The organism is Phytopseudomonas daroniae, assembly GCF_004327285.1.
GTDB lineage: Bacteria > Pseudomonadota > Gammaproteobacteria > Pseudomonadales > Pseudomonadaceae > Aquipseudomonas > Aquipseudomonas daroniae.
Map to the genome: position 1 here is coordinate 1 of NZ_QJUI01000022.1, position 56211 is coordinate 56211.

Below are 56211 nucleotides of genomic sequence, written 5' to 3' on the forward strand. Positions count from 1 at the left end.
GGAAACAGGCTGCTTTGCTCGCGACCTTCGCCCTGGATATAGCCCATAAACGACAATGCCCCTATCAACCGATAGAGGCATTGTCTTCAACTCGCCTTCAGACTGCTAGGTTTTCACACAGTCTGCGCAGGTTCCGTTTTTTTTGCCTGCAGCCAGAGTTCAGAAACCCAGTGCGCAGCCATCCTTGCGTGGGTCGGACGCTCCGGTGAGGGTACCCTTTTCCCAATCGATCCAGATCAGCTGCCCACCACCCAGTGGCGTTTCGTGCCGCTCCAGTCGGTGGCCCATGCCCTGCAGCGCTTCGCGCACCTGAGGGCTGACGCCGTCCTCGACCAGCACCTTGCCGTCCTGGTAGATGACCCGCGGCGCGTCCAGCGCCTCCTGCGGATCCAGACCGAAATCCAGAATACCGGTGAGAACATGCACCTGACCGGTGGGCTGGTAGTCGCCCCCCATGACGCCCAGTGGCGCCTGCACGCGGCCATCACGCATCAACATGCCCGGCATGATGGTATGCATGGGGCGCTTTCCCGGTGCCAGGCAGTTGGGATGCTCGGGGTCGAGGCGGAAGCTCAGGCCACGGTTCTGCAACAGCACACCACTCTGCGGCGCCATCACGCCACTGCCGAACTCATGGTAGATGGAGTTGATCAGGCTGACGGCATTGCGTTGTCCGTCGACCACACAGAGGTAGACAGTATCGGAGTGTTCGAACAGTGGCTCGGGCAAATCGGTGCACGCGTGCTGCGGATCGATCTGCCGCTGCATACGCGCACTGTGCTCGGCCGACAACAGTCGCTCGACGGGAACTTTGGCGAATTCCGGGTCGGCGAACCGCTGGTCACGCTCATGGTAGGCCAGTCGCGCCGCCTCGATTTCCAGGTGCAGGCGCCGTGCGCCGTTGGCCTCCAGCCCCTGCTCGAAGCCGGCCAGGGTATTGAGCATCAGCAAGGCCGTCAGGCCCTGGTTGTTCGGTGGTACCTGATACAGCTGGTAACCCTTGTAGTCGGTGTGGATGGGCTCGACGTACTCCCCCCGACAGGTAGAGAAATCCTCCAGGCTGTGCACACCACCGAGGCTGCGCAGATGGTTGACCATATCCTCGGCGACCGGGCCTTCGTAGAAGCCGGCGCGGCCTAGCCGGGCGATGCGTCGCAGGGTACGACCCAACTCGACGTTGCGATGAATGTCACCCGCCCTGGGTATCCGCCCATGGGGCAACAGCACCTTGGCCGCCTCCGGAAACTCGGCCAGCCAGGACGCGTTGTGAGCCCAGTCCGCAGCCACGCGGTCGGCGACCACATAGCCGTTCTCGGCATAGCCGATGGCGTCCTGGAGGATTTCGCCGAGCGGCAGGCTGCCGTGATCCTCCAGCAGCCGGCACCAGGCGTCGATGGCACCGGGAATGGTCACCGCATGGGGCCCGTGGGCAGGCATCGACTCGTGGCCCTGCTCACGCATCCAGTCCAGGTTCACCGCCTGGGGGGCACGTCCTGAACCATTGAAGGCGAGCACTCGATCGCTGCCGGCCGGGGTGTAGAGCACGAAGCAGTCGCCGCCGATACCGGTGGCCTGGGGCTCGACCACGGCCAGCACGGCAGCGGCAGCGATGGCCGCATCCATGGCGTTGCCGCCACGCTTGAGAATGGCCAGGGCGGTCTGGGTCGCCAGAGGGTGCGAGGTGGCCGCCATGCCTTGGGTGGCGCGTACGGGAGAGCGGCCAGGAAGTTGCAGATTACGCATATCGGGATCTCGACAGTCAAAGCACCCGGGACAGGAACGCCCGGGTACGCGGGTGGCTGGGTTGAGTGAATACCTGTTGCGGCGGGCCCTGCTCGATCAGCTCACCCTGGTCGAGCACCACCACACGGTCGGCCACTTCACGGGCGAAGCCCATCTCGTGGGTGACCACGACCATGGTCATGCCATCGGCGGCCAGTTCCTTCATGACCTGCAGCACCTCGCCGACGGTTTCGGGGTCGAGCGCACTGGTTGGCTCATCGAAGAGCATGGCCTGGGGTTTCATGGCCAGCGCACGGGCGATGGCCACGCGCTGCTGCTGGCCACCGGATAGCTGTGACGGGTAATGGTCGGCGCGATCCTTCAGGCCGACCCGTTCGAGTAGCGCCCAGGCCTGCTCCAGCGCCTCGCTGCGGGGCATGCCAAGTACCTGGATCGGTGCCTCGATGATGTTTTCCAACGCGGTCATATGACCGAACAGGTTGAAGCGCTGGAACACCATGCCGATATCGCGGCGCTGCCGCGCGATGCTGCGCTCGGAATCGCGCACCAGGCTGCCATCGGCCCGCTCGCGATAGCCCAGCGTCTGGCCGTTGACCCGAATTCGTCCGCTCTGGATTTCCTCGAGCAGGTTCAGGCAGCGGATGAAGGTGGTCTTGCCGGAACCGGAGGCGCCGATCAGCACCACCACCTCGCCCTTGCGTACGGACAGGGAAATTCCCTTGAGAATCTGCTGATCGCCGAAGGACTTATGGATGCTGCTCGCTTCGATGATGATCTCGTCACTCGGCATGTCAGCGCCCCCTCATGAGCTTCATGGCCTGGCCACCGAACATTCGGCCAGCCGCGTCCGGGCGCCGCTCGGAACGGCCAAAGCGGTATTCCAGCCAGCGCTGGAAGAAGCCCCACAGGGTGGTCAGCAACAGGAAATAAATAGCCACTACCAGGTAGAGTTCGAAAACCCGGAAATTGGCCGATGTGATCATCTGCGTGCTGAGCAACAATTCCTGTACACCGATCACGCTGACCAGCGTGGTGTTCTTCAGCATCACGTTGAACTCGTTGCCCAGCGGCGGCACGATGACCCGGAACGCCTGGGGCATGATCACCCGGCGCATCAGCTTCGTCGGCGTCATGCCCAACGAACGGGCGGCTTCGTACTGGCCCTTGTCCACCGCGTTGAGACCGGAGCGAATGATCTCGGCCATGTAGGCGCCTTCGTTCAACCCCAGGGCGATGATCGCCGCCTGGATCGCCCCCGGCAGGACGAACCAGCCCAGGTCGATGTCCTCGAAGCGGAAGATGCCACCGGCCGCCAGCGCCGTGTACAGGAACACGATCTGCACCAGCAGCGGCGTGCCGCGCATCAGCCAGATGTAGAAGCGCACCGGGTACTGCAACAGTGGATTTCCCGAACGACGCATCAACGCGGCACACAACCCGATGGTGCAACCCAGCAGCATAGCGCAGACGCTGATCACACAGGTCAGCCAGAGCCCATACAGATAGGTGTCGCTGGGTGTCAGCAGGTACTGCCAGAAAATCTCCCAACTGAAAGTCATGATCCTGCCTCAGTAGTCCAGCTTGTCGGTTTCGACGTTCCAGGTCTTCAACATCGCCAGGTAACGCTCGCTCTGCAGCAGGTCGGCGACGGCGAATTTCACCGCTTCGGTGAGTTCGCCGTCGTCCTTGCGGATACCGATTCCGGTCAGGATCTGGCTGAATGCCGGTACCGCCTCTTCGAACAGGCCGGGCACGATGTTCTTGTAATAGCCCGCGGTTTCCACTGTGGTGCCGAAGGCGTCGACCTGCTGCAGGCGCAAGGCCTGGAAGGCATCGTTATCGGTGTTGTAGACGACGATGGTCATCGGCTTCTGGCCAGCGGCGACGAGCTTCTCGTTCTCGGCCTCAAGCAACACACGGATGGTCGAACCATTGAGCGCGGCGACTTTCAGGCCCGACAACGCAGTAAGGCTGTCGATTCCCTTGGGGTTGCCCTGGGGCACGACCACCGACTGGCTGGCGTACATGTAATTGACGATGTTGATGATCTCGCGGCGTTCCGGCTTGTCGAACAACTGGTCGATCACCAGGTCGCACTGTTGCGCCAGCAGTGCCGGCACCATGCCGGCGAAGGGCATCACCCGCCAGTCGATCTTCAGGCCGCCCAGGGTTCTGGCCACATCTTCGGCCACATCCACGGACATGCCCTTGGGCTTTTGCTGCTCGTCGAAGTAGGCCAGGGGTGGCGAGTCCATGCTCGAGCAGAAGGTCAGCTTGTTGCTCTTGACCAGTCGCTCGGGCAGATCGGGCGCGGCCAGCGTGGCCTGAGCCACCAGGGTGAGGGCCAGAACTCCGGCGAACTGGCTTGCGCGGCAATGCAATGAACGTGCAGATGCGGACATGTGAAGCTCCCGTTTCAGTCGATTGGCGGCAGAGTGCTAAAGCGAAAGGCTCGGCGGGTTGCGACCCACTCTCGATCTGTACGGGCCGATCAGGCCTACTTTTCGTGGCTTTGCAGGAAATTCAGCAGGGACGGCACGGTGTCTTCGATATGCTCGCGCAGCACCATCTCTGCACGGCTGGCATCACGACTGCGCAAGGCGTCGAGAATGGCCTCGTGGGCCTCCCGGGCACTGCGAGGCTTGTCCACATGCTGCAGCCACAGACGCATGTGCGGCTCGATCAGCGAATACAGCGCCGAAATCTGCTTCATCAGTCGTGGCCGCCCGCTGAGGCTGCACAGGTACTCATGAAAAACCCGGTGCCGGCGCACCCACTCGCAGCTGTCATCGCGGTATTCGTCCATGTCCTCCAGCAAACGCTCGAGCGTCGACAGATGACGCTCGGTCAGGTTGCCCACCGCCACCTTCACCGCGAGGCTCTCCAGAGCACTGCGCATCTCGAACACCTCGCGCATCTCCTCGATGTCCAGCCCGCTGACGATGGCACCACGATTGGGCCTCAGATTCACCAGGCCTTCGGCGGCCAGACGCCGGAAAGCTTCGCGTACCGGCATGCGGCTCATACCGATTTCCTGAGCGATGTCCTCCGGTTTGAGGCGTTGGCCAGCCTGGTAACGCCCCATGCAGATGCCATCGAGCAGATGCCGGTAAGCCTCTTCCTCGGCGGTCGCAGGTTGGCGATTGGCGAATCCCTGGATAGCTGACAACACGACTGACTCCTCATGACGGGGTTCTGGATTTTTGTATCCAGTTATCCATGGATGCGATCTAGCAGCATCCATGCCATCGGCTGCAGGCGCCTGGAATCGTGGGTTCGGGGAGGTGTGCGGGTCGCATCGTCGGATGACGGTGGTTCGATACGGGGCGAGGGTGGGCATTTTTGGAGCGCGCCGGGCCACTGCATATAGGCAATGGGCAAAAGCCCGAAACATTCTGTTGCTGGTCATGCCGGCTCGGCGCGGGCAAGATGCCCAGCAGCGTTTCAATAACCAAGAGAAAACCGATAATGCAGCGTTTCCTCAGTATTGCCCTGGTGCTTTGCCTGGGCCTGTCCTTCAGCTTCCATGCCGATGCCAAACGTTTTGGCGGCGGCAAGTCGTTCGGCGCCGCGCCAAGCCATCAGACCCGCCAGGCCGCGCCACCTTCGCAGCCTAATGCCAATGCCGCCGCTCCGGGTCGTACCCCGGCTGCCGCCAGCGGTGCTTCGCGCTGGCTCGGCCCACTGGCCGGCCTGGCCGCCGGTGGTCTGCTGGCCTCGATGTTCATGGGCGATGGCTTCGAAGGCCTGCAGATCATGGACATGCTGATCTTCGGCCTGATCGCCTTCCTGCTGTTCCGTTTCCTTGCCGCCCGCCGCCAAAAGCTACAGCCTAATGTCGCTGCTGCCGGTGGTGCACCGTTCCAGCGCGAAGCCCATGGCCAGCCTGCTCAGCCGTCGATCTTCGGTGGCAGCGGCAATGCCGCGATCAAGCCGGTGATCAACGCCCCGGCCTGGTTCAACGAGCAGAGCTTCGTCAATGCCGGTCGCGAGCACTTCCTCAGCCTGCAGCAGCACTGGGATGCCGACGAAATGGACAAGATCGCCGAGTTCGTCACCCCGCAACTGCTGGAATTCCTCAAGCGCGAGCGCGCCGATCTGGGTGATGGCTTCCAGTCCACCTATATCGACGACCTCGAGGTGCAGTTGGACGGTGTCGATGATCAGGCTGACAAAACCATCGCCACCCTGACCTTCAGCGGCCTGTCGAAGACCTCGCGCTTCGACCAGGGTGAAGTCTTCAGCGAAAGCTGGCGCCTCGAGCGCGCGACCGGTGACAACCAGCCTTGGCTGGTCGCCGGTATCCGCCAGAACGGCTGATCCCCACGCGTGACACAGAACCCGGGCTTGCCCGGGTTCTGTTTTTTTGGCGACCGGGTTTCAAACCCCATCGCTTGGTCGTTGCGCCACAGCGCAGGATGCGCACCCCAAAGGCGCCGTCTCGTCCGCAACGAGGCCGATAAGATATCCACACCCCAACCGACGTGGCGTTTTGCCTTTTTCCGACTTGTGACTATTTTCCATTCAGCGTAAAACGCTGCGCTATTACAAGAGTATTGAACCAGACGGCGGCTGACCGAGCGCTCGTCTGTTTGTGCTTGCCAAGCCTGATGAGAATCACCGACCTCTGCTGGAGCCGCTCGTGGAAGAAGTCATCGAACAACTGCGTGAACTGAACGAACCGGTGCCGGTACCGCTGGAGTTGCCGGAAGAAGAGTTGCTGGTGGAGATCGAGGAGCAGATCCTCATCAATCTGCCGTTCGAGCTACGCGAGTTTCTGCTCAAGGTCAGCGACGTGGTCTACGGCCGCCTGGAGCCGGTCACGGTCACCGACCCGCAGTCGCACACCTACCTGCCGGAAGTGGCCTCGGTAGCCTGGTCGCTGGGCGTACCCCGCGAGCTAGTGCCGATCTGCGAGGATCAGGGCAACTACTACTGCGTCGAGCAGGACGGCACCGTACTGCTGTGGGATGGCGAAGAAGAAGACCTTACCGACGAAAGCTGGGACTCGGTGTGGCACTGGGTGCGTGAAGTCTGGCTGGAGGAGTGACAGCAGCTGCAAGCTGCAAGCTGCAAGCTGCAAGCTGCAAGACAAGCATTCAGCGCTGACCCAGCTTGGGTAACCTGGCATCGAGCGCAGCGATACCGAAGAGACAGCCAGCACTTCGCCTCGCTCAGTGACCCGCTGTAGCAGCGCAAACGCAAAGCCCCGTGCTCGCTTTCACGAGCACGGGGCTTTTTCTTGCAGCTTGTGGCTTGAAACTTGTCGCTGCCTCAGTGATGCCCGGGTGTCTCGGGCTTGTCGAGCGTCTCGAACAAAGCGATCTGCAGGCGTGTGTGCACGCGGATGAACCAGCGCCACAGCAGCGCCGCCACTCCGGCGGCGACCACGCCGACCAGCAACAACATGTCGTTGGACGGCAGGATGCTCGACGACAGTGCCGTCAGCAGCACCATGATGCCGACCAGCGACAGCAACGGAATCACCTCGGAAATCACCTTGCGCACCCGCGCCGTATGGCGACCGGCTTTCTCCTGGCGCACGCCCATCTCGGCGAGCAGCATGGAGAGCGCCTTGATCTTGCGGTACGCCGCGATCAGGCACGGCAGCGACAGCAGCAGCGCCGCGCCCCAGATAACTGCCTTGCGCAGGTTTTCCTGATCCAGCCACTGGCCCAGCCAGGCACCGATCTGCGTGGCGAAGAAGGCGATGCCGAGGAAGATCGCCACCACGAATGCCAGGTTGACCAACACCTGCAGGACGATCTTGCGGATCATTCCCGCCAGTATCGCGCCCTGGCCTTGCGGCTGGATGCTGCGCAGCCACTCGCCGTACAGCGAGAATACCCGCGACACGCGCTGCGGCATCACCTTGCCCAGGCTTATCGCCAACGGATCGGCGGAGCGGATCAGGTACGGCGTGGTCAGGGTGGTGATCACCGACACGGCCACCGCCACCGGATAGAGAAAGTCGCTGGTCACCTGCAGGGTCATGCCCAAGGTGGCGATGATGAAGGAGAACTCGCCGATCTGCGACAGACCCATGCCCACGCGCAGCGAGGTGCGCCCGTCGTTGCCGGCGATGAACGAACCGATGCTGCAGGAAAATACCTTGCCGACGATCACGGCGACGGTGATTACCGCGATCGGCCAGGCGTATTCGACCAGCACAGTGGGGTCGAGCAGCAGGCCGATGGCAACGAAGAAGATGGCGCTGAACATGTCTCGTACCGGCTCGATCAGACGCTCGATCTGCACCAACTGGCGAGACTCGGCCATGATCGCGCCGATCAGGAAGGCGCCCAGCACCATGCTGTATTCCAGCTTGACCACCAACAGGCAGAAACCGAAGCATATGCCCAGCACTGCCACCAGCAGCATCTCGTTGCTTTCGAACTTGGCCACGTAGGCGAGGATGCGCGGCACCAGGATGATGCCGATGACCAGGGCGACGATCATGAACAGCGACAGTTTGCCGACGGTGGCGAACACCTCGCCGGTTTCCACGCTACCGCTCAGGGCGATACCGGAGAGCAGCGCGATGATGCCGATACCGAGGATGTCCTCGACGATCAGTACACCAAAGATCAGTTGGGCGAAGCGCTCGTTCTTCATCTTCAGGTCGCCGAGCGCCTTGATGATGATGGTGGTCGAGGAAATCGCCAGGATCGCACCGAGGAACAGCGAATCCATGGTGTTCCAGCCGAAGTAGCGGCCAATCTCGAAACCGATCCAGATCATCAGGATGATTTCCAGGAACGCCGCGATGAAAGCCGTTGCCCCGACGTTGAACAGCTTGCGCAGGCTGAATTCCAGCCCCAGGCAGAACATCAGGAAGATCACCCCCAGCTCGGCGAGGGTGCGGATGGTCTCTTCATCGTGGATCAGGCCGAACGGTGGCGTATGCGGGCCGATCAGAAAGCCGGCGAGGATGTAACCGAGCACCACTGGCTGCTTGAAGCGGTGGAACAGCACGGTGACCACGCCGGCCACCAGCATGATCACCGCTAGATCCTGGATGAAGCTGATGGCATGCATGAGGAAACTGCTCCTTTTTTTGGGCAGGCACAAGCGCGCTCGGGCGGCTGCTCGATGGCTCACGTGAGCCTGCTGAAGAATGGGGGTTATCGGCCCGTTGCTGGGCCACTTTGACCGCAGGTTAACATCCGAGCCGTACCCGTCGCGATGCGGCAATATTCGGAAACATTTGCCTCCAAGCGCCAGCCGCACGCGGTTGTGCAGGTACCGCAAAAAGACGCTCGACGCTGTTTCCAGGTCACCGGCAGCACGCATGACAGCCTGGTTTTCAGGCATCGAGCACGTACCACGACCTGCAGAGAAACTGCACATGGTCGCCAGCGACATTTCACGACAGCCTGCAGACCGCCCTGCACCTGTACCCGATCAACCGTGGCATTCTCATGACACTGTGCTGCCCAAGTACCAGCACCGATAACCGACCCAACCCCGGTGGATGAATAAAGCGCCAGCTACGCGCCCCGATCCCCCAACGCGAGACCCACCATGCAATTCGCCGATATCCAGGAAGCCGAAGCCTTTCTCGCCGCCAACCCGCAAGTACGCAGCATCGAGCTGTTCTTGATCGATGCCAATGGCGTGCCACGCGGCAAGCTGCTGCACCGTGACGAACTGCTGGCCATGTACCGCAACGGCCGGCCACTGCCGAGCACCATTCTTGGCCTGACCATCAATGGCGACGATGTCGAGGAAACCGGGCTGGTCTGGGAAGTGGGCGATGCCGATTGCTGGACTTACCCACTGCCGGGCAGCCTGACCCTGCAGCCATGGCGCAACCACCCTACCGGGCAGGTGCAGGTAAGCATGCACCCCGAGCAGGGCTTGCCGGCAGCCCCCGCCGACCCTCGGCACGTGCTGATCCGCTGCATCGATGCGCTCAAGGCCGATGGCCTGCATCCGGTGATGGCGGTGGAGCTGGAGTTCTACCTGCTCGACCGCGAACGAGGCGAACAGGGTCGACCGCTGCCAGCGCGGCAGATGAACGGCCAGCGCCCTCACGCCACCCAGGTGTATGGCGTGTACGAGCTGGAACAGTTGCAGCCGTTTCTCGACGATCTCTATGCCGCCTGCGAAGCCCAGGGGCTGCCGGCGCGCACGGCGATCTCCGAGTACGCACCGGGCCAGGTCGAGATCACTCTGGAGCACCGCTTCGACGCCTTGCAGGCCATCGATGAAGGCGTGCGCTACAAGCGCCTGGTCAAGGGTGTCGCCAATCGCCACGGGCTACAAGCCTGTTTCATGGCCAAGCCGTTCGGCGATCTGGCCGGCTGTGGCATGCATATGCACGTCAGCCTTGCCGACGAGCAGGGCAACAACCTGATGGCGTCGGAGCTTTCCGATCTTGAAGGCAGCCACGGCACGCCGCTGTTGCGTCACGCCATCGGCGGCATGATGGCCACCCTGCTCGATTCCCTGGCACTGTTCTGCCCCAACGCCAACTCGTTCCGCCGTTTCCAGGCCAACAGCTACGCACCGCTGGCCAAAAGCTGGGGCGTGAACAACCGCACCGTGTCGTTCCGCGTACCGGGCGGCCCGGCGGCCAGCCGGCATATCGAGCACCGCATCTGCGGCGCCGATGCCAACCCCTACCTGGCGGCGGCGGCGATCCTCGCTGGCATCCATCACGGCGTCAGCCAGAAAATCGACCCGGGCACCCCCATCGTCGGCAACGGCTACGCTCAGGCCACCGACGTGCTACCCACCGACTGGCTCGGCGCCCTGCGCGCCCTGGAACAATCGGAATGGGCGAAGGAAGCGCTGGGTGCGGATTTCCTCAAGGTGTTCCTGGCGATCAAGCAGACCGAGTATCGCCAGTTCATGGCCGAGGTGGGTGAGCAGGATTGGCGCTGGTATCTGAATCAGGCGTGAAATCACGAGGTTCATGTAGGGGCTGCGGGGGCGCCTAGCCTTGCTGGCGATAGCGGGTGATCGCCATCACTGGCGTGGCGAACACCGTATCGTGTTCATCACTGTTCATCTGTGTGGATCGAATCAGCGCTCTTGCTCCTGCGGTTCGGCGCTGACCTTCAGGTAATTGCCCACCACGCTGATACCGGCGCCACCATATTGCTGACATTTCGGATCGAAGACTTCCAGCACGCGAACATCCAGCCCCTCATGGAACAGCTCGACGGCACAGCCCTGAGGCAAGTCCGCTGCCGTCAGCTGGAAATAGGCTTTCTCGCCCTGCAGCACCCCCTGCAGATCGCCGATGGCAGCCGGGCCATAGTCCTCGACCTTGGCGCCCGCACGCAGCGGGGAAAAATGCGCGCGGTAGCTGCCGTCCGGCTGACGGCTGATGTCCAGGCTGCTCCATACCGCCGCGCCGGAGTAACGCAGATAGCGCCCTTCGAGGCTGGCGCCGAGGGCCTGATAATCCAGCGCCGCGGATACGGAGCGCAGATTGTGACGCGTGGCCGTGCCCTGCATGCCGCCGGTCAATGCCAGATTCAACCAGGCCCGGGCCTGGCCCGTCTGCTTGAGGCGCAGGTTGGCTACCACCAGATTGTTCAACGCCAGCTCACGGGCGGCGCTGTCCTCGCCTTGCTCGGCACGTCGCAACTGGCGCTCGAAGGCGTCTGCAGCCTCATCGTAACGTCCCGCCTGATAGGCTGCGGTACCGGCCGCGTTGCACAGGCTGACGCTATCGCAGGACTGCGGTGTGGCCTGGGCAATACCAGCCAATAGCGGCAGCAGGGCGTAGCAAAGAAGGGTGCGCTTCATGGTGTCTTCCTTGTTGATGAATGAATGGCTATGGCTCTGAGAGCGAAATGCCGGTACATACGTTGCAGCAATCGAGTACATAGACACAATCGACCAGCCAATGCCGCGCAGACGGTGGACAATCGCCCCTTTCAACCTGATGAGCCGAGCACTATGGAACCCGGAAACGCCCAACTGACGATGACCGTCCTGATGACCCCGGACATGGCCAATTTTTCCGGTAATGTGCACGGCGGCACCCTGCTCAAGTACCTCGACGAAGTGGCCTATGCCTGCGCCAGCCGCTACGCCGGTCGCTACGTGGTGACGCTGTCGGTGGATCAGGTGACGTTCCGCGAACCGGTACACGTCGGCGAGCTGGTGACCTTTCTCGCTTCGGTCAATTACACCGGCCGCACCTCCATGGAAGTCGGCATCAAGGTGATCACCGAAAACATCCGCGAGCGCTCGGTACGCCATACCAATAGCTGCTTCTTCACCATGGTGGCAGTCGACGAGCAGGGTAAATCCACCGAAGTGCCGCCCCGTCAACCGCAGACCTCGGAGGAACGTCGGCGTTTCGAACAGGGTCAACAGCGCCGTGAGATCCGCCAGGAGCTGGAAAGCCGCTATCGGGCCCTCAGAGGCTAGACGTGACGGGCCTCACAGCAATTTACGGTACGATAGAAACATCTTGTATAAAGACCCTTTAGTTATAAGTAACATTTTAATATAAAATATTGGTCTTTATGGTCGGGCAATCCGACCCTGGCCGCTACGCAGTTCTGCGCTGTATCCCCCTGCAGTGCAGGCATGCCAGGCCCTTCTGTTCATAGGGAGAATGCATGCCTCATCACACACCCTTGATTGCGACAATCGCCGCCGGCTTCGTGCTGGCCTACCTGTTCGGCAGCCTGGCCAACCGCCTGCGCCTGTCGCCACTGGTAGGCTATTTGCTCGCTGGCGTGATCGTCGGCCCCTTCACCCCCGGCTTCGTTGCCGACAAAGAACTATCCCACGAAATTTCCGAGATCGGCGTGATCCTGCTGATGTTCGGCGTGGGCCTGCATTTCTCCCTGAAAGACCTGATGTCGGTCAAACACATCGCCATTCCCGGCGCCGTGGTGCAGATCGCCGTTGCCACGGTCATGGGCATGGGCTTGTCCTGGGCCATGGGCTGGGGCTGGGGCGCCGGCCTGGTGTTCGGCCTGGCGCTGTCGGTGGCCAGTACCGTGGTACTGCTGCGCGCCCTGGAAGAACGCCAACTGATCGACACCCGCCGCGGCAAGATCGCCGTGGGCTGGCTGATCGTCGAAGACCTGGTGATGGTGCTGGCGCTGGTGCTGCTGCCGGCGCTGTCCGGCGTACTGGGTGGCATTCCCCAGGGCGACGGTTCCAGCAGCATCGGCATGCAGTTGCTGATCACCCTCGGCAAGGTCAGCGCCTTCGTCGTGTTGATGGTCGTGGTCGGTCGGCGGGTCATTCCCTGGCTGCTGGAGCGTAGCGCCGGCACCGGCTCCCGTGAGCTGTTCACCCTGGCCGTGCTGGCCATCGCCATGGGCATCGCCTACGGCTCGGCGCAGTTGTTCGGGGTGTCATTCGCCCTCGGCGCCTTCTTCGCCGGGATGATCCTCAACGAGTCGGAGTACAGCCACAAGGCAGCCGAGGACTCTCTGCCGCTACGCGACGCCTTCGCCGTGCTGTTCTTCGTCTCGGTGGGCATGCTGTTCAACCCGTCGATCCTGCTCGAACAGCCGCTGCTGGTGCTGGGCACCTTCCTGGTCATCGTGTTCGGCAAGTCGCTGGCGGCGATGCTGATCGTGCTGGCGTTCCGCAAACCGCTGAGCACGGCGCTGACCATCTCGGTGAGTCTGGCGCAGATCGGTGAGTTCTCCTTCATTCTCATCGGCCTGGGCATTGGCCTGAACCTGGTGCCGGAAGCAGGCCGCGACCTGGTGCTGGCCGGCGCGATCCTGTCGATTCTCTGCAATCCGCTGCTGTTCCTGCTGATCGACCGTTTGCAGCCGTGGCTGGATCGTCGCGAAAACACCACGCCAGCCGATCAGGCCAGTGTGGCGGACAGCGAAGACAACGACCTGCACCCGATCAGCGAAGTCGGCCACGCCATTCTCATCGGCCACGGCCGTGTCGGCAGCCGGATCAGCAAGCGCCTGCGTGGCGAAGGCGTGCCGCTGGTGATCATCGACGACAACCGTACCCGCGCCCAGGAACTGCGCGAGGAAGGTTTCAGCGTGGTACTCGGCAACGCCGCCAGCACTCACGTGCTGGAGCTGGCCAATGTCGCTCAGGCGCGCTGGCTGATGATCGCCATCCCCAACAGCCTGGAGGCCGGCCAGATCGCCCTGCATGGCCGTCAGGCCAATGCCGGCCTGGACATCATCGCCCGCGCTCACTTCGACGATGAAGTCGATTACCTGCGCGAGCACAACGCCGACCTGGTGGTGATGGGCGAGCGGGAAATCGCCCGGGTGATGTTCGAACGCCTGGGGCTGCAGGCACCGGCTCCGGTCGCGCAATAGGCCGACAGGGATATCCTGGCGCCCTGCAGCAAAAGCAGGGGCGCCAGGCAATCGCGGGAACTACTGTCCAGTAGGAGCGGCGGGGGCGCCTAGCCTTGCCGGCGATGCGACAGTGGCCTTGCCGCGTGATCGGCAGGGAAATCACTCATCGCCCGCAAGCGGGTTCCTACAAATGTGCAATTGGCACAGAGCGGCGAACGGGCCGATTCGCGGGCGGCAACTGTCACGGTAGATCGGGTAAGCTGAGCGCTCACTGTCCCGAGCCCGTGCACCATGTTGACCCTTGGCAATCTGTTCGTCCTGATGCTGCTGGCCGCCGCTGCCGCTTGGCTGTGGCACGGCCATGGCATTCGCGAACGCGCGCTGACGCTGATCAAGCAGCATTGCAGCAAGCTGGATATCGAGTTGCTCGACGGCAACGTCGCCTTCCAGCGTTTCGGTATCGTCCGGGATGGCCGCGGCAACCGCCGTTTCGCACGGGTCTACGGCTTCGAATTCACGGTCACCGGCGAGCAGCGCCATGGCGGGCGCATCGTCATGTTCGGCGCACACCTGGGCAATATCGAACTGGATCCCTATCCATTCCGCGAACCGGCGGCGGCACTGCCACCGACACCGACACCGACACCGACACCGACAACACGACAGTCTGGCCAGGTGATCGAGTTGCAGCAATGGCGGCGCGACCACCCCACACCGCGGGAGTGATTCGGCCGATCGACCCTGTGCTATCGTCAGCCGCTCACTCGTCTGGCTGATCCGCGTTCATGTCCTCCCGCTCCCTGCGCATCGTCCTGCTGACTGCCCTGTTGCTCGCTGGCCTGTGCCTGTCCGTCTACCTGGCCGAGCGTCAGGCCGAACGCCAGCGTCTGGCGGAAGCCGGCCAACAGGCGCAGGAACAGCTGGCCGCCTACGCCGGTACTTTGCAAACCCTGATCGACCGCTACCGCGCATTGCCTGCGGTGCTGGCGCTCGATCCCGAGCTGGGCGAAGCCCTGCAGCGCCCGCTCACGCCGGTGTTGCAGCATCGCCTGAATCTCAAACTGGAAGCCATCAACGCCGCCGCCCATTCCTCGACGCTGCAGGTGATGAATGCCGACGGGCTGGGCATCGCCGCCAGCAACTGGCGCCTGCCGACCAGTTACGTCGGCCACGACTACAGCTTCCGCCCGTATTTCAGCGAAGCGCGGAGCCATGACACCGGGCGTTTCTATGCGGTGGGCGTGACCAGCGGCATTCCTGGCTATTTCCTTTCCCATGCCGTGCGCGATGGCAGCGGGCGGTTTCTCGGCACCGTGGTGGTCAAACTGGAGTTCCCCAGTATCGAGCAGGCCTGGAGCCAGAGCCCTCACGTGCTGTTGGTCAGTGATCGACAGGGCATCACCTTTATCGCCAACCGAGCCGCCTGGCGTTACCGCGAGTTGCAGGCGATCCCCGAAGCGGTGCGCGAGATGCTCGCAGCCACCCGTCAGTACGACAAGAAGCCCCTGGCACCCTTGAGTTACCGGCAACGCCAATCCCTCGCCGATGAAGGCCGCCTGGTACGCATCGACAGCCCGGAGCTGGCTGGCGACTACCTGTGGGAAACCCGCGCCTTGGAGAGTGAGGATTGGACGCTGCACCTGCTGCGCGACACCCGCAGCATCGCCGACAACACCCACGCCGCGAGCCTGGCCGCTGGCGGCGCATGGCTGGCGCTGTTTCTGCTCGGCCTGGTGGTACATCAGCGCTGGCGTATCGCCCGTTTGCGCCAGCGTGCCAGTGACGAATTGCAGGCGCTGGTCGAACAACGCACTGCCGCGTTGCGCACTGCCCAGGAGGGTCTGGTACAGGCCGCCAAACTGGCCGCTCTGGGGCAGATGTCCGCCGCCCTCGCCCATGAAATCAACCAGCCGCTGACCGCCCTGCAGGTGCACCTCGGCACCCTGCGCATGATCCTCGCCGACGGCGAACTGGAAGAGGCGCGCCAGTCCCTGGTTCGCCATGAGGAACTGCTGCAGCGCATGGCCGCCCTGGCCGGCCACCTGAAAACCTACGCACGCAAGAGCCCCGGCGGCTTGCGCGAAACCCTGGAACTGGGCGCCGTGCTCGACAAGGCCCTGCAACTGCTGGAGCCACGCCTGCGGGATGTCGAGGTGCACATCCAGCGCACGCCAGAGCAACCCGCCTGGGTCGCCGGCGATGCGATACGCCTGGAACAGGTGCTGGTCAACCTGATCCGCAACGCCCTCGATGCGATGCAGGATCACCCGGCGCCACGCCTTACAATCGAACTGGAGCTCACAGACGATCACTGGGCGCTGCATATCGACGATATCGGCGCAGGTATCGATACCGAAGCCTTGCCGCAGCTGTTCGATCCCTTCTTCACCACCAAACCGGTGGGCGATGGCCTGGGCCTCGGCCTGGCGGTGTCCTATGCCATCGTTCGTGAACTGGACGGCGACCTGCAGGCCGCCAACCGTCCCGAGGGCGGTGCCCGCTTCACCCTGCGCCTGCCCGCTGCCCCACAGGAGACCGCATGACCCCCAGTGTGATTTTCGTCGACGACGAGGCGCCCATCCGCGAAGCCGTGCGCCAATGGCTGGAGCGATCGGGCTTTCAGGTGCACTTGTGTGCCAGTGCCCGGGAATGCCTGGAACTGCTGCCCGAAGACTTCCCCGGCGTGGTGATCAGCGACCTGCGCATGCCGGGGATGGACGGCATGGCACTGCTGGAACAGGTGCAGGCGCGCGATGCCGAGCTGCCGTTCCTGCTGGTGTCCGCCCATGGTGACGTGCCCCAGGCCGTGGAAGCCATGCGCCTGGGCGCCTATGACTTCATCGAGAAACCCTTCACCCCAGAGCGCCTGCTCGGCAGCCTGCGCCGCGCGCTGGAAAAGCGTCGGCTGACCCAGGAGAACCGGCAACTGCGCCAGCAGGTCGAGCACAAGGATGAGCTGGCCGGTCGTCTGCTCGGCTTCTCCACGGCCATGGTGCAGTTGCGTCGTCAGGTACTCGAACTGGCACACACGCCGGCCAACGTGCTGATGCGCGGCGAGACCGGTAGCGGCAAGGAACTGGTCGCCCGCTGCCTGCACGACTTCGGCCCGCGCGCCAACGGCCCCTTCGTCGCCCTCAACTGTGCGGCCATCCCGGAAAACCTCTTCGAGAGCGAGCTGTTCGGCCATGAAAGCGGTGCCTTCACCGGTGCCCAGGGCAAGCGTATCGGCAAGCTCGAACATGCCAACGGCGGCACCCTGTTCCTCGACGAAATCGAAAGCATGCCCCTGGGCCAGCAGGTCAAACTGTTGCGCGTATTGCAGGAACGTCAGCTCGAGCGACTCGGTTCCAACCAGGTGATCGCTCTCGACCTGCGTGTGGTGACCGCCACCAAGCCGGATCTGCACGAGCGGGTGCGCGAGGGGCAATTCCGCCAGGATCTGCTGTACCGCCTCAACGTCGCCGAGCTGCAACTGCCGGCGTTGCGCGAACGCCGCGAGGATGTGCCCATGCTGTTCGAGCACCACGCCCGGCAAATCGGCCAGCGCTTCGAACGCCCGGTACCGCCGGTCACCCCGGCGTTACTCGCCCATCTGCTGGCCCACGACTGGCCGGGTAATGTGCGCGAGCTGGTCAACGCCGCCGAGCGCCATGTGCTGGCGCTATCCGGCCCCGCCAACCAGGCAGCCGTTGTGGATAACTCGCTCGGTGCGCGCATGGAGACCTTCGAGGCGCAATGCCTGCGCGAGGCCCTGACCAGTTGCCACGGCGACATGAAAATGGTCACCGAACTGCTGCAACTGCCACGTCGCACCCTGAACGAGAAGATGCAGCGCCATGGTCTGCTGCGCACCGACTTTCTCGATAGCGAGACGCCCAGCACCGGCTGAACGCAGCCTGGCAAGATTCCGCTAGACCGGGCAACGACCTAGCAGGTTTCCGCCAGACTTTCCCCCTCCGATCTCGCCTCAAGCCCCGCAGGCCGGGCCTCCTGGCCCCTGGCACAGCTTCTGCAATGAGCCAGCCAGCGCCTATCTGTGCGTACAAGAATAATGACGAGATCGAGGAAACATGATGGAAAGCACCAGCACGCTGTCTGCCCCCGCGCAAACGCGCACCACGTCCCAACGCATCAAATCCATTTTCAGCGGCTCCGTCGGCAATCTCGTCGAATGGTACGACTGGTACGTCTACGCCGCCTTTTCGCTGTACTTCGCCAAGGCCTTCTTCCCCCAGGGCGACATGACCGCACAGTTGCTCAACACTGCCGCGATCTTCGCCGTGGGCTTCCTGATGCGCCCTATCGGCGGCTGGCTGATGGGCATCTACGCCGACCGCAAGGGTCGCAAGGCCGCGCTATTGGCCTCGGTACTGCTGATGTGCTTCGGCTCGCTGATCATCGCCCTGACCCCCAGCTATGAAACCATCGGCGTCGCCGCGCCGGTATTGCTGGTGATCGCACGCCTCTTGCAGGGCCTGTCGGTCGGTGGCGAATACGGCACCTCGGCCACTTATCTGTCGGAGATGGCGACCAAGGAACGTCGTGGTTTCTTCTCCAGCTTCCAGTACGTGACGCTGATCTCCGGCCAGCTCATCGCCCTGGCGGTGCTGATCATCCTGCAGCAGACCCTGACCGTAGAGCAGCTGGAAACCTGGGGCTGGCGCGTGCCTTTCGTGATCGGTGCGCTGTGCGCCGTGGTGGCCATGTACCTGCGTCGCGGCATGGAGGAGACCGACTCGTTCAAGAAGAGCGAGGCGCCGAAGGAAAACATCATGCGCACCCTGCTGCGCCATCCCAAGGAACTGCTCACCGTGGTCGGCCTGACCATGGGCGGTACCCTGGCCTTCTATACCTACACCACCTACATGCAGAAGTACCTGGTCAACACCGTGGGCATGAGCAAGAACGACTCGACCATGATCTCGGCCGCCACGCTGTTCCTGTTCATGCTCCTGCAACCGATGGTGGGCGCGCTGTCCGACAAGATCGGCCGGCGCCCGATCCTGATTGCCTTCGGTGTACTGGGCACGCTGTTCACCTACCCGATCCTCACCACGCTGCATACCGTACAGACCTGGTGGGGCGCGTTCTTCCTGATCATGGCGGCGCTGATCATCGTCAGCGGTTACACCTCGATCAACGCGGTGGTGAAGGCCGAGCTGTTCCCCACCGAGATCCGCGCCCTGGGCGTCGGCCTGCCGTACGCGCTGACCGTGTCGGTCTTCGGCGGTACCGCCGAGTACGTCGCGCTGTGGTTCAAGAGCGTGGGCCTGGAGAGCGGTTTCTACTGGTACGTGACTGGCTGTATCGCCTGCTCGCTGCTGGTCTACGTGACCATGAAGGACACCCGCACCCACTCGCGGATGAACGACTGATCGCCTGAACCGGACGCCCCCATCACGCGCGGCAGGCAGCCATTGCCGCGCGCAACGCGGCGGCGTCCTGAGGGCTGCTGAAGATCAGCTCCAACCGTGAATCCTTGCGCCACTCGCTGTTTTGCCAGTGCAAGGCCTGTCCCTCCAGGGCATTGACCGAGAGCCAGCCGGCATTGGTCTGCAGCACCAGCTTGGCACGTCGCCACACCAGCGTCGCCAGCCATTGCTGCACCCGCAGCAGGTCGAAACGCTGGCTGGGGTGCCAGCGCCAACCGATGCTCCAGCCTTCAGGTTGATCCTGGATCAGGCAGATCGGCTCCTCGACGCTGCGCCAGACCGCAGCGGGTGGTAACGGGCCATCCGGTAAAGATCCGCTAGCCGCGGCTGTCACGGGTGCCGTTGGCAGACGGCTGAACGGCAACATGCCCTGGCTCGTCCAGCACAGCGCTCGCTGCAGGCTGCCTTCGATGCGCGCACGGGCTGCGTCATCGACCCCCTCGCTCTTGTTCAGCACCAGCAGCCCGGCGTGGGGCAAGGCATCGCGCTGACTATCGGCGAGCGGCACGCCGGCCACCAGGGCAGCGGCGTCGAGCACCATCAGCAGCGGTTGCACGGCCAGTACCCCCTCCCAGGGCGCCTGGCTCAGTTGTTCCAGCAGATTCAGCGGATGACCAAGCCCGGATGGCTCGATGAACAGGCGATCCGGTTTGGCCTTGCGCAGCAGACGGCCCAGGCCGACCTGAAAGGGCACGCCATTGACGCAGCACAGGCAACCACCGGCCACCTCGCTGAAGCTCAGGCCATCCTCGTCACGGGCCAACAACGCGGCGTCCAGGCCGATCTGTCCGAACTCGTTGATCAGCACCGCCCAGCGCTCGCCCGCAGGCCGCTGCGCCAGCAACTGACGGATCAGGCTGGTCTTGCCAGCGCCCAGCGGGCCGGCAATCAGGTGGGTGGGTATCTGTTTCAACATGTCGCCATGGTGAAGGGTCGGCGGCGCAGGGGAAAGCTCGGCTTGCGATAATCTCGCCACAGCCTCTACAGTTGCGCATCATTCTCTGGAGTTGGATCGATGCGCCGTTTGCTGCCCCTGGTGTTGTGTAGTCTGTCCGGCCTGGCCTGGGGCGAAGCCTGCGTGGTGCACAGCCAGGCCGAGCGACTGGACATAAAGGTCTGCCAGCAGAACCGCAGCATTCCGCCGAACCTGTTCCGCAAGGGCTTCTGCCAACCGCAGCTCAAGGGCCAGAAGGTCGAAGTCAGCTTCGTCGAACAGTGCCCCACCGGCGCGTTCGGCGTTTGCCGCAACGCCAAGGTCGGCGGTACACCCTACCAGCAGGACATCCACTATTACGGCGTGGCCAACGACGCCGCCTACCTCAAGCCGTTCTGCGAACGGCAAAGCAAAGGCGTGTGGATAGGCTACTGAGCCGTCATCCAATCGTCATCCGTTTGCGTCTTAATACAGGTTCTCTTCGCAGCCGGTCAGGCACTGGCTGCTTTGTGGCTGCGCTCGGGCGCAGCTTTTTTTTGCCTGCCAATCCGCAATCGGTCAAGGCGTTCAGGCCAGCCAGTCGAGGGTCAACAGCAGGCGCCGTTCACCCGCTGGCAAAGCGGGCGAACGATGCACCAGGCCACGGCCTTCGTTGCCGATCCAGCGCTCGCCCTTGAGCAGCGCCACATGGCCGCAGCCGATCTGCTCGATCACGGCATTCTCCGCAGGCAGCGCCTGGGGCCCGCCGAGGTGCTGGCGTGACACGGCCCCTTCACGCAGCCACTGGCTACCGGGGCCGGCATAGCTGGTGATCAGCCGTAGCGGCACGCGGTCGACATGGAAGCGTGGGCACATGGCAGCATCCAGCGCGCGCAAGCGCAAGCCGATGCTGCGCGCGTCGAGCAGGCAGGCGTAGACCTGAACCAACCAGGCCACATCGGCGAGAAAGGCCGCCTGCCCGGGCATGTCGCTGTACCCGGCGAGCAGGCCGGGCAACGCAGGTTCGGCCTCTGCGTCAGGCAGATCGATGCTCAGCGCTTGCGCCAGCGGCTCGCCCTGGGCCAGCAGGCTGTCGGCGAAGCTGGCCAGATGATCCGGCAACTGACGCTGCCAGACCGCCAGATTGACATCGTCGTGCAGAGCCTCGGCGAGCACGTCGACGTCGTCACGGATGATCTGCCGCGGCGCGTGACGCGGCTTGAAGGCGAGGATCATGCCGCCGCCTCCCAGGGGCCGAACGGATCCGGCAGCTGGCGCCAGGCCTCGACGCCGGCGGCCATTTCCGCATCGCTGAGCAGGCAGTCATCCAGCTCCGCGTGCAGTCGTGCGAAGTCGATGTTCTGGCCGATGAATACCAGTTCCTGGCGGCAGTCACCGCTGGCTGCATCCCACTGGCGAATGATGCCCTTGAGGCCATCTTCATCCTGGGGCCACTGGCTCTTCGGCACGAAACGCCACCAGCGTCCGGCCAGGCCATGGCGCATCAGGCCACCGGCCTGCGACCAGCTGCCGGCTTCCTGGTACTTGCTGGCCAGCCAGAAGAAACCCTTGGAGCGCAGCAGCCGGCCGTTGACCCATTCACGGTTGAGAAAATCGAAGAAGCGCTGCGGATGAAAGGGCCGGCGCGCCCGGTAGGCACTCGATGCGATGCCGTATTCCTCGGTTTCCGGTACGTGCTCGCCACGCATTTCCTTGAGCCAGCCGGGCGACTCGGCGGCACGCTCGAAATCGAACAGACCGGTGTCGAGAATCGCCGGCAGCGGTACCGCGCCCATGCTCATCGGCAGAATCCGTGCGCGGGTGTTGAGGCCACGCAGGATGGCCGTCAGCTCTTCGCGCTCGGCCTGGCTGATCAGGTCGATCTTGCTGATCAACAGCACATCGGCGAACTCGACCTGTTCGATCAGCAGGTCGCTGATCGAGCGCTCGTCTTCCTCCCCGAGGGTTTCGCCGCGGCTGGCCAGGCTCTGGGCGGCCTGGAAATCCTGCATGAAATTCACCCCGTCGACCACCGTGACCAGGGTATCCAGGCGCGCCAGATCAGCCAGGCTCTGGCCCTGCTCGTCGCGGAAGGTGAAGGTTTCCGCCACTGGCAGCGGCTCGGAGATGCCAGTGGACTCGATCAGCAGGTAGTCGAAGCGGCCATCACGGGCCAGTCGGCTGACCTCGTCGAGCAAGTCCTCGCGCAGGGTGCAGCAGATGCAGCCGTTGCTCATCTCCACCAGCTTTTCTTCGGCGCGGTTGAGGCTGACATCGCGCTGCACCTCGCTGCCGTCGATGTTGATTTCACTCATGTCGTTGACGATCACCGCAACGCGCAAGCCGTCGCGGTTCTTCAGCACATGGTTGAGCAGGGTGCTCTTGCCGGCGCCGAGAAAGCCGGAAAGCACGGTAACGGGAAGACGATCGGGCATGGCGGGTTCCTCATCAGCATCAGGGTTCACAGGTCACGTTGGTGGCGTTCGCGCTGTTCTTCGCGCTCTTTCGCCTCGATACACAGGCTGGCAGTGGGCCGCAGCAGCAAGCGGCGCAGACCGATCGGCTCGCCGGTTTCGCGGCACCAGCCGTACTCACCGCGAGCCAGGCGCTCCAGGGCCTGGTCGATCTTGTCGAGCAGCTTCTTTTCACGCTCCAGCAGGCGCAGTTGCCACTGCCGCTGTTCCTCACGGCTGGCCTGATCGGCCTCGTCGGCGGAGCGATCCTGTTCACGCAGCGCATCGAACTCGTCGTCGATGCGTTGCTGCAGTGCCTGGCGCTGTTCGTTGAGCAGGTCACGGAAGAAGCCCTGCTGGGCTTCGTTCATGTAGGCCTGGGGCGGCAGGGCAAGCAGTTCATCGACGGTCATGGCAGGCTCACTGGATTAACTTTAAGTGTTATAACATAACATTTAAAGTCGAATTGTAATGACTACATCAATGAAGCACCGAAGTAACCTGCCCGATATCGCCGCCCAGCGCAGCGACGACTCCGCCGCCACACTCGACTGGGTCGGTATGCGCTGCATCGCCCTGCCCGTGCGGATAGAGGAGCAGGCCGTGAGCGCGCGGATCGATGCCGGGGTCAGCCTGGATGATGGCCAGACCCGCGGCATTCATATGTCGCGCCTGTACCTGGCACTGGCCGAGTTGCGGCGAGAGCCGTTGTCGCCAGTCTTGCTGCGCCAGGTGCTGGAACGCTTCCTGGACAGCCACCGCGACCTGTCGCTGTGCGCCTATCTGGATCTGCAAGGTGAATGGCTGATCGAGCGCCCGGCACTGGTCAGCCCGCTCTCCGGCTACAAGGCCTATCCGCTGACGATCAGATCGCGCCTCGATCCAGGCGGCTTCCATCTGGAGCTGGGGTTGCAGTTGGGCTACTCGTCGACCTGCCCCTGCTCCGCGGCCCTGGCACGTCAGTTGATCCAGCAGCGCTTCGCCGAAGACTTCGCCGAGCGCCAGCCCGATTTCGATGAGCTGCACGCCTGGCTTGGCAGCAGCGCCGGTATCGTCGCCACGCCCCACAGCCAGCGCAGCGAAGCTGCCATTCTGGTTCGCCTGAAGAACGAGGCGACCGCACTGCCCTTCATCGATCTGCTCGACCGGGCGGAGGCCGCCTTGGGCACCGCCGTGCAGACCGCCGTCAAGCGCGCCGACGAACAAGCCTTCGCCCTGGCCAATGGCCAGAACCTGATGTTCTGCGAAGACGCTGCGCGCCGCCTGCATGGCGCACTGTTGGCGATGCCGGGGATCAGCGCTTTCCATATCCAGGTAACCCACGCCGAAAGTCTGCACGCCCACGATGCGGTGGCCAGCGCCAGCCACGGCTGGCGTTGAGGCGAATCGCGGAAGAATGGGCTTTATCGCCGTAGAATGGGTGCAACCCATCTACGATTGATGGGTTGTACCTGCGCGGCCCGCCCTACGACGCTTTTACTGCCATTCCTTTCTGCATAAAAAAACCCTTTTTACCCGGCTGGCGCCATCTCTGATTGCTGCCCAGGCGGCGCTGTGCCTGACGTTCGGAGATGTTTGCATATCATGTATTCTGGTATACCATAATACTCACAACCACTCAGCCAGGGAGCTGTTATGAGTTTCGAGATTCGCAAGATCGTCAGCTATGCAGAAGAAACCCTGATCGAAGGCGGCAAGGCCACTGACAAGCCGGTCACCATGGTCGGCCTGGCCGTGGTGATCAAGAACCCGTGGGCTGGCAACGGCTTTGTCGAAGACCTCAAACCGGTGATCAAGGCCAACTGCTCCGAGCTGGGTGAGCTGATGGTCGCGCGCCTGACCACCGCTATCGGCGGTGCCGACAAGATCGAGGCCTATGGCAAGGCCGCCGTGGTCGGTGCCGATGGTGAAATCGAGCACGCCTCGGCAGTTATCCACACCCTGCGCTTCGGCAATCACTATCGCGAAGCGGTCAAGGCCAAGAGCTATCTGAGCTTCACCAACAAGCGCGGTGGCCCGGGCACTTCGATCCAGATTCCGATGATGCACAAGGACGACGAAGGCCTGCGTTCGCACTACATCACCCTGGAAATGCAGATCGAAGACGCGCCGCGTGCCGACGAAATCGTCGTGGTACTGGGCGCCGCCAACGGTGGTCGCCTGCATCCGCGCATCGGTAACCGTTATATCGATCTGGAAGAACTGGCCGCCGAGAAGGCGCAGTGATCGGGAGCAGGCCATGATTCGGCATCTCGCTGAACGCACCCCCGCCGGCACCAGTTACCGAGTGATCGGCCAGGGCCAACCCGTGGTGTTGATCCACGGTGTCGGCCTGACCAAGGACATGTGGGGCGGCCAGGTGGTTGGCCTGGCCCAGCATTTCCAGGTCATCGTCTATGACATGCTCGGCCACGGCGACAGCCCGCGACCGGCAGTGGACACCGACCTGGCCGGTTACGCCGAGCAGTTGCGCGAACTGCTCGATCACCTCGGCCAGCAGCAGGCCACGGTGATCGGCTTCTCCATGGGCGGCCTGGTGGCACGAGCCTTCGCATTGCACTACCCGCAACGCATCGCCGCCCTGGTGATACTCAACAGCGTATTCAACCGCAGCCCCGAGCAGCGTGCCGGCGTCATCGCGCGCACTGCCCAGGCCGCCGAACATGGCCCGGATGCCAATGCCGAAGCTGCACTGTCGCGCTGGTTCAGCCGTGAATACCAGGCTGCCAACCCGGCACAGATCGCCTCCATCCGCCAGACTCTGGCCGGCAACGACGCCCAAGGCTACCTGACCACCTATACGCTGTTCGCCACCCAGGACATGTACCGCGCCGACGCTCTGGCTGAAATCCGCGTGCCGACCCTGATCGCCACCGGCGAGCTCGATCCGGGCTCGACACCGCAGATGGCCGAACAACTGGCGCAGTGCATTCCAGGCGCCAGGGCCGTGGTGCTGGCCGAACAACGGCATATGATGCCGGTGGAATCGCCGCGCCTGGTCAACCAGATGCTGCTGGAATTCCTCGCAGAAGCCAGCCAGTTGCAGAACACCGTAAAGGGGATCGTCGCATGACATTCGCACGCTATCAGATGTGCATTGACGGCCAGTGGGTCGACGCGCTGTCCGGCAACACCTTCGAGAGCCTCGACCCGGCTCGCGCTCAGGCCTGGGCGGTGCTCCCGGATGCCGCCGGCGAAGACGTCGAGCGCGCCGTACAGGCCGCTCAGGCGGCGTTCGTCAACCCCGCCTGGCGCAGCCTGAGCGCCACCGCACGGGGCAAACTGCTGCGTCGTCTCGGCGACCTGATCGCCGAGAACAAGGAAGCCCTGGCCCAGCTGGAAAGCCGTGACAACGGCAAGCTGATCCGCGAAACCCGTGGCCAGGTCGGCTATCTGCCGGAGTTCTTCCACTACACCGCGGGCCTGGCCGACAAGCTCGAAGGCGGCACCCTGCCCCTCGACAAGCCGGACATGTTCGCCTACACCAGCCACGAGCCGATTGGCGTGGTGGCCGGGATCATTCCCTGGAACAGCCCGCTGTACCTGACCGCAATCAAGCTCGCGCCAGCACTGGCAGCGGGCAACACCATCGTGCTCAAGCCCTCGGAACATGCCTCGGCGACCATTCTCGAACTGGCCCGCCTGGCTCTGGAGGCGGGCTTTCCGGCCGGCGTGATCAACGTGGTCACCGGCTACGGGCCGACCACCGGCGCGGCACTGACCCGTCACCCGCTGGTACGCAAGATCGCCTTCACCGGCGGCGCCGCCACCGCCCGCCATGTGGTGCGCGCCAGTGCGGAGAATTTCGCCAAGCTGTCGCTGGAACTGGGCGGCAAGTCGCCGAACATCATCTTCGCCGACGCCGATCTCGACAGCGCCGTGAACGGCGTGGTCGCCGGCATCTACGCCGCCTCCGGGCAGAGTTGCGTGGCCGGTTCGCGGCTGCTGGTGCAGGACAGCATCTACGACGCATTCGTCGAACGCCTGGTCGAGCGTGCCAAACGCATCCGCATCGGCAACCCGCAGGACGACGCCAGCGAGATGGGCCCCATGGCCACCGCCCAGCAACTGGCCGTGGTCGAGCGCCTGGTCGCCACTGCCGTCGCCGAAGGCGCGACGTTGCGCCTGGGTGGCAAACGCCCCCAGGTCGACGGCGGAGGCTGGTATTACGAGCCGACCCTGTTCGAATGCGACGACCATTCGATGACCATCATGCAGGAAGAGGTCTTCGGCCCGGTGGCTTCGGTGATCCGTTTCCAGGACGAGGCCGAAGCGCTGGCCATGGCCAACGACTCGCAGTTCGGCCTTGCCGCCGGCATCTGGACGCGCGACCTGGGCCGTGCTCACCGCATGGCCAAAGGCGTGCGCTCGGGCATCATCTGGGTCAATACCTACCGGGCCGTTTCGGCCATGGCGCCGATTGGTGGTTTCGGCAACAGCGGCTATGGCCGCGAGAGCGGCATCGACTCGGTACTCGCCTACACCGAACTGAAAACGGTGTGGATCAACCTGTCGCAAGCGCCGATGCCCGACCCGTTCGTGATGCGCTGAGCGCATCGAGGAAAGCACACATGATCGAACCCGGACTGTACAAATCCGTCATGGCCGCCTTCCCCTCGGGGGTGACCATCGTCACCACCCTGGGCCCCGATGGCGGCATCGTCGGCATCACCGCCAGCGCCTTCAGCGCTCTATCGATCGACCCGGCACTGGTGCTGTTCTGCCCCAACTACGGCTCCGATTCCTACCCGGTGCTGCGCGACAGCAAGCGCTTCGCGATTCACCTGCTATCCGCCGAGCAACAGGCCGAAGCCTATGCCTTTGCCGGCAAGGGCAAGAACAAAGCCGCCGGTATCGAATGGACACTGAGCGAGCAGGGCAACCCGCTGCTGAAAAACGCCGCCGCGATCATCGAATGCGAACTGTGGCGCGAGTACGACGGTGGTGACCACGCCATCATGGTCGGCACGGTGAAGAACCTGATCCTGCCCGAGGAGGCGCCGGTGCCGATGATCTATCACCGCGGCAAACTCGGCGCCCTGCCGGCCATTGCCTGAAACCCTTTGTGCTCACGCGCATCCTCCTAGCGCGTGAGCGTTTTTAATGCGGAGTAGGTATGCGCAACGACAAGTACGAGAAGGGTCTGCAGATTCGCACCCAGGTGCTGGGCGAGGATTACGTGAAACGCTCGGTGGAGAATGCCGACGACTTCAACCGCCCGCTGCAGGAGCTGGTCACCGAATACTGCTGGGGGCATGTATGGGGTCGCGAAGGCTTATCGATGCAGGAACGCAGCATGATAAACTTGGCCATGATTTCTGCGCTCAATCGCCCGCACGAGCTGAAGTTGCACATTCGCGGTGCCCTGCGTAACGGCCTCAGCCGCGAGCAGATTCGCGAGATTCTGCTTCAGGTCGGCATCTATTGCGGCGTGCCTGCTGCGGTCGACAGCTTCCGTATTGCCCGTGAGGCCTTTGCCGAAGCGGATGCCGAGGCCCAGCAGGCCGAGGCATAGTTTGAGTGATCCCATACCTATAACTCGAGCCCTAACCATGAAACGCCAGCCGATCGACGATAGCTTCAAGGTCAACCGCAATCCCGTGACCCTGCGGGAGATCGTCCTGGACAAGCTGCGCAACGCCATCATGAATTTCCAGTTGCTACCCGGCGACCGCCTGGTGGAGCGCGACCTGTGTGATCGGCTGGGGGTCAGCCGCACCTCGGTGCGCGAGGCGTTGCGTCATCTGGAGTCCGAAGGACTGGTGGAATTCGCCGATGCCAAGGGCCCGCGTGTGGCAATCATCACCCTGGAAGACGCCTGCGACCTCTACGAGCTGCGCTGTGTACTGGAAGGCATGATCGTCCAGCTGTTCACCCTGCGCGCCCGCGCCAAGGACATCCGCGCTCTGGAACGTGCCCTGGAGAACAACCGCAAGACCCTCGAAGAAGGCGAACTGCCGGACGTGCTGGAGTCGGTACAGGAGTTCTACAACGTGCTGATGGAAGGCTCGGGCAACGACATTGCCGCCACCCAGCTGCGTCAGTTGCAGGCACGTATCAGCTACCTGCGCGCGACCTCGGTGTCGCAGAGCAACCGGCGCAGCACCAGCAACCAGGAAATGGAACGCATCGTCGAGGCGATCAAGAGCGGCGACCCGCTGGCCGCTCACCAAGCCTCGGTGGATCACGTGCGCACCGCGGCCAAAGTCGCCCTGGAATACCTGGAAGCCAAGCAGGAAGGTGCCAAGGCCCGCGATATCGTCGCGCCCATCAGCCTGCCAGACCCGCGTATCGGTCGCTGACCCGCATGCCCAGCCCGCGCTTCTGTCAGCAATGCGGCGGCGCGACGCTGGAACGGCGCCGCCCAACAGGCGACGACCATTCGCGGCTGGTGTGCGGCGGCTGCGGGCATATTCACTACGAAAACCCCAAGGTCATCACCGGCTGTATCATCGAGCAGGACGGCCGCTATCTCCTCTGCCAACGCGCCATCGCGCCGCGCATCGGCACCTGGACGCTGCCCGCGGGGTTCATGGAAAACGGCGAAACCACCGAACAGGCAGCGCTGCGCGAGGTACGCGAGGAAGCCGGCGTGGTCGCCGAAATCCTCTGCCCCTACTCGATCTTCAGCGTGCCCTCGATCAGCGAGGTGTACCTGATCTTCCGCGCCCGGCTGTTGCGCGACACCGGCTACTTCGGCAGCGAAACCCTGGCCCGCCGCTTCTTCGCACCCGAGGACATTCCCTGGGAGCAGATCTACTATCCGGCCATCCGGCAGATCCTCGAACGCTACATCGCCGAGCGCGAAGCGGGCATCTACGGGATCTACATGGGCAGCGACGACAACGGCAAGATTCATTTCATTCGCTAAATGGTCAACAGCCAGGCGATGGCCGATTAAAGGCGGGAGCGGACGGTCGTAGGATGGGTGCAACCCATCGGCAATTGATGGGTTTCACCCATCCTACGGGCTGGTGGACAAAAAGAGCGCTAGCTACGCGCCCCGATCCACCCTACGGCCGCTTGCGCCTTACAGCCGCCAACCCCCATCGTCAAAAACGCTCAGGGCTCCATGCCTTCGACGATGATCACTTCCGAGCGTGCTGCGCCGGCCCGGTAGCTGCTGGCTTGCTGGTAGGCCTCGGAGCGGTAGCAGGCCACAGCCTGATCGTAGGAGGGGAATTCGATCACCACGCTACGCTGCGGCGTGGCGCGGCCTTCCTGCGCCTCGGAGCGGCCGCCGCGGGCGAGAAACTTGCCACCAAAGGCAGCGAAGGCCGCCGGGGCACGCTTGGTGTATTCCACATAGCGCTCGGGATCGGTGACGTCCACATGCGCGATCCAGTAACCCTTCATTGATTGACCTCCTTTAAATTGAATTCGTATTACGGTATACCATAATTTAAAATAGCCCAGTCGACGAGATCCGCCATGCCCTTCCACTCCATCCGTGAACTCATCGATGACTTCCGCCAGGGCAAAATGGTGTTGCTGGTCGATGACGAAGACCGCGAGAATGAGGGCGACCTACTGCTCGCCGCACAGTTCTGCACGCCTCAGGCGATCAACTTCATGGCCCGTGAAGCGCGTGGGCTGATCTGCCTGACCCTGACCGACGATCACTGCCAGCGTCTGGGGCTGGAGCAGATGGTACCGAGTAACGGTAGCGTGTTTTCCACCGCCTTCACTGTCTCCATCGAAGCCGCCAGCGGCATCACCACCGGCATTTCCGCCGCCGACCGCGCCCATACGGTTCTCACCGCCGTGGCGCCTGGTGCGACGACAGCCGACCTGGTGCAGCCGGGCCATATCTTCCCGCTGCGCGCCAAGGAAGGCGGCGTGTTGACCCGTGCCGGGCACACCGAAGCTGGCTGCGATCTGGCCAGGCTGGCCGGCCTGACCCCAGCGGCGGTGATAGTCGAAATCATGAACGAAGACGGCAGCATGGCCCGCCGCCCGCAGTTGGAAGGCTTCGCCGATTCGCACGGTATCAGGATCGGCACCATCGCCGACCTGATCCAGTACCGCCTGAGCACCGAGCACACGGTCACCCGCATCGGCGAGCGCGCGCTGTCCACCGTGCACGGCGAGTTCCGCCTGATCACCTATGAAGACCGAATCGCCGGTGGCGTGCACATGGCCATGGTGATGGGCGATATTCGCCACAACGAGCCCACCCTGGCGCGCGTGCATGCCATCGACCCGCTGCGCGATCTGGTGGGCGCCGAATACACCGGCCCGCGCAGCTGGACGCTGTGGGCCGCCCTGGAACGCATCGCTACCGATGGCAAAGGTGTCGTAGTGGTGCTGGCCAACCACGAATCGTCCCAGGCGCTGCTCGAACGCGTACCGCAGCTGACGCAGCCGCAACGCCCGTTCAATCGCGGCCAGACACGCGTCTATTCCGAGGTCGGCACCGGGGCACAGATTCTGCAGGATCTGGGCGTCGGTAAGCTGCGTCACCTGGGCCCGCCGCTCAAATACGCAGGTCTTGCCGGCTATGAGCTGGAGGTCGTGGAGAGCGTACCCTTCGAGTGAGCAAAGGCTGCGGATGACCGGTCACGCCGCCGAGACATGAAGTGTGGCAAAGCGCTTGCGGAAAGTTTGGAATACCATAATATGATATCCCTAAGGCCAGCTAGTTTATCGTGTGCCCCGCAAGGGAAAACCACAAAGACAGCACCGATATCGGCCGCCATTCAGATCCCTTGGATCCACTGCTCCGGTTAAGCGGGCACAACGCTCGCTTGCGAAAAAACACAACAAAGAGGGCAAGCAAGATGGTGTTAATCAAAGGTGTGACCTCGATGCTCGCCGCGAGCATTCTGAGTGCAGCAGTCGCCACCACGGCCGCTGCAGAAACCGTCAACTTCGTCAGCTGGGGGGGCACCACCCAGGATGCGCAGAAGGCGGCCTGGGCCGACCCGTTCAGCAAGGCCAACGGGATCACCGTGGTGCAAGACGGGCCCACCGACTACGGCAAGCTCAAGGCCATGGTCGAAAGCGGCAACGTACAGTGGGACGTGGTCGACGTGGAGGCCGATTTCGCCCTGCGCGCCGCCGCCGAAGGCCTGCTCGAACCGCTGGACTTCGGCGTCATCGAGCGCGACAAGATCGACCCGCGCTTCGTCTCCGATCACGGTGTCGGTTCGTTCTTCTTCTCCTTCGTACTCGGCTACAACGAGGGCCGCCTCGGCAACCAGCAGCCGGAGGACTGGAGCGCGCTGTTCGACACGGCGACCTACCCCGGCAAACGCGCCCTGTACAAGTGGCCGAGCCCCGGGGTGATCGAGCTGGCCTTGCTTGCCGACGGCGTCGCCGCCGACAAGCTCTACCCGCTGGATCTGGATCGCGCCTTCAAGAAACTCGACACCATCAAGAAAGACATCGTCTGGTGGGGCGGCGGCGCTCAGTCGCAGCAACTACTGGCCTCCGGCGAGGCGAGCATCGGCCAGTTCTGGAACGGCCGCATCTATGCCCTTCAGGAAGACGGCGCGCCAGTGGCGGCAAGCTGGAAACAGAACCTGGTCATGGCCGACTTCCTGGTCATTCCCAAGGGTGCCAAGAACAAGGACGCGGCCATGAAGTTCCTGGCTCACGCCAGCGGCGCCAAGGGCCAGGCCGACTTCGCCAACCTCACTGCCTACGCGCCGGTCAACGTCGACAGCGTGCAGCGTCTGGACTCGGTGCTGGCACCGAACCTGCCCACCGCGCACGTGAGCGATCAGATCACCCTGGACTACGCCTACTGGGCGAAGAACGGGGCGGCTATCGCCACCCGCTGGAACGAATGGCTGGTGAAGTGAAATGACCGTGCTCCGTACCCCTGAGGTCGGTACAGCAGACCGTCGGCGCGACAGCGCCGACGGTAACGCGGAACGGGCGGCGCGCTGGCGCGGCGCCCCGTACCTGCTGCCGGCCCTGCTGTTCCTTGGGTTGTTCTTCCTGACGCCGCTGATCGGCCTGCTGCTGCGCGGCGTGCTGGAACCGGAGCCGGGCCTGGGCAACTACGCACAGCTATTCGCCAATTCGGCCTACTCCAGGGTGCTGTTCAACACCTTCGCGGTAGCCGGGCTGGTGACCGTGATCAGCCTGCTGCTGGGCTTCCCCCTGGCCTGGGCGATCACCCTGATGCCACGCGGCTGGGGCCGCTGGCTGCTGAATATCGTCCTGCTGTCGATGTGGACCAGCCTGCTGGCGCGCACCTACTCCTGGCTGGTGCTGCTGCAGTCCTCGGGGGTGGTGAACAAGACGCTGATGGCCATGGGCATCATCGATCAGCCGCTGGAGATGGTGCACAACCTGACCGGCGTGGTGATCGGCATGAGCTACATCATGATTCCGTTCATCGTGCTGCCACTGCAGGCAACCATGAGCGCCATCGATCCGATGGTGTTGCAGGCCGGCTCGATCTGCGGCGCCAGTCCGTGGCGCAACTTTTTCAAGGTGTTCCTGCCGCTGTGCCGGCCGGGTATTTTCTCCGGTGGGCTGATGGTCTTCGTGATGTCCCTGGGTTACTACGTGACCCCGGCGCTCCTCGGCGGCGCACAGAACATGATGCTGCCCGAATTCATCATCCAGCAGGTGCAATCGTTCCTCAACTGGGGCATTGCCAGCGCGGCGGCAGCCTTGCTGATCTTCATCACGCTGGTGCTGTTCTACGTCTACCTGAAGCTGCAACCGGAATCGCCGGTGGCTTCCAGCACTGCGAGGTAAACGCCATGCTGCTGTCACCCAATGCCATGGGCCGCGGCCTGCGCTACGGCCTCAATACCGTCACCGCGCTGATCGCCGTGTTCCTGCTGCTACCGATTCTGTTCATCGTGCTGCTGTCGTTCGGCTCCTCGCAGTGGCTGGTGTTCCCCCCGCCGGGCTGGACGTTCAAGTGGTACGGGCAGTTCTTCTCCAACGCCCAGTGGATGGACTCGGCGCTGGTCAGCCTCAAGGTGGCCATGCTGACGACCGTCTGCGCGGTCGCCATCGGCATGCCCAGCGCCTTCGCGCTGGTACGCGGCCGCTTCCCTGGCCGTGAGCTGTTGTACGCGCTGTTCACCCTGCCGATGATCGTGCCGCTGGTGATCATCGCCGTGGCGGTCTACGCACTGTTCCTCAAGCTCGGCTACACCGGCACGCTGTTCGCCTTCGTGGTCAGCCACGTGATCGTCGCGCTGCCGTTCACCATCATCTCGATCATCAACTCGCTGAAGCTGTTCGATCAGTCCATCGAGGATGCCGCAGTGATCTGCGGCGCCACGCGCCTGCAGGCCATCGTCAAGGTGACCTTCCCGGCGATCCGTCCGGGCCTGGTGGCCGGCGGCCTGTTCGCCTTCCTGGTTTCCTGGGACGAAGTGGTGCTCAGCGTGATGATGGCCAGCCCCGGCCTGCAGACGCTGCCGGTGAAGATGTGGACGACGCTGCGCCAGGATCTCACCCCGGTGATCGCCGTCGCCTCGACGCTGCTGATCGGTCTTTCCCTGCTGGTCATGGTCGTCGCAGCAATCGTGCGCCGGCGCACCGACGTCAAAGCCTGAGTGCCGAGGAGAATTTCATGAGTGCCGTCATCCAAGAAAACCGGGCACCACAAACGCTGGTCAGCCTGCGCAACCTGAACAAGCACTACGGCGACTTCACCGCTGTGGATAACATTTCCCTGGAGATCCAGGAGGGCGAATTCCTCACCTTCCTCGGCTCCAGCGGCTCGGGCAAGAGCACCACGCTGTCGATGCTGGCCGGCTTCGAAACCCCCAGCTCCGGGGAGATCCTGGTCGAGGGCAAATCCCTGGTCAACGTGCCGCCGCACAAGCGCGATATCGGCATGGTATTCCAGCGCTACTCGCTGTTTCCGCACCTCGACGTGCGCCAGAACATCGCCTTTCCCCTGGCGATCCGCAAACTGAGTGCCGCCGAGCAGCAGCGTCAGGTCGAGGCCATGCTCAAGCTGGTACAGCTCGGCGAGTTCGCGCACCGGCGTCCGGCGCAACTTTCCGGCGGCCAGCAACAGCGCGTGGCAATTGCCCGCGCGCTGGTCTACGAACCGCGCATCCTGCTGATGGACGAACCCCTCGGCGCGCTGGACAAGAAGCTGCGCGAAGACTTGCAGGACGAGTTGCGTCACCTGCATCGCCGCCTGGGCATCACCATCGTCTACGTGACCCACGATCAGGAGGAAGCCATGCGCCTGTCACAGCGCATCGCCATCTTCAGCCACGGCAAGATCGTCGGTCTGGGCAGCGGTTATGACCTTTACCAGAACCCGCCAAACGCCTTCGTCGCCTCCTTCCTCGGCAACTCCAACTTCCTCCGGGCCAAAGTCAGTGGCCAGGCCGCGGTGCAGTTCGAGCAGCAGAGCCTGTCGATCACCCCAACCGCCAACCTGAAGAACGATCAGGACGTGCTGCTGATGCTGCGCCCGGAAAAAGCCCAGGTGCTGCCACAGGAAATCGCTGCGCAGACGCCGCTGCCGGCCGGCTGGAACGAGATACCCGTGCAGGTCGCCGAAGTGGTGTTCCTCGGCGAGAGCCTGACCTGCCACGTGGTCACACCCGGCGGCGGCTACCTGACCCTCAAGGCCATGGGCAGCGGCCTGCAACCCCTGCAGCCCGGCGCCCAGGCGCGCGTACGCTGGGCCGCCAGCGATGCCTGCCTGTACGACAGCTGGAACGAGAGCGACCTGAACAAGGCCGCTGGTGCTCACTGAGACATATAGAAACGGGGTCAGCAGGCCCCGTAGAGGTAACCATCATGATCGACCCAATCCTGTACAAGAACGTCCTCGGCACCTATCCCTCGGGGGTCACGGTCATCACCACGCTGGATGAACACGGACAGATCGCCGGCCTCACCGCCAGTGCGTTCAGTTCGCTGTCTCTGGATCCCGCACTGGTGCTGTTCTGCCCCAACTACAGCTCCGACTCCTACCCGGTGCTGATCCGCAGCAAGCGCTTCGCCATCCACCTGCTCTCCGCCGAGCAGAGCGCCGAGGCCTACGCCTTCGCCCGCAAGGGCAAGGACAAGGCCGCAGGAATCGAGTGGACGCTGAGCGCACTGGGTAACCCGTTGCTGGAGGGTGCCACGGCAATCATCGAATGCGAGCTGTGGCGCGAATACGAGGGCGGCGACCACGCCATCCTGGTTGGCGCGGTGAAGAACCTGATCGTGCCTGAAGAAGCTGTCGTGCCGATGGTCTATTGCCGAGGCAAAATGGGCGCACTGCCCGCCTTAGCCTGACCCGTCATCAGGCACCCAACCGGTAGCGCCCGAGGGGCCGGTAACGCCCACTTCGGGCATCGGTGGTACTGCTGTTCCCAGTCCATCGCCCTCTCCCGTTTGCCTGAACCGTTGGAGCGTATCTTGCCAAACGCTATTACGGTATACCGCACCTGCTGAGTTCCGGGGGTGCATACCCATGTGTTTCTATCGTCGGGGAGGGATTTTCATGCGTACATTGCTGGCCATGCTGCTGGGGTTGCAGCTGTTGTCGACCGCTCACGCCGAGCAGAGCATCACCTTCGTCAGTTGGGGTGGCACCACCCAGGCGGCGCAGACCCGCGCCTGGAGCGAACCCTTCACCCGGCAGACCGGCATCCGTGTCGAGCAGGCCGGGCCCACCGACTATGCCGCCTTCAAGGCCATGGTGGAGAGTGGCCAGGTAACCTGGGACGTGGTCGATGTGGAGGCGGATTTCGCCCTGCGCGCCGGCCGTGAAGGGCTGCTCGAGCCGCTGGCCTTCAAGCAGATCGCCAAGCACACTATCGACCCGCGCTTCGTCACCATCTACGGTACCGGTTCGTTCTACTTTTCCTTCATCCTCGGCTACAACACCCAGGCGCTGCGCGAAGCCCCGCAGAACTGGGCGGCACTGTTCGACACCCGAACCTATCCCGGTAAGCGCGCGTTGTACAAATGGCCGAGCCCCGGCGTGCTGGAAATTGCCCTGCTCGCCGATGGGGTGAACCCCGCACAGTTGTATCCGCTGGATCTGGATCGCGCCTTCCGCAAACTCGACAGCATCAAGGGCGATATCGCCTGGTGGGGCAGTGGCGACGAATCGCAGCAGTTGCTCGCCTCCGGCACCGCCAGCCTGGGCATGTTCTGGAATGGTCGAGTCAACGCCCTGCATGATCAGGGGGCAGCGGTGGGCATGAGCTGGCAGCAGAACCTGGTTACTGGCGACTTCCTGGTGATTCCGCGCGGTTCACGCCATGTCGAGGCGGCGCAAGCATTCATCGCCTATGCCACCAGCCCGAAACCCCAGGCCGACTTTTCTTCGCTGACCGGTTACGCGCCGGTCAGCCTCGGCGCCTCCGCGCTGGTGGATCCCAAGCTGGCGGAGAACCAGCCCGGCGCCCACAAGACCGGGCAGATCACTCTGGACTTCAAGTACTGGAGCCTGAACGGCGAGCGTATCGCGCAACGCTGGAATGCCTGGCAGGCGGCCGGCCACTGACACTTTCGATAGCACTGGCCGGCCTATATTCGTCAAAGTATTTTATATTATGGTATACCATAGACCATGAGCCGCATGATCCTGCAAGGCGGCCAGTCCCGACAGCGCCTGGAGCCTTACAAAAATCGAGGAAAGCGACATGAAATTTTCTTTGTTCGTCCACATGGAACGCTACGACCTGGAAGTCGGCCATCGCGAGCTCTTCGAGCAACTGACCGAGCTGACCCTGCTGGCCGAGGCCGGTGGCTTCAGCACCGTATGGGTTGGCGAGCACCACGCCATGGAATACACCATTTCGCCGAGCCCGATGCCGATCCTGGCGTACCTGGCGGCCCGCACCAACAGCATCCGCCTGGGTGCCGGCACCATCATCGCGCCGTTCTGGAACCCGATCCGCGTGGCCGGCGAATGCGCCCTGCTCGACGTGATCAGCAACGGTCGCATGGAAGTGGGCCTGGCCCGTGGCGCCTACCAGTACGAGTTCGACCGCATGGCCGGCGGCATGCCCGCCAGCGACGGCGGCAAGTATCTGCGCGAGATGGTGCCGGTGGTCAAGGCGCTGTGGAAGGGCAACTACGCCCACGACGGCGAGATCTGGAAATTCCCGTCCACCACCTCGTCGCCCAAGCCGCTGCAGCAGCCGAACCCACCGGTGTGGATCGCCGCCCGCGACCCGGACTCGCACAACTTCGCGGTGGCCAACGGCTGCAACGTGATGGTCACGCCGCTGATGAAGGGCGACGAGGAAGTGGTCGACCTGAACAACAAGTTCAAGGCCGCCCTGGCCAACAACCCGGACGTGCCGCGCCCGCAGCTGATGGTGCTGCGCCACACCCACGTGCACCTGGCGGACGATCCCGAGGGCTGGAAGGTCGGCGCCGCCGCCATCTCGCGCTTCTACCGCACCTTCGATGCCTGGTTCGGCAACAAGATCACCCCGGTCGACGGCCTGCTGGCCCCGAGCCCCGAGGAGAAATTCAAGGAGCGCCCGGAGTTCGAGCTGGAGAACATCCGCAAGAACACCATGATCGGCACGCCCGAGGAAATCATCGCGCGCATTCGTCACTACCAGGAACTGGGCGTCGACGAATTCAGCTTCTGGGCCGACAACAGCCTGCCCTATGCGGAGAAGAAAAAGTCCCTGGAGCTGTTCATCCAGCACGTGGTGCCGGCCTTCCGCTGAGCCCCGTAACCGCTGCCCCGGCCACGCCGGGCAGCGGCTTCGCCCTTGCGGCGAGACGCAAAACCCTATCCGAATAAAGACAAGAAGTAGGTTTTCCCATGGTGTCCCGCACAGCCTTGCTGCTCTACTCCTGCCCGTTCTCCCCCGTCTGCGGGCTCTGCCGCGACAGGCGCAGCTGACCCGCTCAGCCGCAACCAACCACGCATTCACTCCGGCCCTGTCCCGTTCACGCGGAGCAGCGTGCCGTCGCCATTTTGCGCAGGAGAACCGTCCATGTCCCAGCAAGAGCTCATCGAAAGCAACAGCGTCGGCCAGGTCGCCGACTTCTACTTGGTACAGAAACAGCGCTACCACATCCCTTCGCTGTTCGACGCCAACGGCGGCATCTACGGGCGCTTCAATCCCAATGCGGTGAGCGCCTACGCAGTGGGCATCCTGGTGCAACTGCCGTTCGCGGTCACGCCGATCTACACCGGGCCGATGGCCAGCAAGCTGGATGGCGCCGATCTGTCCTGGCTGGTGGCGATCGTCGTCACCCTGCCGCTGTACCTGCTGCTGTCGCGCCGCGATACGCTGTACCGGCGTAGGCAGATCTCCACCCTCTCACGAGCCTGAGAACAGGTTCTGAAGCCTCTGCATGAAAAGCCCCCGCTCTCGCCAACGGGGGCTTTTTCGTTCATGGCGTCTCCTCTTTCGGACAACGGCGGTTCAGCTCGCCGCTTCGAAGATCGCCCCTTCCACGCCCAGCACCTCGCCACTGGCGGAATACACGCCGACGCCCGTCTCGCAGACCTCCTTGATCCGCCCATCGGCGCAGCAGATGCGGTAGCGCAGCTGAAACGGCTCGTGCTTGAGCAACGCGCACTGAACGCAGTACCAGACATAGTCGGCGTACTCGGTGAGGATCAGTGAACCGAAGCTGTGCGCGGGGTCGCGGGTCAGGTACTCGGCGGAGTAGCCGGTCAGTTGCAGGCAGCCTTCGCTGACGTAATCCATGTACCAGGTGCGGGCGTTATCGCCGCGGTAGATCAGCACCGGCAGGTCGTTGATCAGGCCCGCGACACCCGCTGGCCCGACCGCGCCTTGGGCACTGGCCGAGGCCATGCCGGTATGCCGGTGCACCCAGCTGGCCAACTCCAGGCGCGAGTGCAGGTGAAATTTACGCAGCAGGCTGCGCACATAGATTTTCACCGTGCCATCGCTGATGCCCAGTTCGCGGGCGATCTGCTTGTTGCTGTTGCCCGCAGCGATCAACTGCAGGGTCTGCTCCTCACGTTCGGTCAGCGCATTCGACACTGCCGCGGGAGCCGGGGCAAAACCGGCTGCACGCATGTTCTCCTCCCCGTCTTCTGCGGTGATTGGACGAATCACCACAGCAACTTCCATGCCTCGCCGGGGAGCACTACCTCTTTTGGCATATCTCCTCTGGTGGATTGAGCAAATAAGCGTGACAGGAAAGTATTTTGCCTACAGAGAAACATCAGTCATGCACCAACACATGACCTGATCGCTTCAATCCAGGGCAAGCATGCCCTCGTCCGTACAAGGATCGCCATGACCCGCACAGCCGAGCAGCATCCCTTCAGCGTGCCGCGATACCCCAGCGGCAATCCTGTCCAGCGGGTGGCCCGTCAGGTACTGGTCACTCAGGACGCCGGCCAGCAACGGCATGCCGAATTGCTGACCCGCGTCGACGCCGCCGAGCTCTGCCACCTGGCACTGCCGCAGTACGCCGACGAAGCTGAACTGTGCCGGGCGCTGGGCACACTGCTGAGTGAAGCCCAGGTCGGCCTGCACCTCGAACTGCATGGCGACGAGGCCTTCATCTGGTCGCTACGCGGTGTCGCACGAGAAGCCGGGCTGCTGGCCGACGAGATCACCCTGCAGTGCAGCGAAACCGGCCGGCGCATGCTGTTCTGCGTGCATTGCGCCAGTCTGCAAGCGGGCACCTGCGCCGATCTGCAGCCCTGCCGCCACTGCGGCGTGGTGCTGGAAGTGCGCCAACATTTCTCCGAGCGCCTGGGCGCCTACCTCGGCGTCTGTGCGGATGCCGACCAGCCCTATGCGCAGGCCCGGCCATGAATGCCTTCGACGTGCGGGTCAGCGAAACCCGGCTGATCACCCCGGTAATCCGCGAACTATTGCTTGAACCAGTGAACGGTACGCTGCCGGCTTTCTCCGCCGGCAGCCATGTGCAGCTGCACCTGCCCAACGGCAAGCGCAACGCCTACTCACTGCTCAGCGACCCGGGCGAGACCCGTCACTACCGTATCGCGGTGCGCCAGCAGCCACACTCACGGGGCGGCTCGCGCTACGTGCACGAACAGTTGCAGGCTGGCGATCGGTTGCGGATCTCGCCGCCGGCCAACCTCTTCCCGCTGCACAGCACGGCACGCCTGCACGTGCTGATCGCCGCCGGCATCGGCATCACCCCGTTCCTCGCCTATTGCGCCGAGCTGCTGCGCCGCGGAGACGCCTTCGAGCTGCATTACGCCTACCGCGCCGGGGTCAACGATGCCTACGTCGAGACCTTGCGCGAACGGCTGGGCGAGCGGCTGCATGTCTACGAGAGCAGCAGCCGACGTCTCGATCTGGGGCAGTTGCTGAGCCATCGCCCACTCGGCACTCACATCTACGCCTGCGGCCCGCAATCGCTGCTCGATGCCCTGCGCGAGCAGAGCCTGGCCCTCGGCTGGCCAGCGGCGCGGGTGCACTGGGAGGCCTTCGCCGCGCCGGAACCGGGTGTGCCCTTCCGTGTGGAGCTGGCGCGCAGTGGTCGCCAGGTGGAAGTCGGCGCCGAGCAGAGCCTGCTGGAAGCCCTGGAAGCCGCCGGCGTGGAGCTACCCAACCTGTGCCGCGGCGGAGTCTGCGGCCAGTGTCGGACGCCCTATCTGAAAGGCGACGTGGAGCACCGCGACCTGTTTCTCGCCAGCGCCGAACGCGCCAGCAGCCTGATGCCCTGCGTCTCGCGCGGCTGCGGCAGCCCGATCCTGCTCGATATCTGATACCGGAGACGTGCCATGACCCTGATCTTCAAACCGGCAGAAACCTACCGGGACGACTTCAGCTTCCGTAACAGCCCGGCCGCCATCGCCCGGTTTCCCTTTCCGTTCCCGGAAGACGGCTACATGTACTCGGTGAACATCGAGCCCGCGGTGTCCCGCGATCCGGGTTCGGTGTTCGAGCACTGCTTCGATGTCGACGAGCACTACCTGTCGGAAATGGCCGAACGCGCCCGCGTGCTGGAGCGCGATCCCGAGCGCTGCCTGGTGATGCCGCACATGGCCCAGGCCGCCTGGGATCTGCTGGAGATGCTGATGGAGCACCTGGCGGGCGACTACCCGCAGCACTTCCAGCTTGAACGCAACGGCACGGCCTGGCGCTGGCAGAACCTGGCCATGGGCATCGATCAGCACTTCACCTTCGGCGCTGCCGACAGCCTGCCGTGCGAGCCGCTGGAGTACATCACCCGGCAGATGCAGGGCGATTTTGCGGTGCTCGACCAGCGCGACGGCGACCTGTTCATGGATGCCGGCATGGTCACCTGCCCGGCGGACTGGTCGCTGCGCTTCGACGCCGGCATGAGCTTCAAGCAGTGGCATTCGCCAGTACCGATGGCCAACCAGATGGGCATCTTCGAACGCGCGCTGAAGTTTCTGCTGAACATCCAGGTCGGCCACCCGGTGCGTCGGCTGAACTGGACACTGACCATCAACCCGCGCCTGGACACCTCGCCGGAAACCTTCCACGAATGGGGCAGCGACCGCGGCTCGGTCACCCCGGACAACGTCGGCCGCCTGGTGCACCTGCGCGTGGAACTGCAATTCATGGCGCGCCTGCCGCGCTCCAACGCCGTGCTGTTCAGCATCCGCACCTACCTGATCAGCATGGACGAACTGGTCAGCAACCCGGCCTGGGCGCGGCGGCTGCACCGCGTCATCCGCGACCTGCCGGATGCCATCGCCGACTACAAGGGCATGACCCGCTACCGCCAGACCCTGGTGAACTGGCTGCGCCAGTTCGATTCCGAAGCCTGACCCGATCACCACACGAGGATTTTCCCATGGCCAACTCATGGCGCATCAGCGCCCTGCGCGAACGCCACCTGGCACTTGGTTCGAACCTGGAAGACTGGAACGGCATGGGCACCGCCTGGACCTATGCCAGCGACCTGGCCGACCATCACGAAGCGATCCGCACCCGCGCCGGGCTGATGGACGTCTCCGGCCTGAAGAAGGTGCACTACGTCGGCCCCCACGCCGAAAGCCTGCTCGACTACGCCACCACCCGCGACATGGCCAAGCTCTATCCCGGCAAGTCGGTGTACGCCTGCCTGCTCGACGAAGACGGCACCTTCATCGACGACTGCATCATCTACCGCACCGGCCCCAACGCCTTCATGGTGGTGCACGGCGCCGGCAGCGGCTACGAGATGCTGATCCGCTCGGCCCAGGGCCGCCAGGTGGCGGTACTGTTCGACGACGACCTGCATGACCTTTCCCTGCAAGGCCCGGCAGCCGTGGACTTTCTCGCCGAGCACGTGCCGGGCATCCGCGAGCTGCCCTACTTCCACCACCTGCAGACCCGGCTGTTCGACCGCCCGGTGATGATCTCGCGCACCGGCTACACCGGCGAGCGCGGCTACGAGATCTTCTGCAAGGCCGCCGATGCGCCACTGATCTGGGACGGCATTCTGGACAAGGGCCAGGGCCGCGGCATCATCCCCTGCGCCTTTACCGCACTCGACTGGCTGCGGGTGGAGAGCTACCTGCTGTTCTTCCCCTACGACAACTCGCAGATGTACCCCTTCGCCGACCAGAAAGCCGGCGACACCCTGTGGGAGCTGGGCCTCGACTTCACCGTATCGCCCGGCAAACGCGACTTCCGGGGTGCCGGCGAGCACTACCGGCGCCAGGGTAAGGAGCGCTTCAGGATCTTCGGCGTTCTGCTCGATGGCCATGTCGCCGCCGAGGGCGGCGACACCCTCTGGCATGAAGGCCGTCAGGTCGGCCTGATCACCTGCGCCATGTACTCGCGCCTGAGCGAACGCTCCATGGCCATCGCCCGCGTCGAGCCAGGAATTGCCGAGCAGGGCGTGCCGCTGCAGGTGCGCGGCAGCCTGCAGGTGAACGCCATCGCCCACACCCTGCCATTCGACGACCCCGAGAAGAAGAAACGCACGGCCAAGGGCTGAAGGCAGCCGCAAGCTTGGGAACACAGCTCGGAACGCTCCACGTCCATCCAACCATGAGGAGTCGTAGGGTGGACAACGCTCTTTTTGTCCACCATTGCGAGGGTGGGGCGGTGGACGGGTCGGGCCGCGTAGGTGAAGCGTCGTCCACCCTACGGATAGCCGCTATAACCACCACACCGCAGGCTAACCGTCACGCCAACAGGAGAACCCAGCATGAAACAACGAGTCGCCATCATCGGCGCCGGCCCATGCGGCCTGGCCCAGTTGCGTGCCTTCCAGTCGGCCCAGGCCGATGGCGCGGATATTCCCGAGCTGGTCTGCTTCGAGAAGCAGGCCGACTGGGGCGGCATGTGGAATTACACCTGGCGCACCGGCCTGGACGAGCATGGCGAGCCGGTGCACGGCAGCATGTACCGCTATCTCTGGTCGAACGGGCCGAAGGAATGCCTGGAGTTCGCCGACTACAGTTTCGACGAGCACTTCGGCCGGCCCATGGGCTCGTATCCACCGCGTGAAGTGCTCTGGGACTACATCAAGGGCCGCGTCGAGAAAGCCGGCGTACGCCCTTACATCCGCTTCGATACGGCCGTGCGCGGCGTCACCTTCGATGCCGCCAGCGAGCTGTTCACGGTGACCGCCCACGATCACCTGAACGACCGCACCTACAGCGAAACCTTCAGCTACGTGGTGGTCGCCAGCGGCCACTTTTCCACGCCCAACGTACCCGACTTCCCCGGTTTCGAGCGCTTCGCCGGGCGCGTACTGCACGCCCACGATTTTCGCGATGCCCTGGAATTCAAGGGCAAGGACGTGCTCATCGTCGGCGCCAGCTATTCAGCCGAAGACATCGGTTCGCAGTGCTACAAGTACGGCGCCCGCTCCATCACCAGTTGCTACCGCAGTGCGCCGATGGGCTACAAATGGCCGGCCAACTGGGAGGAACGACCATTGCTCAGCCACGTGCAGGGCAGCACGGCGTTCTTCGTCGACGGTAGCAACAAGCACATCGACGCCATCATCCTGTGCACCGGCTACAAGCATCACTTCCCCTTCCTGCCGGAAGCGCTGCGCCTGAAAACCGGCAACCGCCTATGGCCGCTGAACCTCTACAAGGGAATTTTCTGGGAGCAGAACCCACGGCTGATCTACCTCGGCATGCAGGATCAGTGGTACAGCTTCAACATGTTCGACGCCCAGGCCTGGTACGCCCGCGACGTGATTCTCGGGCGCATCGCCCTGCCCGACCCCGAGCGCATGCACGCCGAAGACCTGGCCTGGCGCCAGGAAGAGGAAACGCTGGAAACCGCCCAGCAGATGTTCGAGTTCCAGGGCGAATACATCCGCCAGCTGATCGCCGCAACCGACTACCCGAGCTTCGATATCGCCGAGGTCAACGCCACCTTCCTGCAATGGAAGAAGGACAAGTACGACAACATCATGGGCTACCGCGACAAGTGCTATCGCTCGCTGATCACCGGCACGCTGGCCACGCCGCACCACACGCCCTGGCTGGAAGCGCTGGATGACTCGCTGAGTGCCTACCTGGCCGACGCGCCCGCCGACCGTTTGAAGTCCGCCAGCTGAGGCGCCGCCATGAATCTGCCTGTGACAAGCCGCCCGCTGGAGCCGGCGCTGTTCTCCCGCGCAGCGGATCGGGAACGCCACCGCGTGGCCCCCGGCGGCCTGACGGTGCTCGCGCTGGAGGCGGGTGATCGTCTGGAGGTGATCGACCTCGAGGGCGACCAGCCTGCCGAGCTGCTGGCCTTCGCCGAGGACGGGCGCGAAGCGCTGGCCGCACTGGGGCTGGCAGCCGTCAGCGGTGCCGACGCCATCGCCCGCCTGCTGCACGACGGCAGCCGCGAATCGATCCACGTCACCATGGGGCTCGCCCGGCGTGGCGTGGATTGCCGCCACCTGCCGACCGCCGCCCGGCTCTGGCCCGCGGCTACACCGGCGGGCTTCAGCCGCGAGCTGGTCGCCAGCGCTGCGCTGTGCGTGATCGTCGCCGCCCCCGGCGGGCGTACGGCGGTGGACAGCCAGCAGCGCGCCAGCGAACTCCGGGTGCTGATCCATCGCGCCAATCCGCGCAGGCTCTGGCTGCCGCCGCTGCCCGCGCCGCTGGGCGAGGTGATCGACGAATTCACCATCCATCCCGGCAGCGCACGCGACTATCTGGTCGGCGCCGGGCAGTTCATCCAGGTGATCGACGTCGCCGGGCGCCAGTGTTCGGATTTCGTCGCCTTCGACCGGGCCGGCCTGGATGCCGGGCGCGAGACCGATCTCGACCCCACCGTGACCCGCACCCTGAATGGCAGCGCCTATCCGGGGCCGGGCCTGTTCAGCCGCTTCTACGACCGCGACATGCAGCCGATGCTGGAGGTGGTGCGCGACACCGTCGGCCGCCACGACACCTTTGCCCTGGCCTGCGCCGCGCGCTACTACGAGGCGCATGGCTATTTCGGCCACGCCAACTGCAGCGACAACATCAGCCGCGCCATGGCCACTCACGGCGTGCGTCCGCGCGCCGGCTGGCCAGCGATCAATTTCTTCTACAACACCGCTATCGACGCGCACCAGCACCTGACCCTGGACGAGCCCTGGTCGCGCCCCGGCGACTACGTGCTGCTCAAGGCGATGACCGATCTGGTCTGCGCCAGCAGTTCCTGCCCGGACGACATCGACCCGGCCAACGGCTGGCAGCCCACCGATATCCACATCCGCGTGTATTCCGAGAAGGAGCGTTTCAGTCTCGCCATGGCCACTCGAAAAACAGCAGATGCCGACCCGGTGCTGACCCGCGAGAGCGGCTTTCACGCCGGTACCTCGGCCCTCACCCGCCAGTTCGTCGACTACCGCGGCTTCTGGACGCCGACCCGCTTCGACGGCTACGGCGCCACCGAGGAATACCACGGCTGCCGCGAACGCGTGGCGGTGATGGATCTCTCCGCGCTGCGCAAATTCGAGGTGCTCGGCCCCGACGCCGAAGCGCTGCTCGACTACTGCCTGACCCGCGACGTGCGCAAGCTTGCCATCGGCCAGGTGGTCTATTCGGCGATGTGCTTCGAGCACGGCGGCATGCTCGACGATGGCACCCTGCTGCGCCTCGGCGCCGATGCGTTCCGCTGGATCGGCGGCGAGGATTACGCCGGTATCTGGCTGCGCGAGCAGGCCGAAAAGCTGGGCATGAAGGTGTGGATAAAGAGCGCCTCCGAGCAGATCCACAACGTCGCCGTGCAGGGTCCCCTGAGCCGCCAACTGCTCGCGCAGATAATCTGGACGCCGGGCACCCAGCCGAAACTGGAGGAACTGGGTTGGTTCCGTTTTCTGGTCGGCCGCCTGGATGATTACAACGGCCCGCCACTGATGGTTTCGCGCACCGGCTACACCGGCGAGCTGGGCTATGAAGTCTGGTGCCACCCGGACGATGCGCTGCAGGTCTGGCAGCGCCTTTGGCAGCTCGGCGAGCCGCTGGACCTGGTGCCACTGGGCCTCGATGCGCTGGACATGCTGCGTATCGAAGCCGGGCTGATATTCGCCGGCTACGAATTCGACGACCAGACGGATCCGTTCGAGGCCGGCATCGGCTTCTGTGTGCCACTCAAGAGCAAGGCCGCGGACTTCATCGGCCGCGATGCCCTGTCAAGGCGCAGCGCAGCACCCCGTCACAAGCTGGTCGGCCTGCAGTTGGAGGGCAACGAAACCGCTGCCCATGGCGACTGCGTACGCAGCGGCCGTGCCCAGATCGGGGTGATCACCAGTGCCACCCGCTCGCCGATACTGGGCCACAACATCGCCCTGTGTCGGCTGGACGTGGGCTACTGCGAGCCCGGCACCGAGGTCGAGATCGGCAAGCTCGACGGCCAGCAGAAGCGCATCCGTGCGCGGGTCGGCGCCGGCACCGTCGCCTACGACCCGGGCAAGAGCAGGGTGCGGGCGTAACCAGCCCGTGTTGTGGAAAGAGAATTGCTTGGTGATGGCCATTCGATCTCAAGGAGGATGAGCCAATGTGGTTCAGCAATGCGTCGCGAAACCTGGCCGATGAACTCAGCCAGTGGCTCAACCGCCTGTTCGACGGTCAGCCCAGCGCTGGCTCCGCACAACCTCATCTGCAACGTGACGCCCGGTTGTTCAGCAACCTGCAGCGGCTGCAGCGCGACTGGGACGAGTTGCAGCGCATCCGCCAGCAGGCCGAATGCCAGGCGCCGCCGCCATGCAGTGCCGAGGAGTACGCCGCGCTCAAGGGAGACCTCGCCGAGGCCCGGGCGCAGATCGGTGGGCTCATCCACGAACGCGACGACAGCCAACGACGCCTGCACGACCTGGAGGCCGAACGCGCCCAGTGGGACGAGGAGCGCCAGGTCTGGGAGCTGACCAGGCGCACCCTCACCGAAGGCAGCTGGGCAATGAACGTAGTGGGCGGCGACCCCGATCACCCGCAGAACCTGATCCGCTGGTCCGAGCAATTCCGCGAGCTGATCGGCTACAACGCCGAGGAATTTCCCGATGGCTGGGACAGCTACTTCAAGGTGGTCAACGCCGACGACCTGAAACAGGTCATGCAGACCTTCAATGCCTCGATGGTCGATACCGGCGGCGACGGTTTCTATGCCGTCGAATACCGCATGCGCCACAAGACCCGTGGCGAGGTGTGGTTCCGCGAACGCGGCCGCTGCCTGCGTGACGGCCAGGGCCGCCTGCTCTACGTCACCGGCGCCGTACGCGAGATCAGCGACGAAAAGACCGCCGCCACGCTGCACCAGCGCGAACAGGCCAACATCCAGGCCACCTACGCACAGATCGCCCAGGTCGCCGGGGGGATTCGCAGCATCGCCGAGCAGACCAACCTGCTGGCGCTCAACGCCGCCATCGAAGCCGCCCGTGCCGGCGATCAGGGCCGTGGCTTCGCCGTGGTCGCCGATGAGGTGCGCAATCTGGCGCGGCGCACCCAGGACTCGGTGCAGCAGATCCAGGGCATGTTGCAGAAGGAACGCTCGGGCGAACCAACTTCAGGCGCTGGCCACTGAACGTGAACAAAAAAAGGGCACTGCAAACCCGTCAACGCCATAGACAGCAAGGGCTAGAGCCCTTTAGCCCTGGCACATTCATTGCTTTCCCAATAAGAAACTTTGTTTATCAGAAATAAAAATGGCTGGAAGCCTTTTTAACGTCGCTTGCGACGGCCCTAAGGGGGCCGCCAGGGATGGCAGGCCATAAAACATGCTTCGACTCGACCTGCCTGCGCACCACTTAATTCCAATAAACCGCTTTCGAGGATTCAGTGATGGAAGAACAGAAAACGCCTACGCTCGAAGAGCTGCAGGCCCTGATCGAAATGACCAATACCCTGAACATGGAAATGTTCTATTGGTGGTGTACCGCACTGATGATCTGCATCCACGCAGGTTTTCTGTCTTATGAAATTGGCGCCTCGCGCCTGAAGAACGCCCTGGCCGCGGGCGTGAAGAACATCCTCGCGTTCGGCTTCATCGTACCCAGCGTGTTCCTGCTCGGCTGGGCGGTCTACAACGCCTTCCCCGATGGCCTGGTACCGCGCATGGACGCCCTGATGGATGGCATGCCGTGGAGCCAGGCCATGGGCCCGAACATCCAGGACAACGCCACCGGCATCTTCTGGGGCGCGTTCGCGCTGTTCGCCGCCACCACCGGATCGATTCTCTCGGGCGCGATCATCGAGCGTGCGCGGATGAGCGCATTCATCATCATGACCATCGTGCTCGGCGGCTTTCTCTGGCTGCTGGCCGCCGCCTGGGGCTGGCATCCGGAAGGCTGGCTGACCGTCAAATGGGGCTACCATGACGTCGGCGCAGCGGGTGTGGTGCACATGATCGCCGGCTTCTTCGCCCTTGGCGTACTGATCAATCTCGGTGCACGCATCGGCCGCTTCAACCCGGACGGCAGCGCCAACGCCATCGTCGGCCACAGCATGCCGATGAGCGTGGTCGGCCTGATGCTGATCATCGTCGGCTTCTTCGGCTTCCTCGGCGGCTGCATCATCTACAACTCCGGCGCCCAATGGATCAACATCTACGGTCAGCCGACCAACCTCTCCGCCTTCTCCTTCAACACCCTGATGGGCTTCGCCGGCGGCCTGATCGGCGCCTACCTGACCACCCGCGAACCCTACTGGATGATGTCCGGCGGCCTGGTCGGCATCATTTCGGTCGCGCCCGGCCTGGATCTCTACCACCCCGGGCTGGCCTACCTGATCGGCATGGGCGTATCGGCCATGGCGCCGCTGGTCAACAACATGCTGCTCAAATTCAGGCTGGACGACGCCGTCGGTGCCTTCGCGGTGCACGGCTTCGGTGGCTTCGCCGGTCTGGTGATCAGCGGCATCTTCCTCGCCGGTTATCCGAACGTGAACGGCATGCCGGAAATCAGCTTCTTCGGCCAACTGGGCGGCGCCCTGGTGATGGCGGCGCTGGGCTTCATCCCCGGCTACGGTATTTCCTACGCACTCAAGAAAGCCGGCATCCTGCGCGTCCCGGCCCATGCCGAAGAACGCGGTCTCGACCTGACCGAAGTACCGGCCCAGGCCTATCCGGAGTGGAACAGCATGTACGGGCCAAGCACCACCGTTGGCGGTGGCTCTGACGCCGCACAACCGCCACTGACCACCGCTACGGCCAAATGACCCCCAGCCGGCCGCGAGGGCGGCCGGCTCATCTCAAGGAGTATCGCCATGAGCATCACCACCTATGAAGGTGCCAGCGCCGTATTCACCTTCGCCGACAAGCCCGCCATCCTGGTTTTCATCAGCCTTCTGGTCGCTGCCGTCAGCCTCTATGCCCTGATCGCGACCATCATTCACGAGAAGCACAGCTACGCGCTGCCGGACGAAGAACTCGACAAACTGAAGTGACCCTTCGACCGGCGGCAACCGCCGGTCATCCCTCTCTCGCCCCCGCCCTTCGTGAACCACCAGCCCTTCGCCACGTTACCCACGCATCGTACGCACCGACACAGGCGCAGGCACACCTGCGAGCCATAACAGTAACGACCGGCGGCGCTCACGATCTGTTGCACCAGCGTGAACATGCAACTGGGGGCGATAGCGCCCAGTCGGGTGGACGACGCTTCATCCGTCCACCATCTCTGACGCTCTTTTTATCCCCCATTGCGATTTCGGAGGACGTAGGATGGGTTTTAGAACGTAGCCTGGATTAGCCGCAGGCGTAATCCGGGGCCGAAGGCCGTGATCCATGGTTCAACGCGAGTCACCGACCGGCTGCTTTTGCCTTCTTTTGCCCTTTAGAGGACGTAGGATGGGTCGGGCCGCGTAGGTGCAACCCATCGGCAATTGATGGGTTTCACCCATCCTACGGCTGTGGTGGGTTTCAGCCCACCGGGCTGAACAACTTCAGGCCAGCCACCCCGCAGATGATCAGCACCAGGCAAACGAGCCGCGCCAGGGTGGCCGGTTCATTGAGATAGACAATGCCGTAGATCGCCGTACCGACCGCACCGATACCGACCCACACGGCGTAGGCGGTTCCCATGGGCAGGTAGCGGGCCGCAAGCACCAGCAGGTACATGCTGAGCGCGATGAAGAAAATGCAGTAAAGGCTCGGCCAAAGCCGCGTGAAGCCTTGGGTACGGGGAATGGCGGAGGCGTACATCACTTCGCAGATGCCGGCGGCGAGCAGTGTCATCCAGGCCCAGGATGCAGTCATTCGAATTCCCTTCCAATGCGCCGAAAGCCGGCCTGTCCCGCAGGGAGAAGCCGGCTGACGGGTGGCTATCAGTACCCCTGCCCTGGCACCCAGTTGGTGCCGGCCAGCGGTACCCGGGCCATGGCCGCGGATTCGACGGTCAGGGCCACCAGATCCTCGGGATCGAGGTTGTGCAGGTGCGACTTGCCGCAGGCGCGGGCCATGGTCTGCGCTTCCAGTACCAGCACGCGCAGGTAGTTGGCCAGACGACGGCCAGCGGCGACCGGCTCGAGGCGCTTGGCCAGCTCCGGATCCTGGGTGGTGATACCCGCCGGGTCGCGGCCGTTCTGCCAGTCGTCGTAGAAGCCGGCAGCGGAACCGATCTGCTTCAGCTCCTCGTCCAGGCGTGGGTGATTGTCGCCCAGGGCGATCAGCGCGGCGGTACCGATGGCCACCGCGTCGGCGCCCAGCGCCATGGCCTTGGCCACGTCGGCACCGTTGCGGATGCCACCGGAGACGATCAGCTGAACCTTGCGGTGCATGCCCATTTCCTGCAGCGCCTGCACGGCCTGCGGAATGGCCGGCAGAATCGGGATACCGACGTGCTCGATGAACACTTCCTGGGTCGCTGCAGTGCCGCCCTGCATACCGTCGAGGACGATCACGTCGGCACCGGCCTTCACCGCCAGCTTGACGTCGTAGTAAGGGCGGCTGGCGCCGATCTTCACGTAGATGGGTTTTTCCCAGTCGGTGATTTCGCGCAGTTCGGCAATCTTGATCGCCAGATCGTCCGGCCCCGTCCAGTCCGGGTGGCGGCAGGCGCTGCGCTGATCCACGCCGATCGGCAGGGTACGCATGCCGGCGACGCGCTCGGTGACCTTCATGCCCAGCAGCATGCCACCGCCGCCCGGCTTGGCGCCCTGGCCAAGGACGATCTCGATGGCATCCGCCTTGCGCAGGTCGTCGGGGTTCATGCCGTAGCGCGACGGCAGGTACTGATAGACCAGATGCTGGGACTGGCCGCGCTCTTCCGGAGTCATGCCGCCATCGCCAGTGGTGGTGCTGGTGCCGGCGATGCTGGCGCCACGACCGAGGGCCTCCTTGGCATTGGCCGACAGCGCGCCGAAGCTCATGCCGGCGATGGTCACCGGGATCTTCAGGTGCAGCGGCTTCTTGGCGAAACGGTTGCCGAGGACGACATCGGTGCCGCATTTCTCGCGGTAGCCTTCCAGCGGGTAGCGCGACACGCTGGCACCGAGCAGCAGCAGGTCGTCGAAGTGCGGCAGCTTGCGCTTGGTACCGCCACCGCGGATGTCATAGATACCGGTCTCGGCGGCGCGCTGGATTTCCTGGATGGTCAGGCGATCGAAGGTGGCCGACTCGCGCAGTACTGGAGGTTGTTTGTCACTCATGATGATGCTCCTGATCAGTACGCGGAGGCGTTATCGACTTTGAAGTTGTACAGCTGGCGGGCCGAGCCGTAGCGTTTGAAATCGGCGGCGTTCTCTTTGAAGCCGGCGCGATTGAGCAGCGCCTGCAGCTCTTCGATATGTTCGGCGCGCATCTCTTTCTCGATGCAGTCGGAACCCAGCGACTCGACGCTGCCTTTGACGAAGATCCTGGTTTCATACAGCGAGTCGCCCAGCGCATCGCCAGCGTCCCCACAGACCACCAACCTGCCCGCCTGACCCATGAAGCAGCTCATGTGGCCGATGCTGCCGCCGACCACGATGTCGATGCCCTTCATGGAGATGCCGCAACGCGCGCCGGCGTCGCCTTCGATCACCAGCAGGCCGCCATGAGCCGTGGCGCCGGCCGCCTGGGAGGCGCTGCCTTTGACGCGCACATAGCCGCTCATCATGTTCTCGGCGCAGCCCACGCCGACGTTGCCGTGCACGGTGACCGAGGCTTTCTGGTTCATGCCTGCGCAGTAGTAACCGGCATGTCCCTGGATATCGATGGAAATGGCTTCGTTGACGCCGACCGCCAGGTTGTGGGCGCCGTTGGGATGGGTCACCAGCCATTCGCGATCGATGACGGCCTTGGCCTGGTCATGCAGAGCCTGGTTGAGGTCACGCACGCTGGCGCTGGAAAGATCGATGGTTTTCATGCTGCGTGCTCCTTCTTACGTTCCCAGATGTACAGGGTGGCGGGAACGGGCTCCCAGACCTTGGCCTTGTCGATACCCGGCAGGCTGGACAGCGCCTGGTATTCCGACGCCATGGCGACGTAGTCATCGGTCTCGGCGAGGATCGCCGGCTTGCAGGCGATCGGATCGCGGATCACCGCGAAGCCGTTGCGGGTGCCGATGGCGAAGGTGAAGAAGCCGTCGAGGGCCTCCAGTGAATGATCCAGGGCCTGTTTCAGGGAATCGCCCTGCTGCAGACGCCAGGCCAGGTAACCGGCGGCGACTTCGGTGTCGTTCTCGGTTTCGAAATGGATGCCTTCGCGGCGCAGTTCCTGACGCAGGCGAAAGTGGTTGGACAGCGAGCCGTTATGCACCAGGCACAGGTCGGCACCGGTGGAGAACGGGTGGCTGCCTTCCATGGTCACCGCACTTTCGGTGGCCATGCGGGTGTGGCCGATGATGTGGCTGCCCTTCATCGAGGCCAGGCCGAAACGCTCGGAAATTTCCCTGGGCAAGCCCATGCCCTTGAGGATCTCGATGCTCTGCCCGGCGCTCATGATGCGCACGCTGGGCGCCAGTTCGGTCAGCGCGGCACGCACCACGGGCTCTTCGGCCTTGATCTTCAACACCATGGCGCTGGCGTTCTGGAACCAGTCCAGTTCGGCGTCGAGCTTGTCCTGCAAGGCGGCAACCAGTGCCTTGAAGTCATAGCCTTCGCTGGTCGCCTGCAGGGTCAGCTTGACCCAGCCATCGGTCACTTCATCGCCATAGATGGCGAAGCCGGCGCTGTCCGGGCCACGGTCGGTCATGGCTTCGAGCATCGGTTCGAACAGCTTGCCGAGCTGCGATTCCAGCTGCGGATTTTTCAGGTAAAGCCCCACGATTCCACACATAAAGGCAGCCTCACTTCGTTCGGAAAGCCGCAAGCTGCAAGCTGACCGGGTTGATACAAATGAATGTGAAAGACCACGAAGCGTTCTTGCTTGCAGCTTGAAGCTTGTGGCTTGCAGCTCTAGAAGAATTCGGTGTAGCGCTTGATCTCCCAATCGGAGACGTGGCGGCTGTACTCCACCCACTCCATGCGCTTGAGCTTGATGAACTCACCGACGATTTGCGGGCCCAGCACCTCGGCGAACAGCGAGTCGGCTTCGAGGGCATCGCAGGCTTCCTTGAGCGACTGCGGCAGGGTCTTGATGCCACGTGCAGCGATCTCCTCCAGGCTCAGCGTGTAGAGGTTCTCGTTGCACACGTTGTCGACTTCCAGCTTGCGGTCGATGCCGTCCAGGCCGGCGGCGATGATCGCGGCGCTGACCAGATAGGGGTTGCAGCCGGCATCCGGCAGGCGGAACTCCAGGCGGCCATAGGGCACGCGCACCATGGCCGAGCGGTTGTTGGCACCGAAAGCGATGAAAGCTGGCGCCCAGGTGGCACCCGACAGGGAATTGCCTACCACCAGACGCTTGTAGGAGTTCACTGTCGGCGCGGCGAAGGCGCACAACGCCGGGCCATGGGCCAGCAGGCCGGCGGCGAAGTGGTAGGCAAGCTTGGACAGGCCCATACCGCTCGGGTCGCTGGCGTCATGGAACAGGTTCTTGTTCTCTGCGCTGGCGATGGACAGGTGGAAATGCATGCCGTTGCCGGCGCGCTTCGGATCCGGCTTGGGCATGAACGAGCAGACCATGCCCATGTCGCTGGCGATCTCGCCGGCGGCCATGCGGAAGAAGGTGAAGCGATCCGCCGACTCCATGGCGTCGCTGTAGGTGTAGTTGATCTCGAACTGGCCGTTGGCGTCCTCGTGATCGATCTGATAGATGTCGAACCCGACCGGCTGCAGCGCCTCGGTGAGGCGCTCGAGAAACTCGCGGGAGCGCGACAGGCCCTTGTAGTCGTAGCAAGGCTTGTCGAGGTTGTCGCTGACGTCGACCAGTTGCAGTGCACCGTTCTCGCCACGCTTGAACAGGCTGAATTCCGGCTCCAGCCCGGTGTTCAGCGTCCAGCCGCGATCAGCCAGGCGCTGCACCTGTTGTTGCAGTACATAGCGGCTGTCGTAGGGCCAGGGTTTGCCATCCACATGACCGATGCACACCACGCGGCCATAGCCCGGCTGCCAGGGTACCGGCGTCAGTGACGACAGGTCGCCACGGGCCATGAAATCCGGGCCGTGTGGCTCCATGCCCATGCCGCAGATGGCGAAGCCAGCGAACCCAGCCCCAGCTTCCGCCACTGCTTCGAGGCCCGACACAGGCACCGACTTGGTCTTGGCCGAACCATGGATATCCACGAACTGAGCGAGCACGTACTTGATCGCGTGTTTCTCGATGACCCGCTGGGTTTCACTTGGCAACATCATGCGCCTCCTGTCGACTCGATGATTATTCCAACTGGGAAATTAACTTTCCCAACAAGAATGCAATCAACTTGCCAATCTTGAGCACAACGGGCGCAAGCCTGCTGTCGTGCGGGTTTTCTTCTATCCGTAGAGGAAAAATGCTTTCATAGCAGGAAATTCACACCCCCGGCGTGCACCATTGCAAAGCAGCCTGATCATTCCCGGTGCGAATTTATTATTCACGAATAGAAAATGGCCGTGCATGAGCAAAACCACAGAGATCCCGCCCCGCCTGAAACTCGAGCAATACCTGGGTATGCAGATTCGCCGCCAGCGCCAGGCCCAAGAACTGAAGATCGCCGAAGTCGCGCGCATCGCTGGCATCAGCCAGGGCATGCTCAGCAAGATCGAAAACGCCCAGGTATCCACCAGCCTCGATACCCTGAGCCGACTG

The 56211-nt window shown here is 63.6% G+C and carries 55 protein-coding genes (1 of these 55 only partly in view); 37 read left to right on the plus strand and 18 right to left on the minus strand.

The genetic code is table 11. From position 1 onward, the window contains the following. Positions 1–159 precede the first annotated feature (159 nt). The 5 genes from ggt to DNK06_RS20915 all read right to left on the minus strand — a co-directional run bounded on the left by ggt (position 160) and on the right by DNK06_RS20915 (position 4912). Positions 160–1743, minus strand: a complete 1584-nt coding sequence (gene ggt, locus DNK06_RS20895; protein WP_131181919.1) for a gamma-glutamyltransferase — start codon at positions 1741–1743, stop codon at positions 160–162. A 16-nt stretch (positions 1744–1759) separates the two neighbouring features. Then, positions 1760–2533: an amino acid ABC transporter ATP-binding protein gene (locus tag DNK06_RS20900; RefSeq protein ID WP_131181920.1), complete on the minus strand. Its 774-nt coding sequence runs from the start codon at positions 2531–2533 to the stop codon at positions 1760–1762. Position 2534: 1 nt separating this feature from the next. Then, positions 2535–3302 carry an amino acid ABC transporter permease gene (locus tag DNK06_RS20905; protein ID WP_131181921.1) on the minus strand — a complete coding sequence of 256 codons (768 nt, stop codon included), beginning with the start codon at positions 3300–3302 and terminating at the stop codon, positions 2535–2537. A gap of 9 nt (positions 3303–3311) precedes the next feature. Further along, positions 3312–4145 (minus strand): ABC transporter substrate-binding protein, encoded by an 834-nt coding sequence (locus DNK06_RS20910; protein ID WP_131181922.1) that lies wholly within the window; start codon positions 4143–4145, stop codon positions 3312–3314. A 95-nt stretch (positions 4146–4240) separates the two neighbouring features. Further along, positions 4241–4912, minus strand: coding sequence for a GntR family transcriptional regulator (locus DNK06_RS20915; protein WP_242674750.1), 672 nt, complete (start codon positions 4910–4912; stop codon positions 4241–4243). Between the two features lie 299 nt (positions 4913–5211). Here DNK06_RS20915 and DNK06_RS20920 point away from each other — a divergent pair, with 299 nt between their 5' ends. After that, positions 5212–6063, plus strand: coding sequence for a Tim44 domain-containing protein (locus DNK06_RS20920; RefSeq protein WP_131181924.1), 852 nt, complete (start codon positions 5212–5214; stop codon positions 6061–6063). Positions 6064–6385: 322 nt separating this feature from the next. Continuing rightward, positions 6386–6793 carry an SMI1/KNR4 family protein gene (locus tag DNK06_RS20925; RefSeq protein ID WP_075929092.1) on the plus strand — a complete coding sequence of 136 codons (408 nt, stop codon included), beginning with the start codon at positions 6386–6388 and terminating at the stop codon, positions 6791–6793. 224 nt (positions 6794–7017) lie between these two features. Here the strand turns inward: DNK06_RS20925 and DNK06_RS20930 are convergent, their stop codons facing one another. Further along, positions 7018–8781, minus strand: coding sequence for a cation:proton antiporter (locus tag DNK06_RS20930; RefSeq protein WP_131181925.1), 1764 nt, complete (start codon positions 8779–8781; stop codon positions 7018–7020). Between the two features lie 486 nt (positions 8782–9267). Here DNK06_RS20930 and DNK06_RS20935 point away from each other — a divergent pair, with 486 nt between their 5' ends. Further along, entirely contained in the window at positions 9268–10650 is a 1383-nt protein-coding gene (locus DNK06_RS20935; RefSeq protein ID WP_131181926.1) for a glutamine synthetase family protein, read from the plus strand. A 123-nt stretch (positions 10651–10773) separates the two neighbouring features. On the opposite strand, the gene DNK06_RS20940 is transcribed toward DNK06_RS20935, so the two are convergent. Beyond that, on the minus strand, positions 10774–11505 hold the full coding sequence (locus tag DNK06_RS20940) for a tetratricopeptide repeat protein (protein WP_131181927.1): 732 nt from the start codon (positions 11503–11505) through the stop codon (positions 10774–10776). Between the two features lie 153 nt (positions 11506–11658). Between DNK06_RS20940 and DNK06_RS20945 the strand changes: the two genes are divergently transcribed. The 6 genes from DNK06_RS20945 (at position 11659) to DNK06_RS20970 (ending at position 19381) form a co-directional block, all read left to right on the plus strand. Further along, complete coding sequence (locus tag DNK06_RS20945; protein ID WP_131181928.1) at positions 11659–12135, plus strand: acyl-CoA thioesterase; 477 nt, start codon at positions 11659–11661, stop codon at positions 12133–12135. 194 nt (positions 12136–12329) lie between these two features. Then, complete coding sequence (gene ybaL, locus DNK06_RS20950; protein ID WP_131181929.1) at positions 12330–14024, plus strand: YbaL family putative K(+) efflux transporter; 1695 nt, start codon at positions 12330–12332, stop codon at positions 14022–14024. Positions 14025–14297: 273 nt separating this feature from the next. Next, complete coding sequence (locus DNK06_RS20955; protein ID WP_131181930.1) at positions 14298–14732, plus strand: DUF3301 domain-containing protein; 435 nt, start codon at positions 14298–14300, stop codon at positions 14730–14732. Positions 14733–14791: 59 nt separating this feature from the next. Further along, positions 14792–16549, plus strand: a complete 1758-nt coding sequence (locus DNK06_RS20960; RefSeq protein ID WP_131181931.1) for a sensor histidine kinase — start codon at positions 14792–14794, stop codon at positions 16547–16549. Beyond that, entirely contained in the window at positions 16546–17895 is a 1350-nt protein-coding gene (locus tag DNK06_RS20965) for a sigma-54-dependent transcriptional regulator (RefSeq protein WP_131181932.1), read from the plus strand. The genes DNK06_RS20960 and DNK06_RS20965 overlap by 4 nt, the downstream gene beginning before the upstream one ends. Before the next feature lie 184 nt (positions 17896–18079). Beyond that, positions 18080–19381, plus strand: a complete 1302-nt coding sequence (locus DNK06_RS20970; protein WP_131181933.1) for an MFS transporter — start codon at positions 18080–18082, stop codon at positions 19379–19381. Positions 19382–19403: 22 nt separating this feature from the next. On the opposite strand, the gene DNK06_RS20975 is transcribed toward DNK06_RS20970, so the two are convergent. Continuing rightward, positions 19404–20354 (minus strand): CobW family GTP-binding protein, encoded by a 951-nt coding sequence (locus DNK06_RS20975; RefSeq protein WP_131181934.1) that lies wholly within the window; start codon positions 20352–20354, stop codon positions 19404–19406. Between the two features lie 99 nt (positions 20355–20453). Between DNK06_RS20975 and DNK06_RS20980 the strand changes: the two genes are divergently transcribed. Beyond that, positions 20454–20807, plus strand: coding sequence for an NADH:ubiquinone oxidoreductase (locus DNK06_RS20980; RefSeq protein WP_131181935.1), 354 nt, complete (start codon positions 20454–20456; stop codon positions 20805–20807). A 132-nt stretch (positions 20808–20939) separates the two neighbouring features. On the opposite strand, the gene DNK06_RS20985 is transcribed toward DNK06_RS20980, so the two are convergent. The 3 genes from DNK06_RS20985 to dksA are packed head-to-tail and all read right to left on the minus strand — an operon-like array spanning position 20940 to position 23217. Further along, entirely contained in the window at positions 20940–21587 is a 648-nt protein-coding gene (locus DNK06_RS20985; RefSeq protein ID WP_131181936.1) for a DUF1826 domain-containing protein, read from the minus strand. Beyond that, a complete protein-coding gene (zigA, locus tag DNK06_RS20990) occupies positions 21584–22786 on the minus strand; it encodes a zinc metallochaperone GTPase ZigA (RefSeq protein ID WP_131181937.1) in 1203 nt (400 codons plus the stop codon). The genes DNK06_RS20985 and zigA overlap by 4 nt, the downstream gene beginning before the upstream one ends. Before the next feature lie 26 nt (positions 22787–22812). Beyond that, on the minus strand, positions 22813–23217 hold the full coding sequence (gene dksA, locus DNK06_RS20995) for an RNA polymerase-binding protein DksA (protein WP_131181938.1): 405 nt from the start codon (positions 23215–23217) through the stop codon (positions 22813–22815). A 70-nt stretch (positions 23218–23287) separates the two neighbouring features. Here dksA and folE2 point away from each other — a divergent pair, with 70 nt between their 5' ends. From folE2 to DNK06_RS21035, 8 genes are all read left to right on the plus strand, one after another. After that, a complete protein-coding gene (gene folE2, locus DNK06_RS21000) occupies positions 23288–24184 on the plus strand; it encodes a GTP cyclohydrolase FolE2 (protein ID WP_242674748.1) in 897 nt (298 codons plus the stop codon). Positions 24185–24439: 255 nt separating this feature from the next. Further along, positions 24440–25030 (plus strand): amino acid synthesis family protein, encoded by a 591-nt coding sequence (locus DNK06_RS21005; RefSeq protein WP_131181940.1) that lies wholly within the window; start codon positions 24440–24442, stop codon positions 25028–25030. Between the two features lie 13 nt (positions 25031–25043). Continuing rightward, the gene (locus DNK06_RS21010; protein WP_131181941.1) at positions 25044–25877 is read left to right on the plus strand and encodes an alpha/beta fold hydrolase; all 834 of its coding nucleotides are present in this window, start codon (positions 25044–25046) and stop codon (positions 25875–25877) included. Then, complete coding sequence (locus tag DNK06_RS21015) at positions 25874–27355, plus strand: aldehyde dehydrogenase (protein ID WP_131181942.1); 1482 nt, start codon at positions 25874–25876, stop codon at positions 27353–27355. Before DNK06_RS21010 ends, DNK06_RS21015 begins: the two co-directional genes overlap by 4 nt. 20 nt (positions 27356–27375) lie before the next feature. Then, positions 27376–27861 (plus strand): flavin reductase family protein, encoded by a 486-nt coding sequence (locus DNK06_RS21020; protein WP_131181943.1) that lies wholly within the window; start codon positions 27376–27378, stop codon positions 27859–27861. A 59-nt stretch (positions 27862–27920) separates the two neighbouring features. Continuing rightward, positions 27921–28319, plus strand: coding sequence for a carboxymuconolactone decarboxylase family protein (locus DNK06_RS21025; protein ID WP_131181944.1), 399 nt, complete (start codon positions 27921–27923; stop codon positions 28317–28319). Between the two features lie 37 nt (positions 28320–28356). Beyond that, complete coding sequence (locus tag DNK06_RS21030) at positions 28357–29106, plus strand: GntR family transcriptional regulator (RefSeq protein WP_131181945.1); 750 nt, start codon at positions 28357–28359, stop codon at positions 29104–29106. 5 nt (positions 29107–29111) lie between these two features. Beyond that, entirely contained in the window at positions 29112–29675 is a 564-nt protein-coding gene (locus DNK06_RS21035) for an NUDIX hydrolase (RefSeq protein WP_131181946.1), read from the plus strand. A 191-nt stretch (positions 29676–29866) separates the two neighbouring features. Here the strand turns inward: DNK06_RS21035 and DNK06_RS21040 are convergent, their stop codons facing one another. Further along, positions 29867–30160, minus strand: a complete 294-nt coding sequence (locus tag DNK06_RS21040) for a DUF1330 domain-containing protein (protein WP_131181947.1) — start codon at positions 30158–30160, stop codon at positions 29867–29869. Between the two features lie 75 nt (positions 30161–30235). On the opposite strand from DNK06_RS21040, the gene ribBA reads away from it, so the two are divergent. From ribBA to DNK06_RS21085, 9 genes are all read left to right on the plus strand, one after another. After that, on the plus strand, positions 30236–31342 hold the full coding sequence (gene ribBA / locus DNK06_RS21045; protein ID WP_131181948.1) for a bifunctional 3,4-dihydroxy-2-butanone-4-phosphate synthase/GTP cyclohydrolase II: 1107 nt from the start codon (positions 30236–30238) through the stop codon (positions 31340–31342). Between the two features lie 242 nt (positions 31343–31584). Then, complete coding sequence (locus DNK06_RS21050) at positions 31585–32610, plus strand: ABC transporter substrate-binding protein (protein ID WP_131181949.1); 1026 nt, start codon at positions 31585–31587, stop codon at positions 32608–32610. A gap of 1 nt (position 32611) precedes the next feature. Further along, on the plus strand, positions 32612–33520 hold the full coding sequence (locus DNK06_RS21055) for an ABC transporter permease (protein WP_207390030.1): 909 nt from the start codon (positions 32612–32614) through the stop codon (positions 33518–33520). Between the two features lie 5 nt (positions 33521–33525). After that, positions 33526–34335: an ABC transporter permease gene (locus DNK06_RS21060; RefSeq protein ID WP_131181950.1), complete on the plus strand. Its 810-nt coding sequence runs from the start codon at positions 33526–33528 to the stop codon at positions 34333–34335. Between the two features lie 17 nt (positions 34336–34352). Further along, positions 34353–35501, plus strand: coding sequence for an ABC transporter ATP-binding protein (locus tag DNK06_RS21065; RefSeq protein WP_131181951.1), 1149 nt, complete (start codon positions 34353–34355; stop codon positions 35499–35501). 44 nt (positions 35502–35545) lie between these two features. Further along, positions 35546–36031: a flavin reductase family protein gene (locus DNK06_RS21070; RefSeq protein WP_131181952.1), complete on the plus strand. Its 486-nt coding sequence runs from the start codon at positions 35546–35548 to the stop codon at positions 36029–36031. A 208-nt stretch (positions 36032–36239) separates the two neighbouring features. Next, positions 36240–37250, plus strand: a complete 1011-nt coding sequence (locus tag DNK06_RS21075; protein WP_131181953.1) for an ABC transporter substrate-binding protein — start codon at positions 36240–36242, stop codon at positions 37248–37250. A 139-nt stretch (positions 37251–37389) separates the two neighbouring features. Next, positions 37390–38433 carry an LLM class flavin-dependent oxidoreductase gene (locus DNK06_RS21080; protein WP_131181954.1) on the plus strand — a complete coding sequence of 348 codons (1044 nt, stop codon included), beginning with the start codon at positions 37390–37392 and terminating at the stop codon, positions 38431–38433. Between the two features lie 273 nt (positions 38434–38706). Next, complete coding sequence (locus DNK06_RS21085) at positions 38707–39048, plus strand: cytosine permease (protein WP_242674749.1); 342 nt, start codon at positions 38707–38709, stop codon at positions 39046–39048. Between the two features lie 93 nt (positions 39049–39141). Here the strand turns inward: DNK06_RS21085 and DNK06_RS21090 are convergent, their stop codons facing one another. Then, on the minus strand, positions 39142–39765 hold the full coding sequence (locus DNK06_RS21090; protein ID WP_131181955.1) for a LuxR C-terminal-related transcriptional regulator: 624 nt from the start codon (positions 39763–39765) through the stop codon (positions 39142–39144). A 222-nt stretch (positions 39766–39987) separates the two neighbouring features. Here DNK06_RS21090 and DNK06_RS21095 point away from each other — a divergent pair, with 222 nt between their 5' ends. The 9 genes from DNK06_RS21095 to DNK06_RS21135 all read left to right on the plus strand — a co-directional run bounded on the left by DNK06_RS21095 (position 39988) and on the right by DNK06_RS21135 (position 50510). Next, the gene (locus DNK06_RS21095) at positions 39988–40515 is read left to right on the plus strand and encodes a dimethylamine monooxygenase subunit DmmA family protein (RefSeq protein WP_131181956.1); all 528 of its coding nucleotides are present in this window, start codon (positions 39988–39990) and stop codon (positions 40513–40515) included. Beyond that, positions 40512–41438, plus strand: a complete 927-nt coding sequence (locus tag DNK06_RS21100; protein ID WP_131181957.1) for a PDR/VanB family oxidoreductase — start codon at positions 40512–40514, stop codon at positions 41436–41438. The genes DNK06_RS21095 and DNK06_RS21100 overlap by 4 nt, the downstream gene beginning before the upstream one ends. Positions 41439–41453: 15 nt before the next feature. Then, the gene (locus tag DNK06_RS21105; RefSeq protein WP_131181958.1) at positions 41454–42470 is read left to right on the plus strand and encodes a heme-dependent oxidative N-demethylase family protein; all 1017 of its coding nucleotides are present in this window, start codon (positions 41454–41456) and stop codon (positions 42468–42470) included. 26 nt (positions 42471–42496) lie between these two features. Next, positions 42497–43627, plus strand: a complete 1131-nt coding sequence (locus DNK06_RS21110; RefSeq protein WP_131181959.1) for an aminomethyl transferase family protein — start codon at positions 42497–42499, stop codon at positions 43625–43627. A gap of 213 nt (positions 43628–43840) precedes the next feature. Then, positions 43841–45211, plus strand: coding sequence for an NAD(P)-binding domain-containing protein (locus tag DNK06_RS21115; RefSeq protein ID WP_131181960.1), 1371 nt, complete (start codon positions 43841–43843; stop codon positions 45209–45211). A 9-nt stretch (positions 45212–45220) separates the two neighbouring features. After that, entirely contained in the window at positions 45221–47566 is a 2346-nt protein-coding gene (locus DNK06_RS21120; protein ID WP_131181961.1) for a trimethylamine N-oxide demethylase, read from the plus strand. Positions 47567–47631: 65 nt separating this feature from the next. Next, a complete protein-coding gene (locus tag DNK06_RS25460; RefSeq protein WP_131181962.1) occupies positions 47632–48651 on the plus strand; it encodes a methyl-accepting chemotaxis protein in 1020 nt (339 codons plus the stop codon). Between the two features lie 257 nt (positions 48652–48908). Continuing rightward, on the plus strand, positions 48909–50282 hold the full coding sequence (locus DNK06_RS21130) for an ammonium transporter (protein WP_131181963.1): 1374 nt from the start codon (positions 48909–48911) through the stop codon (positions 50280–50282). Between the two features lie 48 nt (positions 50283–50330). Further along, on the plus strand, positions 50331–50510 hold the full coding sequence (locus tag DNK06_RS21135; RefSeq protein WP_131181964.1) for a hypothetical protein: 180 nt from the start codon (positions 50331–50333) through the stop codon (positions 50508–50510). Between the two features lie 475 nt (positions 50511–50985). Here the strand turns inward: DNK06_RS21135 and DNK06_RS21140 are convergent, their stop codons facing one another. The 5 genes from DNK06_RS21140 to glnT all read right to left on the minus strand — a co-directional run bounded on the left by DNK06_RS21140 (position 50986) and on the right by glnT (position 55775). Then, on the minus strand, positions 50986–51321 hold the full coding sequence (locus tag DNK06_RS21140) for a DMT family transporter (protein ID WP_131181965.1): 336 nt from the start codon (positions 51319–51321) through the stop codon (positions 50986–50988). 68 nt (positions 51322–51389) lie between these two features. Beyond that, entirely contained in the window at positions 51390–52712 is a 1323-nt protein-coding gene (locus DNK06_RS21145; RefSeq protein WP_131181966.1) for an FMN-binding glutamate synthase family protein, read from the minus strand. A 14-nt stretch (positions 52713–52726) separates the two neighbouring features. After that, on the minus strand, positions 52727–53410 hold the full coding sequence (locus DNK06_RS21150; protein ID WP_131181967.1) for a GltB/FmdC/FwdC-like GXGXG domain-containing protein: 684 nt from the start codon (positions 53408–53410) through the stop codon (positions 52727–52729). Beyond that, complete coding sequence (locus DNK06_RS21155; RefSeq protein WP_131181968.1) at positions 53407–54321, minus strand: class II glutamine amidotransferase; 915 nt, start codon at positions 54319–54321, stop codon at positions 53407–53409. Before DNK06_RS21155 ends, DNK06_RS21150 begins: the two co-directional genes overlap by 4 nt. Positions 54322–54440: 119 nt before the next feature. Then, positions 54441–55775: a type III glutamate--ammonia ligase gene (glnT, locus tag DNK06_RS21160; protein WP_131181969.1), complete on the minus strand. Its 1335-nt coding sequence runs from the start codon at positions 55773–55775 to the stop codon at positions 54441–54443. A gap of 244 nt (positions 55776–56019) precedes the next feature. Between glnT and DNK06_RS21165 the strand changes: the two genes are divergently transcribed. Beyond that, on the plus strand, positions 56020–56211 hold the beginning of the coding sequence (locus tag DNK06_RS21165; RefSeq protein ID WP_131181970.1) for a helix-turn-helix domain-containing protein. Its footprint extends 408 nt past the window's final position; the window shows 192 of its 600 coding nt (coding positions 1–192); it begins with the start codon at positions 56020–56022; its stop codon lies beyond the right edge, outside the window.

What these genes read in the sequence shown, in the direction of transcription:
- ggt (WP_131181919.1), bottom strand. Translation starts at nt 1,743, where the DNA reads ATGCGTAATCTGCAACTTCCTGGCCGCTCTCCCGTACGCGCCACCCAA.
- DNK06_RS20900 (WP_131181920.1), bottom strand. Translation starts at nt 2,533, where the DNA reads ATGCCGAGTGACGAGATCATCATCGAAGCGAGCAGCATCCATAAGTCC.
- DNK06_RS20905 (WP_131181921.1), bottom strand. Translation starts at nt 3,302, where the DNA reads ATGACTTTCAGTTGGGAGATTTTCTGGCAGTACCTGCTGACACCCAGC.
- DNK06_RS20910 (WP_131181922.1), bottom strand. Translation starts at nt 4,145, where the DNA reads ATGTCCGCATCTGCACGTTCATTGCATTGCCGCGCAAGCCAGTTCGCC.
- DNK06_RS20920 (WP_131181924.1), top strand. Translation starts at nt 5,212, where the DNA reads ATGCAGCGTTTCCTCAGTATTGCCCTGGTGCTTTGCCTGGGCCTGTCC.
- DNK06_RS20930 (WP_131181925.1), bottom strand. Translation starts at nt 8,781, where the DNA reads ATGCATGCCATCAGCTTCATCCAGGATCTAGCGGTGATCATGCTGGTG.
- DNK06_RS20935 (WP_131181926.1), top strand. Translation starts at nt 9,268, where the DNA reads ATGCAATTCGCCGATATCCAGGAAGCCGAAGCCTTTCTCGCCGCCAAC.
- DNK06_RS20940 (WP_131181927.1), bottom strand. Translation starts at nt 11,505, where the DNA reads ATGAAGCGCACCCTTCTTTGCTACGCCCTGCTGCCGCTATTGGCTGGT.
- DNK06_RS20945 (WP_131181928.1), top strand. Translation starts at nt 11,659, where the DNA reads ATGGAACCCGGAAACGCCCAACTGACGATGACCGTCCTGATGACCCCG.
- ybaL (WP_131181929.1), top strand. Translation starts at nt 12,330, where the DNA reads ATGCCTCATCACACACCCTTGATTGCGACAATCGCCGCCGGCTTCGTG.
- DNK06_RS20955 (WP_131181930.1), top strand. Translation starts at nt 14,298, where the DNA reads ATGTTGACCCTTGGCAATCTGTTCGTCCTGATGCTGCTGGCCGCCGCT.
- DNK06_RS20960 (WP_131181931.1), top strand. Translation starts at nt 14,792, where the DNA reads ATGTCCTCCCGCTCCCTGCGCATCGTCCTGCTGACTGCCCTGTTGCTC.
- DNK06_RS20965 (WP_131181932.1), top strand. Translation starts at nt 16,546, where the DNA reads ATGACCCCCAGTGTGATTTTCGTCGACGACGAGGCGCCCATCCGCGAA.
- DNK06_RS20970 (WP_131181933.1), top strand. Translation starts at nt 18,080, where the DNA reads ATGGAAAGCACCAGCACGCTGTCTGCCCCCGCGCAAACGCGCACCACG.
- DNK06_RS20975 (WP_131181934.1), bottom strand. Translation starts at nt 20,354, where the DNA reads ATGTTGAAACAGATACCCACCCACCTGATTGCCGGCCCGCTGGGCGCT.
- DNK06_RS20980 (WP_131181935.1), top strand. Translation starts at nt 20,454, where the DNA reads ATGCGCCGTTTGCTGCCCCTGGTGTTGTGTAGTCTGTCCGGCCTGGCC.
- DNK06_RS20985 (WP_131181936.1), bottom strand. Translation starts at nt 21,587, where the DNA reads ATGATCCTCGCCTTCAAGCCGCGTCACGCGCCGCGGCAGATCATCCGT.
- zigA (WP_131181937.1), bottom strand. Translation starts at nt 22,786, where the DNA reads ATGCCCGATCGTCTTCCCGTTACCGTGCTTTCCGGCTTTCTCGGCGCC.
- dksA (WP_131181938.1), bottom strand. Translation starts at nt 23,217, where the DNA reads ATGACCGTCGATGAACTGCTTGCCCTGCCGCCCCAGGCCTACATGAAC.
- folE2 (WP_242674748.1), top strand. Translation starts at nt 23,288, where the DNA reads ATGAAGCACCGAAGTAACCTGCCCGATATCGCCGCCCAGCGCAGCGAC.
- DNK06_RS21005 (WP_131181940.1), top strand. Translation starts at nt 24,440, where the DNA reads ATGAGTTTCGAGATTCGCAAGATCGTCAGCTATGCAGAAGAAACCCTG.
- DNK06_RS21010 (WP_131181941.1), top strand. Translation starts at nt 25,044, where the DNA reads ATGATTCGGCATCTCGCTGAACGCACCCCCGCCGGCACCAGTTACCGA.
- DNK06_RS21015 (WP_131181942.1), top strand. Translation starts at nt 25,874, where the DNA reads ATGACATTCGCACGCTATCAGATGTGCATTGACGGCCAGTGGGTCGAC.
- DNK06_RS21020 (WP_131181943.1), top strand. Translation starts at nt 27,376, where the DNA reads ATGATCGAACCCGGACTGTACAAATCCGTCATGGCCGCCTTCCCCTCG.
- DNK06_RS21025 (WP_131181944.1), top strand. Translation starts at nt 27,921, where the DNA reads ATGCGCAACGACAAGTACGAGAAGGGTCTGCAGATTCGCACCCAGGTG.
- DNK06_RS21030 (WP_131181945.1), top strand. Translation starts at nt 28,357, where the DNA reads ATGAAACGCCAGCCGATCGACGATAGCTTCAAGGTCAACCGCAATCCC.
- DNK06_RS21035 (WP_131181946.1), top strand. Translation starts at nt 29,112, where the DNA reads ATGCCCAGCCCGCGCTTCTGTCAGCAATGCGGCGGCGCGACGCTGGAA.
- DNK06_RS21040 (WP_131181947.1), bottom strand. Translation starts at nt 30,160, where the DNA reads ATGAAGGGTTACTGGATCGCGCATGTGGACGTCACCGATCCCGAGCGC.
- ribBA (WP_131181948.1), top strand. Translation starts at nt 30,236, where the DNA reads ATGCCCTTCCACTCCATCCGTGAACTCATCGATGACTTCCGCCAGGGC.
- DNK06_RS21050 (WP_131181949.1), top strand. Translation starts at nt 31,585, where the DNA reads ATGGTGTTAATCAAAGGTGTGACCTCGATGCTCGCCGCGAGCATTCTG.
- DNK06_RS21055 (WP_207390030.1), top strand. Translation starts at nt 32,612, where the DNA reads ATGACCGTGCTCCGTACCCCTGAGGTCGGTACAGCAGACCGTCGGCGC.
- DNK06_RS21060 (WP_131181950.1), top strand. Translation starts at nt 33,526, where the DNA reads ATGCTGCTGTCACCCAATGCCATGGGCCGCGGCCTGCGCTACGGCCTC.
- DNK06_RS21065 (WP_131181951.1), top strand. Translation starts at nt 34,353, where the DNA reads ATGAGTGCCGTCATCCAAGAAAACCGGGCACCACAAACGCTGGTCAGC.
- DNK06_RS21070 (WP_131181952.1), top strand. Translation starts at nt 35,546, where the DNA reads ATGATCGACCCAATCCTGTACAAGAACGTCCTCGGCACCTATCCCTCG.
- DNK06_RS21075 (WP_131181953.1), top strand. Translation starts at nt 36,240, where the DNA reads ATGCGTACATTGCTGGCCATGCTGCTGGGGTTGCAGCTGTTGTCGACC.
- DNK06_RS21080 (WP_131181954.1), top strand. Translation starts at nt 37,390, where the DNA reads ATGAAATTTTCTTTGTTCGTCCACATGGAACGCTACGACCTGGAAGTC.
- DNK06_RS21085 (WP_242674749.1), top strand. Translation starts at nt 38,707, where the DNA reads ATGTCCCAGCAAGAGCTCATCGAAAGCAACAGCGTCGGCCAGGTCGCC.
- DNK06_RS21090 (WP_131181955.1), bottom strand. Translation starts at nt 39,765, where the DNA reads ATGCGTGCAGCCGGTTTTGCCCCGGCTCCCGCGGCAGTGTCGAATGCG.
- DNK06_RS21095 (WP_131181956.1), top strand. Translation starts at nt 39,988, where the DNA reads ATGACCCGCACAGCCGAGCAGCATCCCTTCAGCGTGCCGCGATACCCC.
- DNK06_RS21100 (WP_131181957.1), top strand. Translation starts at nt 40,512, where the DNA reads ATGAATGCCTTCGACGTGCGGGTCAGCGAAACCCGGCTGATCACCCCG.
- DNK06_RS21105 (WP_131181958.1), top strand. Translation starts at nt 41,454, where the DNA reads ATGACCCTGATCTTCAAACCGGCAGAAACCTACCGGGACGACTTCAGC.
- DNK06_RS21110 (WP_131181959.1), top strand. Translation starts at nt 42,497, where the DNA reads ATGGCCAACTCATGGCGCATCAGCGCCCTGCGCGAACGCCACCTGGCA.
- DNK06_RS21115 (WP_131181960.1), top strand. Translation starts at nt 43,841, where the DNA reads ATGAAACAACGAGTCGCCATCATCGGCGCCGGCCCATGCGGCCTGGCC.
- DNK06_RS21120 (WP_131181961.1), top strand. Translation starts at nt 45,221, where the DNA reads ATGAATCTGCCTGTGACAAGCCGCCCGCTGGAGCCGGCGCTGTTCTCC.
- DNK06_RS25460 (WP_131181962.1), top strand. Translation starts at nt 47,632, where the DNA reads ATGTGGTTCAGCAATGCGTCGCGAAACCTGGCCGATGAACTCAGCCAG.
- DNK06_RS21130 (WP_131181963.1), top strand. Translation starts at nt 48,909, where the DNA reads ATGGAAGAACAGAAAACGCCTACGCTCGAAGAGCTGCAGGCCCTGATC.
- DNK06_RS21135 (WP_131181964.1), top strand. Translation starts at nt 50,331, where the DNA reads ATGAGCATCACCACCTATGAAGGTGCCAGCGCCGTATTCACCTTCGCC.
- DNK06_RS21140 (WP_131181965.1), bottom strand. Translation starts at nt 51,321, where the DNA reads ATGACTGCATCCTGGGCCTGGATGACACTGCTCGCCGCCGGCATCTGC.
- DNK06_RS21145 (WP_131181966.1), bottom strand. Translation starts at nt 52,712, where the DNA reads ATGAGTGACAAACAACCTCCAGTACTGCGCGAGTCGGCCACCTTCGAT.
- DNK06_RS21150 (WP_131181967.1), bottom strand. Translation starts at nt 53,410, where the DNA reads ATGAAAACCATCGATCTTTCCAGCGCCAGCGTGCGTGACCTCAACCAG.
- DNK06_RS21155 (WP_131181968.1), bottom strand. Translation starts at nt 54,321, where the DNA reads ATGTGTGGAATCGTGGGGCTTTACCTGAAAAATCCGCAGCTGGAATCG.
- glnT (WP_131181969.1), bottom strand. Translation starts at nt 55,775, where the DNA reads ATGTTGCCAAGTGAAACCCAGCGGGTCATCGAGAAACACGCGATCAAG.